The 56192-nt window shown below is 62.8% G+C and carries 54 protein-coding genes and 2 pseudogenes (1 of these 56 only partly in view); 21 read left to right on the top strand and 35 right to left on the bottom strand.

Annotated elements, in window-relative coordinates; genetic code table 11:
• The 3 genes and pseudogenes from ASD01_RS37045 to ASD01_RS37055 all read right to left on the bottom strand — a co-directional run.
• A partial coding sequence (locus tag ASD01_RS37045; protein WP_244495317.1) for an NAD(P)/FAD-dependent oxidoreductase occupies positions 1 to 749 on the bottom strand: 749 nt, incomplete at both ends.
• A gap of 1 nt (position 750) precedes the next feature.
• Positions 751 to 920 (bottom strand): annotated as a pseudogene (locus ASD01_RS37050) (electron transfer flavoprotein-ubiquinone oxidoreductase); the annotation flags it as partial.
• An 85-nt stretch (positions 921 to 1005) separates the two neighbouring features.
• A pseudogene (locus ASD01_RS37055) lies at positions 1006 to 1388 on the bottom strand (NAD(P)/FAD-dependent oxidoreductase); the annotation flags it as partial.
• Positions 1389 to 1843: 455 nt separating this feature from the next.
• Between ASD01_RS37055 and ASD01_RS29930 the strand changes: the two are divergent.
• The 5 genes from ASD01_RS29930 (at position 1844) to ASD01_RS29940 (ending at position 6199) form a co-directional block, all read left to right on the top strand.
• The gene (locus ASD01_RS29930) at positions 1844 to 3142 is read left to right on the top strand and encodes an Hsp70 family protein (RefSeq protein ID WP_034789413.1); all 1299 of its coding nucleotides are present in this window, start codon (positions 1844 to 1846) and stop codon (positions 3140 to 3142) included.
• Between the two features lie 97 nt (positions 3143 to 3239).
• Positions 3240 to 4124, top strand: a complete 885-nt coding sequence (locus ASD01_RS29935) for a uracil-DNA glycosylase (RefSeq protein ID WP_034789494.1) — start codon at positions 3240 to 3242, stop codon at positions 4122 to 4124.
• Between the two features lie 178 nt (positions 4125 to 4302).
• The gene (locus ASD01_RS36300) at positions 4303 to 4479 is read left to right on the top strand and encodes a hypothetical protein (RefSeq protein ID WP_089043882.1); all 177 of its coding nucleotides are present in this window, start codon (positions 4303 to 4305) and stop codon (positions 4477 to 4479) included.
• 74 nt (positions 4480 to 4553) lie between these two features.
• Positions 4554 to 4709 carry a hypothetical protein gene (locus ASD01_RS36305; protein ID WP_089043881.1) on the top strand — a complete coding sequence of 52 codons (156 nt, stop codon included), beginning with the start codon at positions 4554 to 4556 and terminating at the stop codon, positions 4707 to 4709.
• Positions 4710 to 4906: 197 nt separating this feature from the next.
• Positions 4907 to 6199: an MFS transporter gene (locus ASD01_RS29940; protein ID WP_034789411.1), complete on the top strand. Its 1293-nt coding sequence runs from the start codon at positions 4907 to 4909 to the stop codon at positions 6197 to 6199.
• A gap of 8 nt (positions 6200 to 6207) precedes the next feature.
• Here the strand turns inward: ASD01_RS29940 and ASD01_RS29945 are convergent, their stop codons facing one another.
• A complete protein-coding gene (locus ASD01_RS29945; RefSeq protein ID WP_034789404.1) occupies positions 6208 to 7146 on the bottom strand; it encodes a DMT family transporter in 939 nt (312 codons plus the stop codon).
• Positions 7147 to 7575: 429 nt separating this feature from the next.
• Here ASD01_RS29945 and pepN point away from each other — a divergent pair, with 429 nt between their 5' ends.
• Entirely contained in the window at positions 7576 to 10224 is a 2649-nt protein-coding gene (pepN, locus tag ASD01_RS29950) for an aminopeptidase N (RefSeq protein ID WP_034789400.1), read from the top strand.
• Between the two features lie 182 nt (positions 10225 to 10406).
• Complete coding sequence (locus tag ASD01_RS29955; protein WP_034789389.1) at positions 10407 to 12734, top strand: PAS domain-containing sensor histidine kinase; 2328 nt, start codon at positions 10407 to 10409, stop codon at positions 12732 to 12734.
• A 59-nt stretch (positions 12735 to 12793) separates the two neighbouring features.
• Here the strand turns inward: ASD01_RS29955 and ASD01_RS29960 are convergent, their stop codons facing one another.
• From ASD01_RS29960 to ASD01_RS30015, 12 genes are all read right to left on the bottom strand, one after another.
• Entirely contained in the window at positions 12794 to 15748 is a 2955-nt protein-coding gene (locus ASD01_RS29960; protein ID WP_051659162.1) for a bifunctional [glutamine synthetase] adenylyltransferase/[glutamine synthetase]-adenylyl-L-tyrosine phosphorylase, read from the bottom strand.
• A gap of 82 nt (positions 15749 to 15830) precedes the next feature.
• Complete coding sequence (locus ASD01_RS29965; RefSeq protein WP_034789387.1) at positions 15831 to 17237, bottom strand: sensor histidine kinase; 1407 nt, start codon at positions 17235 to 17237, stop codon at positions 15831 to 15833.
• The gene (locus tag ASD01_RS29970; protein WP_034789385.1) at positions 17234 to 17932 is read right to left on the bottom strand and encodes a response regulator transcription factor; all 699 of its coding nucleotides are present in this window, start codon (positions 17930 to 17932) and stop codon (positions 17234 to 17236) included. Before ASD01_RS29970 ends, ASD01_RS29965 begins: the two co-directional genes overlap by 4 nt.
• Before the next feature lie 186 nt (positions 17933 to 18118).
• Positions 18119 to 19678 carry a Do family serine endopeptidase gene (locus ASD01_RS29975; protein ID WP_034789379.1) on the bottom strand — a complete coding sequence of 520 codons (1560 nt, stop codon included), beginning with the start codon at positions 19676 to 19678 and terminating at the stop codon, positions 18119 to 18121.
• Positions 19679 to 20005: 327 nt separating this feature from the next.
• The gene (locus tag ASD01_RS29980) at positions 20006 to 20461 is read right to left on the bottom strand and encodes a cytochrome c-type biogenesis protein (protein ID WP_034789377.1); all 456 of its coding nucleotides are present in this window, start codon (positions 20459 to 20461) and stop codon (positions 20006 to 20008) included.
• On the bottom strand, positions 20458 to 22446 hold the full coding sequence (locus ASD01_RS29985; RefSeq protein ID WP_034789367.1) for a heme lyase CcmF/NrfE family subunit: 1989 nt from the start codon (positions 22444 to 22446) through the stop codon (positions 20458 to 20460). Before ASD01_RS29985 ends, ASD01_RS29980 begins: the two co-directional genes overlap by 4 nt.
• Positions 22443 to 22895 (bottom strand): cytochrome c maturation protein CcmE, encoded by a 453-nt coding sequence (gene ccmE, locus ASD01_RS29990; RefSeq protein ID WP_034789366.1) that lies wholly within the window; start codon positions 22893 to 22895, stop codon positions 22443 to 22445. Before ccmE ends, ASD01_RS29985 begins: the two co-directional genes overlap by 4 nt.
• A complete protein-coding gene (gene ccmI, locus ASD01_RS29995; protein ID WP_034789365.1) occupies positions 22892 to 24034 on the bottom strand; it encodes a c-type cytochrome biogenesis protein CcmI in 1143 nt (380 codons plus the stop codon). The genes ccmE and ccmI overlap by 4 nt, the downstream gene beginning before the upstream one ends.
• Positions 24035 to 24164: 130 nt before the next feature.
• Complete coding sequence (locus tag ASD01_RS30000; RefSeq protein WP_034789364.1) at positions 24165 to 24605, bottom strand: membrane protein; 441 nt, start codon at positions 24603 to 24605, stop codon at positions 24165 to 24167.
• Between the two features lie 237 nt (positions 24606 to 24842).
• Positions 24843 to 26228: an ATP-binding protein gene (locus ASD01_RS30005; RefSeq protein WP_034789363.1), complete on the bottom strand. Its 1386-nt coding sequence runs from the start codon at positions 26226 to 26228 to the stop codon at positions 24843 to 24845.
• Positions 26218 to 26889, bottom strand: coding sequence for a two-component system response regulator FeuP (gene feuP / locus ASD01_RS30010; RefSeq protein ID WP_034789361.1), 672 nt, complete (start codon positions 26887 to 26889; stop codon positions 26218 to 26220). The genes ASD01_RS30005 and feuP overlap by 11 nt, the downstream gene beginning before the upstream one ends.
• Positions 26890 to 27029: 140 nt before the next feature.
• Positions 27030 to 27284, bottom strand: a complete 255-nt coding sequence (locus ASD01_RS30015; protein ID WP_034789359.1) for a hypothetical protein — start codon at positions 27282 to 27284, stop codon at positions 27030 to 27032.
• A gap of 807 nt (positions 27285 to 28091) precedes the next feature.
• Here ASD01_RS30015 and ASD01_RS36310 point away from each other — a divergent pair.
• Together ASD01_RS36310 and ASD01_RS30020 are read left to right on the top strand one after the other, a co-directional pair.
• A complete protein-coding gene (locus ASD01_RS36310; RefSeq protein ID WP_164475066.1) occupies positions 28092 to 28232 on the top strand; it encodes a hypothetical protein in 141 nt (46 codons plus the stop codon).
• 308 nt (positions 28233 to 28540) lie between these two features.
• Positions 28541 to 28879 (top strand): MmcQ/YjbR family DNA-binding protein, encoded by a 339-nt coding sequence (locus tag ASD01_RS30020; RefSeq protein WP_034789357.1) that lies wholly within the window; start codon positions 28541 to 28543, stop codon positions 28877 to 28879.
• Positions 28880 to 28935: 56 nt separating this feature from the next.
• Here ASD01_RS30020 and ASD01_RS30025 read toward each other — a convergent pair whose 3' ends face one another.
• Entirely contained in the window at positions 28936 to 29403 is a 468-nt protein-coding gene (locus ASD01_RS30025; protein WP_034789489.1) for a YcgN family cysteine cluster protein, read from the bottom strand.
• Positions 29404 to 29555: 152 nt separating this feature from the next.
• Here ASD01_RS30025 and ASD01_RS30030 point away from each other — a divergent pair, with 152 nt between their 5' ends.
• The 3 genes from ASD01_RS30030 to ASD01_RS30040 all read left to right on the top strand — a co-directional run bounded on the left by ASD01_RS30030 (position 29556) and on the right by ASD01_RS30040 (position 33054).
• Positions 29556 to 31772: a transglycosylase domain-containing protein gene (locus tag ASD01_RS30030; RefSeq protein ID WP_060644838.1), complete on the top strand. Its 2217-nt coding sequence runs from the start codon at positions 29556 to 29558 to the stop codon at positions 31770 to 31772.
• Between the two features lie 156 nt (positions 31773 to 31928).
• A complete protein-coding gene (locus tag ASD01_RS30035) occupies positions 31929 to 32516 on the top strand; it encodes a DUF1214 domain-containing protein (protein ID WP_034789353.1) in 588 nt (195 codons plus the stop codon).
• A complete protein-coding gene (locus tag ASD01_RS30040; RefSeq protein WP_034789350.1) occupies positions 32509 to 33054 on the top strand; it encodes a DUF1254 domain-containing protein in 546 nt (181 codons plus the stop codon). The genes ASD01_RS30035 and ASD01_RS30040 overlap by 8 nt, the downstream gene beginning before the upstream one ends.
• A gap of 182 nt (positions 33055 to 33236) precedes the next feature.
• Here ASD01_RS30040 and ASD01_RS36315 read toward each other — a convergent pair whose 3' ends face one another.
• From ASD01_RS36315 to ASD01_RS30050, 3 genes are all read right to left on the bottom strand, one after another.
• Positions 33237 to 33407, bottom strand: a complete 171-nt coding sequence (locus ASD01_RS36315) for a hypothetical protein (RefSeq protein ID WP_164475067.1) — start codon at positions 33405 to 33407, stop codon at positions 33237 to 33239.
• A gap of 322 nt (positions 33408 to 33729) precedes the next feature.
• Positions 33730 to 34011: a hypothetical protein gene (locus ASD01_RS30045; RefSeq protein WP_034789348.1), complete on the bottom strand. Its 282-nt coding sequence runs from the start codon at positions 34009 to 34011 to the stop codon at positions 33730 to 33732.
• A 154-nt stretch (positions 34012 to 34165) separates the two neighbouring features.
• Entirely contained in the window at positions 34166 to 34867 is a 702-nt protein-coding gene (locus ASD01_RS30050; RefSeq protein ID WP_051659161.1) for an SH3 domain-containing protein, read from the bottom strand.
• Between the two features lie 294 nt (positions 34868 to 35161).
• On the opposite strand from ASD01_RS30050, the gene ASD01_RS30055 reads away from it, so the two are divergent.
• Entirely contained in the window at positions 35162 to 36235 is a 1074-nt protein-coding gene (locus ASD01_RS30055; RefSeq protein ID WP_034789485.1) for a DUF2336 domain-containing protein, read from the top strand.
• Positions 36236 to 36297: 62 nt separating this feature from the next.
• Here ASD01_RS30055 and ASD01_RS30060 read toward each other — a convergent pair whose 3' ends face one another.
• The 4 genes from ASD01_RS30060 to ASD01_RS30075 form a co-directional block, all read right to left on the bottom strand.
• Positions 36298 to 37221 (bottom strand): MerR family transcriptional regulator, encoded by a 924-nt coding sequence (locus ASD01_RS30060; RefSeq protein WP_034789346.1) that lies wholly within the window; start codon positions 37219 to 37221, stop codon positions 36298 to 36300.
• 65 nt (positions 37222 to 37286) lie between these two features.
• On the bottom strand, positions 37287 to 37646 hold the full coding sequence (locus ASD01_RS30065) for a DUF1491 family protein (RefSeq protein ID WP_034789344.1): 360 nt from the start codon (positions 37644 to 37646) through the stop codon (positions 37287 to 37289).
• Between the two features lie 79 nt (positions 37647 to 37725).
• On the bottom strand, positions 37726 to 38688 hold the full coding sequence (locus ASD01_RS30070) for a peptidoglycan-binding domain-containing protein (RefSeq protein ID WP_034789342.1): 963 nt from the start codon (positions 38686 to 38688) through the stop codon (positions 37726 to 37728).
• Positions 38660 to 40225 carry a sensor histidine kinase gene (locus ASD01_RS30075; RefSeq protein WP_082572955.1) on the bottom strand — a complete coding sequence of 522 codons (1566 nt, stop codon included), beginning with the start codon at positions 40223 to 40225 and terminating at the stop codon, positions 38660 to 38662. The genes ASD01_RS30070 and ASD01_RS30075 overlap by 29 nt, the downstream gene beginning before the upstream one ends.
• 641 nt (positions 40226 to 40866) lie before the next feature.
• Between ASD01_RS30075 and ASD01_RS30080 the strand changes: the two genes are divergently transcribed.
• The 3 genes from ASD01_RS30080 to ASD01_RS30090 all read left to right on the top strand — a co-directional run bounded on the left by ASD01_RS30080 (position 40867) and on the right by ASD01_RS30090 (position 42806).
• Positions 40867 to 41313, top strand: coding sequence for a DUF5330 domain-containing protein (locus tag ASD01_RS30080; protein ID WP_034789484.1), 447 nt, complete (start codon positions 40867 to 40869; stop codon positions 41311 to 41313).
• A 185-nt stretch (positions 41314 to 41498) separates the two neighbouring features.
• A complete protein-coding gene (locus tag ASD01_RS30085; RefSeq protein WP_034789338.1) occupies positions 41499 to 42209 on the top strand; it encodes a hypothetical protein in 711 nt (236 codons plus the stop codon).
• A 174-nt stretch (positions 42210 to 42383) separates the two neighbouring features.
• Positions 42384 to 42806, top strand: coding sequence for a SufE family protein (locus tag ASD01_RS30090; RefSeq protein WP_034789482.1), 423 nt, complete (start codon positions 42384 to 42386; stop codon positions 42804 to 42806).
• 132 nt (positions 42807 to 42938) lie between these two features.
• Here the strand turns inward: ASD01_RS30090 and mucR are convergent, their stop codons facing one another.
• The 8 genes from mucR to ASD01_RS30130 all read right to left on the bottom strand — a co-directional run bounded on the left by mucR (position 42939) and on the right by ASD01_RS30130 (position 49704).
• Positions 42939 to 43370 carry an exopolysaccharide biosynthesis transcriptional regulator MucR gene (gene mucR / locus ASD01_RS30095; RefSeq protein WP_034789336.1) on the bottom strand — a complete coding sequence of 144 codons (432 nt, stop codon included), beginning with the start codon at positions 43368 to 43370 and terminating at the stop codon, positions 42939 to 42941.
• 401 nt (positions 43371 to 43771) lie between these two features.
• Complete coding sequence (mnhG, locus tag ASD01_RS30100; RefSeq protein ID WP_034789334.1) at positions 43772 to 44131, bottom strand: monovalent cation/H(+) antiporter subunit G; 360 nt, start codon at positions 44129 to 44131, stop codon at positions 43772 to 43774.
• Complete coding sequence (locus ASD01_RS30105) at positions 44128 to 44511, bottom strand: cation:proton antiporter (RefSeq protein ID WP_034789332.1); 384 nt, start codon at positions 44509 to 44511, stop codon at positions 44128 to 44130. The genes mnhG and ASD01_RS30105 overlap by 4 nt, the downstream gene beginning before the upstream one ends.
• Positions 44508 to 44984 carry a Na+/H+ antiporter subunit E gene (locus ASD01_RS30110; protein ID WP_034789330.1) on the bottom strand — a complete coding sequence of 159 codons (477 nt, stop codon included), beginning with the start codon at positions 44982 to 44984 and terminating at the stop codon, positions 44508 to 44510. Before ASD01_RS30110 ends, ASD01_RS30105 begins: the two co-directional genes overlap by 4 nt.
• The gene (locus ASD01_RS30115) at positions 44981 to 46543 is read right to left on the bottom strand and encodes a Na+/H+ antiporter subunit D (RefSeq protein ID WP_034789329.1); all 1563 of its coding nucleotides are present in this window, start codon (positions 46541 to 46543) and stop codon (positions 44981 to 44983) included. Before ASD01_RS30115 ends, ASD01_RS30110 begins: the two co-directional genes overlap by 4 nt.
• Positions 46544 to 46550: 7 nt before the next feature.
• Entirely contained in the window at positions 46551 to 46928 is a 378-nt protein-coding gene (locus tag ASD01_RS30120) for a Na+/H+ antiporter subunit C (RefSeq protein ID WP_034789327.1), read from the bottom strand.
• Positions 46928 to 47347 (bottom strand): Na(+)/H(+) antiporter subunit B, encoded by a 420-nt coding sequence (locus tag ASD01_RS30125; RefSeq protein WP_034789325.1) that lies wholly within the window; start codon positions 47345 to 47347, stop codon positions 46928 to 46930. Before ASD01_RS30125 ends, ASD01_RS30120 begins: the two co-directional genes overlap by 1 nt.
• Positions 47344 to 49704, bottom strand: a complete 2361-nt coding sequence (locus ASD01_RS30130) for a putative monovalent cation/H+ antiporter subunit A (protein WP_034789323.1) — start codon at positions 49702 to 49704, stop codon at positions 47344 to 47346. The genes ASD01_RS30125 and ASD01_RS30130 overlap by 4 nt, the downstream gene beginning before the upstream one ends.
• Positions 49705 to 50127: 423 nt before the next feature.
• Here ASD01_RS30130 and ASD01_RS30135 point away from each other — a divergent pair, with 423 nt between their 5' ends.
• From ASD01_RS30135 to ASD01_RS30145, 3 genes are all read left to right on the top strand, one after another.
• Entirely contained in the window at positions 50128 to 51720 is a 1593-nt protein-coding gene (locus ASD01_RS30135; RefSeq protein WP_051659159.1) for an EAL domain-containing protein, read from the top strand.
• Between the two features lie 86 nt (positions 51721 to 51806).
• Positions 51807 to 52214, top strand: coding sequence for a peptide-methionine (R)-S-oxide reductase MsrB (gene msrB, locus ASD01_RS30140; RefSeq protein ID WP_034789321.1), 408 nt, complete (start codon positions 51807 to 51809; stop codon positions 52212 to 52214).
• A 106-nt stretch (positions 52215 to 52320) separates the two neighbouring features.
• Positions 52321 to 52845: a hypothetical protein gene (locus ASD01_RS30145; protein WP_051659158.1), complete on the top strand. Its 525-nt coding sequence runs from the start codon at positions 52321 to 52323 to the stop codon at positions 52843 to 52845.
• 7 nt (positions 52846 to 52852) lie between these two features.
• Here the strand turns inward: ASD01_RS30145 and trhA are convergent, their stop codons facing one another.
• The gene (gene trhA / locus ASD01_RS30150) at positions 52853 to 53509 is read right to left on the bottom strand and encodes a PAQR family membrane homeostasis protein TrhA (protein WP_034789319.1); all 657 of its coding nucleotides are present in this window, start codon (positions 53507 to 53509) and stop codon (positions 52853 to 52855) included.
• Positions 53510 to 53752: 243 nt separating this feature from the next.
• Between trhA and ASD01_RS30155 the strand changes: the two genes are divergently transcribed.
• The gene (locus ASD01_RS30155; RefSeq protein ID WP_034789317.1) at positions 53753 to 54223 is read left to right on the top strand and encodes a GNAT family N-acetyltransferase; all 471 of its coding nucleotides are present in this window, start codon (positions 53753 to 53755) and stop codon (positions 54221 to 54223) included.
• A gap of 2 nt (positions 54224 to 54225) precedes the next feature.
• On the opposite strand, the gene ASD01_RS30160 is transcribed toward ASD01_RS30155, so the two are convergent.
• The gene (locus ASD01_RS30160) at positions 54226 to 54570 is read right to left on the bottom strand and encodes a TraR/DksA family transcriptional regulator (RefSeq protein ID WP_029742914.1); all 345 of its coding nucleotides are present in this window, start codon (positions 54568 to 54570) and stop codon (positions 54226 to 54228) included.
• 65 nt (positions 54571 to 54635) lie between these two features.
• A complete protein-coding gene (locus ASD01_RS30165; protein ID WP_029742913.1) occupies positions 54636 to 55058 on the bottom strand; it encodes a universal stress protein in 423 nt (140 codons plus the stop codon).
• A 300-nt stretch (positions 55059 to 55358) separates the two neighbouring features.
• Between ASD01_RS30165 and ASD01_RS30170 the strand changes: the two genes are divergently transcribed.
• Positions 55359 to 56192, top strand: partial view of a VOC family protein gene (locus tag ASD01_RS30170; protein ID WP_034789472.1) — the 5' portion only. The gene runs 45 nt beyond the window's last position; the window shows 834 of its 879 coding nt (coding positions 1–834); it begins with the start codon at positions 55359 to 55361; its stop codon lies off the right edge, out of view.

The following is a 56192-nucleotide window of genomic DNA, read 5'->3' on the forward strand; positions in this document are numbered from 1 at the left end:
ACGTTCCTCACCCGCTTCAGGTCCTGGCCGATGGCGCTGTCGCGCCAGCCGCGTTCGATCTCGATCGGCTCGTCATTGGCGCGGCCAGAGGCGATCGCCGCCGCCAGCTTCTCGGCCGCTAGAATGCCTGAAAGTACCGCATTGTGGCTGCCCTTGATGCGCGGCACGTTGACGAGACCGGCCGAACAGCCGATCAGCGCACCACCGGGGAAGGACAACTTCGGTACCGACTGGTAACCGCCCTCGGTGATCGCACGTGCGCCATAGGAAAGCCGCTTGCCGCCCTCGAACGTGCCGCGGATCGCCGGATGCGTCTTGAAGCGCTGGAACTCCTCGAAGGGGAAGAGATAGGGGTTCTTGTAGTTGAGGTGCACGACGAAGCCGACGGCGACCATGTTGTCTTCGAGGTGGTAGAGGAACGAGCCGCCGCCGGTCTTCATGCCGAGCGGCCAGCCGAAGGAGTGCTGCACCAGACCCGGGCGATGGTTCTCGGGCTTGACCTGCCAGAGCTCTTTCAGACCGATGCCGAACTTCTGGACGTCGCTGTCCCTGGAGAGATCGAACTTGGCGATCAGCTGCTTGGCAAGCGAACCGCGCACGCCCTCGCCGATCAGCGTGTATTTGCCCAAGAGCGCCATGCCGCGGGCGAAGTTCGGGCCCGGTTCGCCGTTCCGCTCGATGCCCATGTCGCCGGTGGCAACCCCGATGACCGCACCCTCGTCGTTGTAGAGCACTTCGGTGGCGGCAAANAGCGCCATGCCGCGGGCGAAGTTCGGGCCCGGTTCGCCGTTCCGCTCGATGCCCATGTCGCCGGTGGCAACCCCGATGACCGCACCCTCGTCGTTGTAGAGCACTTCGGTGGCGGCAAAACCCGGATAGATCTCGACGCCGAGTTCCTCCGCCTTGGTCGCCAGCCAGCGACAGACGAGCCCAAGCGATACGATGTAGTTGCCGTGATTGTTCATCAGCGGCGGCATCAGGAAGTTCGGCAGGCGGATCGAGCCNGTCGCCAGCCAGCGACAGACGAGCCCAAGCGATACGATGTAGTTGCCGTGATTGTTCATCAGCGGCGGCATCAGGAAGTTCGGCAGGCGGATCGAGCCGGCGGGTCCCAAGAACAGGAAATGATCGTCCGTCACCTCGGTCTTGAACGGATGGTCGGCGTCGGCGCGCCAGTCCGGCAGCAAGCGGTCGATGCCGATGGGATCGACGACGGCGCCCGACAGGATATGCGCACCGACTTCAGCGCCCTTTTCGAGCACGACGACCGAAAGCTCCGGATTGACCTGCTTCAGCCGGATCGCCGCCGCAAGACCCGCCGGCCCCGCACCCACGATCACAACGTCGAACTCCATGCTCTCGCGTTCGGGCAGGTCTTGTTCGGTCATACCGTCTCTCCAGTCTCACCGGTCTTCTGCCGGCTCCGTTCCCAGGGCATATCATTCCGTCATGGCAAATGCAGTTTGGCTTGTCGAGCCGGGATGCGACAGACGATGCCCGCTTTTGCGCATGAGGTCATGAGTATAGGCAAATATCTATATGACGTGTACGTAAACGTAAATAAATCAATTTGTCGCGCAGCGAAGCTATGACCCATGCGGCCTTGCTTTTGCCGAAGAGCCGTGCGACGAGGCCGCCGCACCCTTCCAGCGGTACGCGCTGGCACACCCCATTCGCAATCGGCACGCGGCAAGGCGCCTCTCGGCGTCCGGACGGCGTGTCTTTCGGCTTTGAAGCCGGCCGCCCATCGATCCCCGAAAGCGGCCCACGGAATTCATGTTGCGTCGCGCGCCACCGGCCCCACTCCGGGCGGCGAAGCGACGCCAGATGCAAGGAGACACTCATGGTCAAGGCACTCGGCTTTGATTTCGGCACCACCAATTCCGTTCTGGCGGTTGCCGCGGGCGAAACGACCCACTCGATGCGCTTCGACAGCCTCGCCGGCTCGACCGATGCCATGCGTACTGCCCTCTCCTTCATGAAGGATGCCAAGCTTGGCGCCCAGGCGCTGAAGGTCGAGGCGGGCCAGGCCGCAATCCGCGCCTTCATCGACAATCCCGGTGACTGTCGTTTCCTGCAGTCGATCAAGACCTTTGCCGCAAGCCCCCTCTTCCAGGGCACGCAGGTCTTTGCCAAGCGCCACAGCTTCGAAGACCTGATGCGCGTGTTCCTGACCAAGCTGCGCGACTATGCCGGTGACGGCTGGGCGGACCAGTACAGCCGCATCGTCGTCGGCCGTCCGGTGCACTTTGCCGGCTCCAGCCCCGACCCTGCGCTGGCGCTCGAGCGCTATGGCGCAGCCCTCTCCGAATTCGGCTTTCCGGAGGTGCACTACGTCTACGAACCGGTGGCAGCGGCCTTCTACTTCGCCCAGAACCTGAAGCAGGACGCAACTGTGCTCGTCGCCGACTTCGGCGGCGGCACCACCGACTATTCGCTGATCCGCTTCGAGACCAAGGCCGGGCGCCTGACGGCAACCCCGATCGGCCATTCGGGCGTGGGCATCGCCGGCGACCATTTCGACTTCCGCATCATCGACAACGTCGTCTCGCCACTGATCGGAAAGGGGAGTCTGTTCAAGAGCTTCGACAAGCTGCTTGAAGTGCCGTCGAACTACTACGCGAATTTCGGCCGCTGGAATCAGCTTTCGATCTTCAAGACACTGAAAGATTTCACCGATCTGAAGAAGCTCGTGCGCCAGAGCCTGGAGCCGGAAAAGCTCGAGGCCTTCGTTGACCTGATCGAGCATGACGAGGGCTATCCGCTCTACAACGCGATCTCGGCCACGAAGATGCAACTGTCGAAGGAGGACGAGACCGAGTTCTATTTCGCCCCGCTCGGCGAAATGTCGCGCCGCACCGTTCGCCGCAGCGATTTCGAAGGCTGGATCGCGCCGGAGCTCGCCCGCATCGAGGGCGCGCTGGATGATGTGCTGCAGTCGACGGCAACGGCACCCGAGACGATCGACAAGGTGTTCTTGACCGGCGGCACCTCCTTCGTTCCGGCCGTACGCGGCATCTTCGAGCGGCGTTTCGATGCCGACCGGATCGAGAGCGGCGGCGAACTGCTGTCGATCGCCCATGGCCTGGCGCTGATCGGCGAGCACGAGGACATCGCCCACTGGACCGCGAATGCGGCCTGAGCCGACGCGCGAACCGGATGTGCATGACCTTGGATAGGAGGGTCGAGCGCCGGAAAAGCGGTTCCGGTCCGGCCGCTTATGGGCTAGGTTGGCGGCCATGATTTCCGCCAACGACCTTTCTCCGGCGCAGCTTGCCGCCCTTCTCGCCTTCCACGGCGATGCGGGCGTCGAATGGCTGCTGGAAGAGGAACCGGTCGACCGTTTCGCCGAGTTCGAGGCGATGAAGGCAGCACGCGGCAACGCCCGCGTGGCGGCAACCAGCAACCGGACGGAGGCACCCGCTTCGCAACCGACGGCGCGCCAGACAGCGGCGGCCGCTGCTCCCACCCCTTCCCGCGCACCTGCCCCAGTCGCGAACGCCCCTGCGGTCGCCATCCCCGATGCGCAGGCGATCGAAGAGGCGCGCTTTGCCGCCGAATCGGCCCGGTCGCTCGCCGAGCTCCGCGTTGCGATGGAAGGTTTTGCCGGCTGTAATCTCAGGAACAGCGCCCGCAATCTGGTCTTTGCCGAGGGTGATCCGGCAAGCGGCATCATGATCGTCGGCCCGATGCCCTATGCCGACGACGATCGCGACGGCCAGCCTTTTGCGGGCCGCCTCGGCGAGATGCTGACCCGGATGATGGCGGGCATCGGTCTTACGCGCGAGAGCGTGCTCTTGAGCAATGTCGTGCCCTGGCGCCCGCCGGGTAACCGCGTGCCGACGGCGCGCGAGGCCGATATCTGCCGACCCTTCATCGAACGCCAGATCGCGCTGGCAGAGCCTAAGCATCTGCTGCTGCTCGGCAATTTCACCGCCCGTTTCTTCTTCGGCGGCAACGACACGATCCACCAGCTTCGCGGCGAATGGCGCGAGCTTGCGATCGGCGGCATTAACGTGCCGACCCTTGCCACGCTGCATCCGCAAGACCTGGTGACGGCGCCGATCAACAAGCGCTTCGCCTGGCAGGACCTGCTTGCCTTCAAGGCCCGCATTCACGGCTGATCCTAAGGAAAGCGCCCTGCCCGGATCGTGCTCCCGGCCGCTTGCCCGTTTCATGAACAAAGAATGAAGAAAGCCATGCGGTTTGCGCATATCAGCGGCGCATTTTGACGCATTGCAAAACGTTATGTTGCAGCGCAATATACCGGCACGGGAGGAATGGAATTTAAGGAATTGAACCATGACTGCCCGCTTTCGTCCGATCCACAGCAGCTTTGAGACGCTCCGCCACACTGGCGCTGCTTACCGGACGCCGTTCAACCGCTTTGGCACGGCAGCCAACGAGCAGATGACCGCGATTGGCCTCGCCCGGACCACCCGTCCGGCGCAGATTTTCGCCGACTTCATCCAGCGCTGATCCCCACGCGATACGCGGCTTTTGCGTATCGCGTGACGCATCGTTTGACCCGACACGAAGAAAGGAACGAACCCATGACCAAGCCGATTGCCAGCCTCAAGGTCCTGCTCGATTCGATCTCCGACATCGGTACGGCCGTGCGCGCCTCGCGCGAATATACCGTTCTCAGCACCAAGAAGGATGCACGCCGCGCCCATCGCACGGCCGTGAGCCCGTTGCTGCCGAACTGACTGCTGCCCGCAGGTATAAGCACCGCCTTTTTGCCATCGCCTGTCGCAATCGACAGGGCGTAAAAAACTGGATAGAGCCACACTCGTCCCGACTAAGGAGTGTCAGGCTCATCCGGCCCTGCCAGACCGTTCCTCGCTCCATCTGCGTTTGCTTGTCATCGGACAAATGACGAAGCGCCACGTTTCCAGGAGCGCCGATGCTGGCCAGCCTCGCTTCCGTCTTCAGCCTGATGGTGTCGACCCTGCTCATGATGGTCGGCTTCGGCCTGCAGAGCTATGTGATCCCCGTGCGTTCCGTCGCCGAGAACTGGTCGACGCTGACGGTCTCGGTGATCGCCACCGGCTATACGGTCGGCTTCACCCTTTCCTGCGTCGTCACGCCGAAATTCGTGCTGCGTGTCGGCCATGTGCGCGTCTTCACCGCGCTGATCACGCTGCTCTCCATAGCTATCCTGCTCTGCGGCCTCATCGTCGACTGGCGCGCCTGGATCGTCTTCCGTGCCATTGCCGGCTTTGCCATCTCCGGCAGTTATCTCGTCATCGAGAGCTGGCTCAATGAGCGCGTCACCAACGAGAACCGCGGCCTGCTCTTTTCGCTCTACCTGATCACGACGATGGTCGGCACGATCGGCGGGCAGTACATGGTGCCGCTCGGAGATCCGACTAACACGTCGCTGTTCATGCTCTGCAGCGTGCTGTTCTCGCTGGCGCTATTGCCGACGGCGCTCTCCTCCTCTCCCATGCCCGCGCCACCGGCACAGGCGAAGTTCGATATCCCCGCCCTCTTCCGCCGCTCGCCGGTCGCCGTCGTCGGCGGTTTTCTCGCCGGTGCGCTCTCCGGCGCCTGGCTGAACCTCGGCGGTGTCTTCACCCAGAAGATCGGACTTTCGACGGCGGAAGGCGCGACACTGCTCGCCTCGCTATTGACCGGCAGCGCCCTCTCGCAAATCCCGATCGGACGTCTCTCCGACAAGATCGACCGGCGCATCGTCATGGTTGGCTGCGGCATCGTCGGCGTCATCTCGTGCCTGGTGATGTCGGCATCGATCGGCAGCCAGCCCGCCGTTCTCTACATCATCGCCGCTTTCGTCGGATCGGTGCTGTTCCCGATCTACGCACTGAACGTCGCCCATGCCAATGATCTCGCCAAACCCAACGAGTATGTCGAAACATCCTCGGGCCTGATGATCACCTACGGGCTCGGCACGATTTCCGGCCCGCTGATGGTCGGTCCGGTCATGGATCGTTTCGGCCCGGCGGCGCTGTTTCTCGTCCTTGCCGTCTACTTCGCGCTCTATGGCGGCTATGCAGCCTGGCGCATTCTGCGGCGCGAGCAGCACAAGGGGCTCGTCGTCAAGACCGACTTCCAGGCAACGAGCGTCATGCCGACGCCCGGCCCTGATGTGACGAGCCCGGCTGCCCAGCAGGCGGCACAGGAACCGCTGATCGACGACGATACGGTTCCTGCCTGGGAAAACCCGCGGCCGTAGGCCGTGGCTCAGCCCTGCGGCGTCACATGCTTGCGAGCGCCCCGGCGCTCGAGGCCAAGCCGATGCTCACGGAAAATGATGAAGATGCCTGCACCGACGACGATAGCCGTGCCGACGAGCATGGCGGCCGTCGGGATATCGTCGAACAGGAAGTAGCCGATGATCAGGCCGAGCACGATCGAAGTGTATTCGAACGGTGCGATGGTCGACATGTCGGCATGGCGATAGCTTTCGGTCAAAAGGATCTGGGCGACACCGCCACAGAAACCGGCGACCATCAGCAACAGGAAGGCCTCGCGCGAGATCGACGGCCAGCCGAAGGGCAAGGTCGCGAGAGAGAAGACCGAGGCCGACAGCGAGAAATAGAGCACGATCGTGTGGGTGCGTTCATTCTTGACGAGTTTTCGCACCAGCACCATGGCAACTGCGCCCAGGGCCGCCGAAACCAGCACGGCAGCAGCGCCCAGTGCCTCCAGCGAACCGAAGCCGCCTTCGCGAAAAAGGGTCAGCCGTGGCCAGGTGATGATCATCACGCCGACCAGCCCGATGACAACGGCCGACCAACGGTAGAGCCGCACCGACTCGCCTAGAAAAATCGCGGCGAAGGCGACGGCGATCAGCGGCATGGCATAGCCGATGGCGATGGCTTCAGGCAGCGGCAGGTGTACGAGGCCGTAAAAACCGAAGCTCATTGCGAGAATGCCGACGAAGCCGCGAGCGATATGGCCGGTAAAATCTTCGGTCTTGAAGGCGTCGCGCAGCTGTCCGCGGAAGGCGAGATAGCCGAGGATCGGCACCATGGCGAAGGCCGAGCGGTAGAAGGTGATCTGGCCGGTGGCGATCTCGTTTCCGGCCGCCTTGATCAGCGTCGACATGCAAACGAAAATGACGACTGAAAGGACCTTGAGCAGGATCCCCTTCATCGGGCTTTCGACTTCCGCATCCATTGAGGGCACTTTTCGAACAGCCTTGACCGGCGATCAGCTGGCACGCGGGCTGGTTTGGAGATTTTTCAGCGGAGAGCACCGCTGCAGGACCGGGCCACCTTAGCGACGCTTTTCTCGAAAGTCGGATCAAACTTCGTGATGAATGACGTTTTTTCTTGATCGATTAACCTTCGACAGTAGGGCGGCCGGCTTTTCTTTAGCTGCCCCGAAAAAAACCTTTCCAATTCATGTCTTGTTAGTCCCACTTCGATACACATCGGTCCGATAAGGGAGCGGGAAGAATAACGGGCGCCATGTCTTTTCTGTCGGAAGTGCGGTCGCCGGCATCACAATCGTGTGGCACAGCCCAGCTTTTCGCCCCTTGGCCTTTTCACCATCACAGGCACCCTCTACAAATTCTCCAGTAGAACGGTGCAAGCGGGACTGACCATGCGGACAAATACTGGCCAGATCATTCATCTGGAAGACTACCGGCCGACCGACTTCGTTCTGGAGAGAGTGGATCTGACCTTCGAGCTCGACCCGAAGGAGACCAAGGTCGAGGCCAGGCTGATCTTCCATCGCCGCGAAGGTGTCGACAGTGCCGCGCCGCTCGTGCTTGATGGCGACGAGTTGACCATGACCGGCCTGCTGCTCGACCAGGAAGAGCTTGCGACGACGCTCTACGATGTCGCCGAGGATACGCTGACGATCCGCGGCCTGCCCGAAACCGCCCCGTTCGAAATCACCATCACCACCCTGCTTTCGCCCGAGACCAATACGCAGCTGATGGGGCTCTACCGCACCAACGGCGTCTACAGCACCCAGTGCGAGGCCGAAGGCTTCCGCCGCATCACCTATTTCCCCGATCGTCCCGATGTACTTGCCGTCTACACGGTCAACATCATCGCCGACAAGGCGTCCTCTCCCCTCCTGCTTTCGAACGGCAACTATCTCGGCGGCGCCGACATGGGCGACGGCCGTCACTTCGCCGCCTGGTTCGATCCGCATCCGAAGCCGAGCTATCTCTTTGCGCTGGTCGCCGGCGACCTCGGCGTGGTCGAGGATACGTTCACAACGATGTCCGGCCGCGACGTTGCCTTGAAGATCTATGTCGAACACGGCAAGGAGCCTCGCGCCTCCTATGCCATGGATGCGCTCAAGCGCTCGATGAAGTGGGACGAAGAGGCCTTTGGTCGCGAATACGACCTCGACATCTTCATGATCGTCGCCGTCTCCGACTTCAACATGGGCGCCATGGAGAACAAGGGCCTCAACATCTTCAACGACAAATACGTGCTTGCGGACCCGGAAACGGCGACCGATGCGGACTACGCCAACATCGAGGCGATCATCGCGCACGAATACTTCCACAACTGGACCGGCAACCGCATCACCTGCCGCGACTGGTTCCAGCTCTGCCTGAAGGAAGGCCTGACGGTCTACCGCGACCACGAGTTCTCCGCCGACATGCGCTCGCGCGCGGTCAAGCGCATCGCCGAAGTGCGGCATCTGAAGTCGGAACAGTTCCCGGAGGATGCAGGTCCCCTCGCCCATCCGGTGCGCCCGACGAAATACCGCGAAATCAACAACTTCTACACGACGACCGTCTACGAAAAGGGATCGGAAGTCACCCGCATGATCGCGACCATCCTCGGCCGCGATCTGTTCAAGAAGGGTATGGATCTCTATTTCGACCGGCACGACGGCCAGGCGGTGACGATCGAGGATTTCGTCGCCTGCTTCGAGGCGGCAAGCGGTCGGGATCTGCGCCAGTTCGCGCTCTGGTATCACCAGGCCGGAACGCCGCTGGTCACCGCTTCGGGCGCCTATGACGCGACCAAGCAGACCTTCACCCTGTCGCTCGAACAGACCGTGCCGCCGACGCCCGGACAGAGCGCCAAGGAAGCGATGCACATTCCGCTGAAGATGGGTCTGCTGCTCGAAGACGGCAGCGAAGCCGCGCTTGCCGCCGTTTCCGGCGCCGACATGACCGACGATGTCCTGCATCTGACAGAGCGCAATCAGACGGTGGTCTTCTCGGGCATCCCCTCGCGCCCGGTTCCGTCGTTCAACCGCAGCTTCTCCGCGCCGATCAACCTGCATATCGAGCAGAATGCCGACGATCTGGCGCTGATCGCGCATCACGAAAGCGACCTCTTCGCCCGCTGGCAGGCGCTCAATGCCATTGCGCTTGGCAATCTGGTCGAGGCGACGGCGAATGTCCGCGCCGGCAAGCCGGTCACCTCGGACAAGGCCCTGATCGACGGCCTGATCCGGGCCGCCGCCGACAACAGCCTGGAGCCGGCCTTCCGTTCGCAGGCGCTGGCCTTGCCGAGCGAATCCGATATCGCCCGCGAGATCGGCACCAACAACGATCCGGACGCGATCCACGCGGCCCGCCAGCAGATCCTGACAGCGGTTGCGGCCGCCGGGCGCGACACCTTCCTCAAACTCTCCGACGAACTCGTCTCCAGCGGAGGGTTCAGCCCGGATGCGGCAAGCGCCGGCAGGCGGGCACTGCGCAACAGCGCGCTCACCTACCTCGTTCAGGCCGATGAAGGGCCCGAGCGTGCCGCGAAGGCCTTTGCGGCCGCCAACAACATGACCGATCTCAGCCATGCGTTGGCGCTGCTGGCGCACCGCTTCCCGGATTCGGCCGAGGCGACAGACGCGCTTGCAACATTCCGCAAGCGTTTCGCCGACAACGCGCTCGTCATCGACAAGTGGTTCGCCGTGCAGGCGACGATCCCGGGCGCTGGAACGCTCGATCGCATCAAGGCGCTGATGAACGAGCCACTGTTCAACGGCAACAATCCGAACCGCGTACGCTCGCTGGTAGGCACCTATGCCTTCGCCAACCCGACCGGGTTCAACCGCGCCGACGGCGAAGGCTACCGGTTCCTCGCGCGCCAGATCCTCGACATCGACCCGCGCAATCCGCAGCTTGCGGCCCGCATCCTGACCTCCATGCGCTCCTGGCGTTCGCTGGAGGACAAACGTGCCGGGCATGCCCGCAAGGCGCTGAAAGAGATCGCCGGCGCGTCGAAACTTTCGGCCGATGTCGGCGACATCGTCGAGCGCATGCTCAAGGCCTGAGCATCGCCAACGCCTGATTTTCCTGGGGCCGGGCCACCAAGGTGGCCCGGCCTATTATTTTCCAACGATAAGAAATGGTTAACAAATCTTTACCAGTGCCTCTGGACAAGGCGAATCGCCCTGTGATTCATTGAGTCAGATTCGGGCGAGCGGCGCGCCGAATCATCAGAGGGTTTAGACAATTGGGAAAGATGGCGGACGCGCGACCAGCGAGCGCAGCCGACGGGCGGTTGCGACTCAAGCTTCCAGGCGTTACCGGCCTGGAGCAGGAGTTTATCTCGCAGGCGAAGATCTTTGCCGGGCCGGCTTCACGCCGCCTGGCAAACGCGGAGCCTGTTCTCAAGCGCTCCATCCCGATCCTGATCATTGCATTCCTGATCATCGTTGCGGTTTCGCGCATGTCCAGCATCATGGACGAGCACGCCCGCATGGAGGAAAGTTCGCGCCAGACCGTCGGTCTTGCGGCGGCGATCGCCGGCGCCGCCTTCCAGACGGACGGAGTCGCGCTGTTCGATGAGGGCCGTCGTGCCGAGGCGGAGCAACGCTTCAGCCAGTTTCTGCCGACCGGCATGCTCGATCCCGGAACGTTCATCCTCGCGGTGCGCAAGGACGGGCGGATCTTTGCAAGCACGGAAGGCGGTGGACCGCTCATCGGCCGCACGCTCGCTGCGGCCGCGCCCGACATCGCGACGCTGCAATATTTCGGCGAACATTCGAGCGTCATGAAGACGGCGATCGCAGGCGCCGACCACATCGTGGCGCTGGCGCAGCTGCCCGATGCGGCTGGCGTCGTGCTGGCCGCAACGCCGGTCACCCAGCTCGAAACGACCTGGCGAGACGAGGTTTCGCTGAACGTCACCCTGTTTGCAGGTATCTCGGCGATCCTGTTGATGGTGCTCTACGCCTATTACATACAGGCCAAGCGTGCCCGCGACGCCGATTCGGTCTTTGCCGAATCGAACCTGCGGGTCGAGACGGCGCTCTCGCGCGGCCGTTGCGGCCTCTGGGATTTCGATCTTGCCAACCGTCGGCTGTTCTGGTCGCGCTCGATGTACGAAATGCTCGGCATGCCGGGCGAAAGCAGCGTGCTCTCCTTCGGTGACGCCGCAAGGCTGATGCATCCGGATGATCACGGCATCTACAGCGTGGCGCGCACGATCGCGCGTGGCGACGCGCGCCAGATCGACCAGGTGTTCCGCATGCGGCATGCGGACGGTCACTACGTGTGGCTACGGGCCCGCGCCGAGATCATCCGCACGGCCTCGGGCCGGGCGCATCTGATCGGCATCGCCATGGACGTGACGGAACAGCATCGTCTTGCGCAGCGCTATGCGGAGGCCGACCAGCGGCTCGCCGACGCCATCGAATGTACCTCCGAGGCCTTCGTGCTCTGGGACAAGCACGACCGCCTCGTCATGTGCAACACCCACTTCCAGGAGGCCTACAAGCTTCCGGATCACGTCCTGGTGCCCGGCACCGAACGCATAGCCGTGCATACGGCGGCAGCACGGCCGGTGGTCGAGCGGCGGATCGCCGACCCGGATCACAGCAACCAGTCACAGACGAGCGAGGTGCAGCTGGCCGACGAGCGCTGGCTGCAGATCAACGAGCGGCGCACACGCGACGGCGGCCTTGTCTCCGTCGGTACCGACATCACGCTTCTGAAGCGGCACCAGGTGCGCCTGCGCGAATCCGAACGGCGGCTGATGGCGACGATCGGCGACCTCTCGGCCTCGCGCATGACGCTGGAGCGGCAGAAGACCGAGCTCTCGGTCGCCAATTCGAACTACCAGGCGGAGAAGGACCGTGCGGAGGCGGCCAACCGCGCCAAGTCCGAGTTCCTCGCGAACATGTCACATGAGCTGCGCACGCCGCTCAACGCCATCCTCGGCTTCTCGGAAATCCTGCAGAACCAGATGTTCGGGCCGCTCGGCTCGGAGAAGTACAACGAGTATTCACGCGACATCCACGAAAGCGGCAAACATCTGCTCAACGTCATCAACGACATCCTGGACATGTCGAAGATCGAGGCCGGGCACATGCGCATCAGCCGCGAGACGATCGACCTTGCGCCGTTGATCGAAGAGACGCTGCGCTTCACCACCATACCGGCGGAGCAGAAGAACATTCACGTCGTGCAGCAGATCTCCTCGGGCCTCACCATGGTCGCCGATCGGCGGGCAATGAAGCAGGTGCTGCTCAACCTTCTGTCCAATGCGGTCAAATTCACCAATGAGGGCGGGCGGATTTCGCTTCGGGCACGCAAGGTGACGGGCGCGGTGACGCTCACGATCGCCGATTCCGGCATCGGCATTCCGCGCGACGCATTGCAGAAGATCGGTCAGCCCTTCGAACAGGTGCAGAGCCAGTACGCCAAGAGCAAGGGCGGATCCGGCCTCGGGCTCGCGATCTCGCGCTCACTCACCCGCCTGCACGGCGGCAGCATGAGAATACACTCGACCGAGAATGTCGGGACCATCATCTCGGTCAGGATTCCGGACCGCGGTTAAAGCGGGTCTGGAGCAGCGCGCGGTCTTCCACGCGCCTTCCGTTTACCCGCTGCCCTCCCTCACACTGAAACGACCGATTGGAAGACACGGCGCACGGCTTTGGAGAGCCTGCGAACGTCCCCCTCCAAGGTTTTCAGGTCCGGGTAGTCCCCTGCCCGGCAGACGAGATCGATCAGGCCCGCTGGCGCTTCCTTCGGCTCGAACTCGCCCTCGATGCAGAGCCTCACGATCTGGGACAATTCGGTGAAAAGATGCAGCGCTTCCAGCGCAACATCGAGATCGTTGGGGTTCATCAGCGCATCACCAAGCAGCTTCAACGCGTCGGCGGTGTTGGTGCCTGATGTCAGCGGCTGAACGCCCTTGGCCGGCGCTACGAGCGCCAGATACTGGGTGATGAACTCGATATCGACGAGACCGCCCGGGATCAGCTTGAAGTCCCAGATGTCGCTCGGCGGTTTCTCGCTATCGATCATCTCGCGCATGGAGATCACGTCGGCGCTGACTTTGGAAACATCGCGCTTGCGCTCGAGGATCTCGGCGAAGATCCCGTTGGCCTCGGCCATCAGCCGGTCATCGCCGCAGATGCAGCGCGCCCGGGTCAGAGCCAGATGCTCCCACGTCCAGGCCTCTTCGCGCTGATACTTAGCAAAGGCGTTGATCCTGGTTGCGACCGGCCCCTTGTTGCCGGAGGGACGAAGCCGCATGTCGACCTCGTAGAGGATGCCTTCCGCCGTCGGCGCGGAAAGTGCGGCGATCAGGCGCTGCGTCACCCGCGTAAAGTATCGCGTCGGATCAAGCGGCTTGGCGCCGTCGGACTCGGTTGCCGTCTCGTCGTAATCGTAGAGCAGGATCAGATCGACGTCGGATCCCGCAGTCAGCTCGTGGCTGCCGAGCTTGCCCATGCCGACAACGGCGATACGGCCTCCAGGGAAATCGCCGTGAACGGAGCGAACTTCATCCTCAACCGCCTTTACCGCCGCGGCGATGATGAGGTCGGCAAGATCGGTAAAGGCGCGGCCGGCTTGCGCGCCCGAGATCGCGCCGGTCAGGAGCCGAATGCCGATCAGGAAACGCTGCTCGGCGGCTATGATCCTCAGGCGATCGAGCACCTCCTCATAATGGCGAGCACCGCCGACGAAGTTGGCGATGCGTGGCGCCAGATACTCCCGCGTCGGCAATTCGGCGAGCAGGCCGGGATCGAGCATGCCGTCGAAGACATGCGGGCGCGCGGCAATGATTTCGGCAAGCCTTGGGGCCGACGACATGACATTGACGATCAGCGACAGGAGGCCCGGATTGTTGCCGAGCAGAGAAAACAGCTGAATGCCGGCAGGCAGGCCGGAGATGAAATTGTCGAAACGCAGCAGCGCTTCGTCGGCGCGGCGGCTTTCGCCAAAAACCCGCAGCAGCTCCGGCGTCAGCTCTGTCAGCCGCTCGCGCGCCTCCACCGACTGTGTCGCGCGGTAGCGACCATAGTGCCAGGTGCGGATCGTGTGGGAGATGTCCGACGGCCGCTGGAAGCCGAGTTTCTTCAGCGTCTCCAGCGTGTCCGGGTCGTCGCGCTGGCCAGTGAAGACGAGGTTGCCGGTCTCGGTCGAGAGCTTGGCTTCCTGTTCGAAAAGCTGAGCGTAGCGACGCTCGACGGTCTTCAGCACGCGCGAGAGGGCCTTGGAAAAGGCGGCTGTATCCTCGAAGCCGAGCATATAGGCGATGCGCTTCAGTTCCGCTTCGGTCTCGGGCAGGACGTGCGTCTGCTCGTCGCGCACCATCTGGATCCGGTGCTCGACATCGCGCAGGAACCAATAGGCTTCGACGAGTTCGTCAGCCGTCTCCTCGTCGATCCAGCCGGCCTTGACGAGCGCCCGCAGCATCGGCTCCGTCGCTCGCTGGCGCAGGTCCGGCATGCGGCCACCGGCAATCAGCTGCTGGGTCTGAACGAAGAACTCGATCTCGCGGATTCCGCCGCGGCCGAGCTTGATGTTGTGGCCCTTGACCGCGATCTCGCCGTGCCCCTTGTGGGCATGGATCTGGCGCTTGATCGAATGAATGTCGGCGATCGCCGCATAGTCGAGATACTTGCGGAAGACGAAGGGGACCAGATCCTTGAGGAAGTGCTCGCCAGCCTCGATGTCGCCGGCGACCGGCCGCGCCTTGATGAAGGCGGCGCGCTCCCAGTTCTGCCCCCTGCCCTCGTAATAGAGCATCGCCGCTTCGACCGGGATCGCCAGCGGCGTCGAGCCCGGATCCGGGCGCAGGCGCAGGTCGGTCCGGAAGACGTATCCGTCGCCGCTGCGCTCCTGCAGGATGCGGATCAGGCGGCGCAACAGCCGGCCGAAAGTTTCCGAGGCATCGTCGCGATCGACGATGATGCCGGATTGCGGATCGTAGAAGACAACGAGGTCGATATCGGAGGAATAGTTGAGCTCGAAGGCGCCGAGCTTGCCCATGCCGAGCACGACGACGCCGGAACCGACGCTCGGGTTTGCGGCATCCTTGACCTTCAACTTGCCGCTCTCATGCGCGCTCAGGAGCAGGTGATCGATCGTCGCCGACACGGCCGCACCGGCGAATTCGCTGAGCCAACGGGTGGTCTCGCGCCCGTCGAAATGGCGGGAGAGATCGGCGAGAGCGACGGCGAAGGCAAGTTCGCGCTTGGCCCTTCTGAGCCGCGCCATGATCTCGGTATCCGGCAATGCCGCGCCGCCTTCATTCGGCTTCCAGGCATCGCGGGCTCCGCGCACGCGCTCGCTCAGGAAAGCCGTGAGATCGGTCGAGAGAAGCTCTTCGAGAATGGCGGGGCGACTGTCGCCGGTGTCGCGAAGAAAAGGCGAAAGGGCAAAGGCCGAGACGATGAAGGTCTTGAACTGCGTTTCGGACGCAAGCAGGCTTGCGACCTTTTCATGACCCTTGGCCATATCCTTCAAGACCGAAAGCGCTGTCTTGGCATCGGCTTGTGTCGCCGGACGGATCGGCGTCGTCTCGATCGCCCAGCACTGCTGCACCTGTTCCTGCATGCCGTCTCCCTCTGGCCGGAGCGGACGGCGCGGAACAACTGCGCGCTGCTTCACTCCACTTCGTTCTCCCAAAACCGGTCTATCAGGTTGCAGTCATCGGGAAAACCATCTGAACCGTCAGCCCCTTGGCGCCATCTTCGGCGGAAGGAACCGTGTCGGCGAGATGCAGCGCGCCGTGATGCATCTCCATGACGGCCTCGACCAGCGACAGGCCAAGGCCGGTGCCAGGCTTGGACCGGCTCTCATCCAGGCGAACGAAACGCTTGATCACCTCGTCGCGCATCGCTGCGGGGATGCCCGATCCATGATCGGCAACCGACAGCAACACATTCCCCTCGCGCTTTTCGAGCGAGACTTTGATCAGAGGGTTCCCGGCGCCATCGGCATACTTGACCGCGTTGTCGATGAGGTTGCCGAGGGCCTGGCCGACCAGTTCGCGGTTGCCTGAAATCACGAGATCCTGGGCGATTTCGGCTTCAAGTTTCAGACCGCCATCTTCGGCCACCGGTTCGTAGAGCTCGACGCAATCGGCGACGATCTGCGAAAGGTCGATGTCGCTCATCTCGGCGACGGACGAGCCGGCCTCGACGCGCGAAATCATCAGAAGCGCGTTGAAGGTGCGGATCAACTGATCGGATTCGCCGATGATCTCCTCGAGCGCACCGCGCTGGCTCGTGCCCTTGCGGGAAAGTGCGGCTTCCGCCTTGTTGCGCAGCCGCGTCAGTGGCGTCTTCAGATCGTGAGCGATGTTGTCGGAGACCTGCCGCAGCCCTTCGTTCAGCTTCTCGATGCGGCTGAGCATTGCGTTCAGTGATTCCGACAGCCGGTCGAACTCGTCGCCGGAGCCGCTCATCGGCAGACGCTGCGACAGATCGCCGGCCATGATCTTGGTGCTCGCCTCCGACATGCGGTCGATGCGCTTCAAGGCGTTGCGGCCGATGCCGAACCAGATGACGAGGGCGCCAAGCCCCATGACGCCGAGCGCCACCATCAGAGCCTGGCGCACAAGGGCGCGGAACTTCTGCGGCTCCTGCAGGTCGCGGCCAACAAGAATGCGCAGACCATTGTCGAGCACCAGCACATGGGCAAGCGCTACGTGGGTGTCCTTCTTGCTCTCGTCCGTATAGCGCTGATAGGCGAAGGGACGTTCGGTCCAGCCTTCGCTGTCGAGCAGGCCCGGCTCCAGGCTGGCAACGTTGCCGGCGAGGATTTCGCCGCTCGGTCCCGCAATCACGTAGAGATTGGCTCCCGGCTGGCGTGCCCGCCGCTCGAGCGAGCGCAACAGGCCGTTCATGCCGGCGCGGCTATAGACCTGCTCGATCTGCGCCACCTCGGCGGTGACCGCGTCACGGGTCTGCTGCTGCAGCAGCCGCTCCGACATGCCGGTGACGTAGAAGACGAGAAAGGCAGCACAGAGAGAAAAAAGAATGAGGTAGAGGGCGGAAAGCCGGACTGCGGTCGTTCTGAAGAGAACGCGAAGCTTGCTCATGCGGACGCCCGGTCATCCTTGATCATGTAGCCGGCACCGCGCACCGTGCGCAGCAGCGGCACATCGAAATCCTTCTCGATCTTCGAGCGCAACCGCGAGACATGCACGTCGATGACGTTGGTCTGCGGGTCGAAGTGGTAGTCCCAGACGTTTTCCAGCAGCATGGTGCGGGTGACGACCTGGCCGGCGTTCTTCATGAGATATTCGAGCAGGCGGAATTCGCGCGGCTGCAGGGGAATTTCCTTTCCCTGCCGGCGCACGGAATGCGAAAGGCGGTCGAGTTCCAGATCGCCAACGCGGTAAACCATGTCCTGATCGGGCGTGCCCTTGCGGCGCCCAAGCACCTCGACACGGGCGAGCAATTCATTGAAGGCGTAGGGTTTCGGCAGATAATCGTCGCCGCCGGCGCGTAAACCCGTGACCCGGTCATCCACCTGGCCGAGCGCCGACAGGATCAGCACCGGCGTGTGGATGTCCTTGCGACGAAGCTCGGTGATGACAGAGAGACCGTCTCGACGCGGCAGCATGCGGTCCACCACGAGAACGTCGTAATTGTTCTCGCTGGCCATGAACAGGCCGCTCTCGCCATCGCTGGCGTGATCGGACACGATGCCCGCCTCACGGAAGGCTTTCGCCAGATAGGCTGCCGCCTCGAGATCGTCTTCAATGATGAGAATCTTCATACGCGCGACCATAGTCCCGGACCCCTGTCTGTCTCAACCGGTTTCGACTTTCGACAACCGGGTTGGCGAGTGCTCTCGTGAGGGAAAGCGGGATGGGCGGAGAACCGCACACACCTTTTCAAATCCCGCTCCAAACGGCGAGCGCCGCGACATCACTTGGAAATCGCGGCGCTCCGGTCAATCATTTGACTGCCGCGATCAGCCCTTGTCGATCGGAAGGGCCACGAAGCGGCTGCCGTTGTCGGCCTCGATCTGGAAGAGCGCCTTGCTACGGCCGTCCTTCTTGGCAGTGTTGATGACCTTCAGGATGTCGTCGGCGGACTTCACCTCCTGATTGTTCACCGAGACGATCTTTTCGCCCTGCTTCAGGCCGCGATCGCTGGCATCAGAGTCTTCGTCGACCGAGGCGATGGTGACGCCCTTGCCATCATCAGACGGCACGACAGAGACGCCAAGGTCGGCCAGTGCCTGCTCGCTCGACGGCTGGGCTTCTTCGGACTGGTCGTCCTGGCTCTTGGCAGCGTCCTTGTCGTCCTTGGGCAGCGTGCCGATTTCGAGTTTGACGGTTTCCGCCTTGCCGTCGCGCCACAGGGCCAGATCGACCGTGGTGCCCGGGCGGATTGCCGCAACCTTGCGGGCAAGGTCACGCGGATCCTTGACCGTGTCGCCGTTCAGCGCGGTTACGACGTCACCCTTCTTGATGCCTGCCTTTTCACCCGGCGAGCCGGTCTGCGGTTCGACGACGAGCGCGCCGCTTGCTTCCGAAAGGCCGAGCGATTCGGCGATGTCCTTGGTAACGGGCTGGATCTGCACGCCGAGCCAGCCGCGGGAAACCGAGCCGTCCTTGATCAGGTCGGTGACGACATCCTTGGCAACGGTCGACGGGATGGCAAAGGCGATACCGACGTTGCCGCCGCCCCTCGGCGAGAAGATCGCGGTATTGATGCCGACGACTTCACCGGAGAGGTTGAAGGTCGGACCGCCCGAGTTGCCGCGGTTCACCGCCGCATCAACCTGCAGGTAATCGTCATAGGGGCCGGAGCCGATATCGCGGCCACGCGCCGAAACGATGCCGGAGGTCACCGTGCCGCCGAGACCGAACGGGTTGCCGACGGCAACGACCCAGTCACCGACGCGGACCTTGCTGTCATCGGCCCAGCCGACATAGGTGAACTTGCGCTTGTCATCGACCTTGAGCACGGCGAGATCCGTGCGGCTATCCTTGCCGACCAGCTTGGCATCGAGTTCGGTGCCGTCGTTGAGGATGACCGTGAAGGCCGAACCGTCGGAAACGACGTGGTTGTTGGTGACGAGGTAGCCGTCTTCGGAGATGAAGAAGCCGGAGCCCTGAGCGGTCGGACGCAGGCGGCCTTCGCCATGCGGGCCACGGCGGTTGGGGCCGCGGTCGGCACGGTCATCGCCGCGCGGACCGAATTCCTTGAAGAAGCGCTTCAGGGGGTGATCGTCGGGCAGATCGTCGAAACCGCGACCGTTGAAATCGAAGCTGAAGTCGCCGCCATCTTCGGCCACCGGGTTGACGCGCGACTGGACGCGCACCGAAACGACGGCCGGCGAAACGGCATCAACGACATTGGCAAAGCTCGGCACCGACGGCGCTTCCACCTTCACCGGATCGGCAAAGGATTGCGAGATGCTTGCCGGCAGACCCGAGGTCAGCATGACGGCGGCAAGGCCGGCGATGGTCGAGGTCTTCAGAACGGTCTTGAGGGAGGGACGCAGGGATTTGGTCGTAAACATCCGTTTTGCCTTTTCTCTTCCTAGATGCCATCGGAGACGGCACCGAAACCTGGTTGCGAAGCCGCCTCAGGGAAGGCGGAATTCGTTTTGGCTGACTGGAGGAACAGCCGATGACGAAAGATGTAACGGATGGGACCTTACTGAGTTCTGTCCGGAAAATGAATTTTTGGTAATGTTGTGAAGAGCTGGCCCGGGCTCGGCCAAAGGCCTGCCGGGGACTGCGCGTTGGCGCGAACGGAATTGCCCGCCACCGGCAGGGATCTCAAGCGATATCAAGAGATTAGTGCTGAAGCCGATCCAACGAATGCGCGTTCGGCGAGCGCTGCATTAAGGCTGAAGCAGCTTCTTCAGCTTTTCCTTCTCGTCCTCGGAAAGCGGCGTCCCCTTTGGCTGGGCGCCGCGACGGCGAGAGGCGATGACGAGGGTAATCGCCCCGACGAGAAGCAGGGTCGCCGGCATGCCCCAGAGGATCAGGGTCTTCGTCTCGAAGCGCGGCTTCAGCAGTACGAATTCGCCATAGCGGGACACGACGTAATCGATGACGGCCTTGTCGCTGTCGCCGTTCGCCAGCCGCTCGCGCACAAGCACGCGCAGGTCCTTGGCAAGCTCGGCGTTGGAATCGTCGATCGACTGGTTCTGGCAGACCATGCAGCGCAGCTCCGCCGAGATCGCCCGCGCCCGCGCTTCGAGCGCGGGATCGGCAAGCACTTCATCCGGGTTGACGGCAAAGGCCGAGCCGACAGGCGCGAGCAACAGCAGGAGTGCCAGGAGCAGACGGTTCATTCCGCAGCCCCCACAGGCACCGCCTTCGGTCGCTTGGCCTTGGCCGGCGCGCCGACGCGCAGGCGGCGGTCGCTCAAGGAGACGAAACCACCCGCCATCATGAACAGGGTACCGCCCCAGATGCACAGGATCATCGGCTTCCACCAGATGCGCACGACGATGCCGCCTTCGCTGATCTGATCGCCGAGCGAGACGTAGAGTTGGCTCAAGCCGAAGGTGCGAATGCCCGCCTCGGTCGTCGGCATGCGGCGCGCCTGGTAGAGACGCTTCGAAGACCAGACGTCGTCAATCGCAGCGCCACCGCGGCTGATGGTGAAGTGGCCGGACTCCTCGGAATAGTTCGGGCCGCTGCCATTGCGCATGCCGTCGAAGCGCAGGGTGTAGCCACCGGCATCCACCGTCATGCCGGGCTTCATCTCGACCACGGTTTCGGTCTCGAAGGCCGTGACGGCGACGATGCCGATCAGGGTGACGCCGAGGCCGATATGCGCAAGCGCCGTGCCGAAAGCCGAACGCGGCAGGCCGGAGAAGCGTCGCCAGACGACGTTGCCTGCGACCTTGCCGAGGCCGGAGCGCAGCGCCAGGTCCGTCAACGAACCGACAATCACGTAGACGCCAAGGGCAATGCCGAAGAGCGCCAGAACCGGGCCGCCATTCATGAAGTAATAATAGGTGACGCCGAAGAGCAGGCCGATGGCAACCGCTGCGAAGAGCCGCTGCGAAACGCCAGCAAGGTCGCCGCGCTTCCAGGCAAGCAGCGGGCCGAAAGGCACCGCAAAGAGCAGTGGCAGCATCAACAGGCCGAAGGTCATGTTGAAGAAGGGCGGCCCGACGGAGATCTTGTCGCCGGTCAGCGCTTCGAGCACCAGCGGATAGAGCGTGCCGGTCAGGACCGTCGCGGTCGCCGTCGTCAGGATGAGGTTGTTGAAGACCAGCGCACCCTCACGCGAGATCGGCGCGAAGATGCCGCCGGCTTTCAGGTGCGAGGCGCGCAGGGCGAAGAGCGTGAACGCACCGCCGATGAAGAAGACGAGAATGGCGAGGATGAAGATGCCGCGCGTCGGGTCGGTGGCGAAGGCGTGGACCGAAGTCAGGACACCCGAACGCACGAGGAAGGTGCCGAGCAGCGACAGCGAGAAGGTCATGATCGCAAGTAGCACGGTCCAGATCTTCAGCGCCTCGCGCTTTTCCATGACCAGCGCCGAATGCAAAAGCGCCGTACCCGCGAGCCACGGCATGAAGGAGGCGTTTTCGACCGGATCCCAGAACCACCAGCCACCCCAGCCGAGCTCGTAATAGGCCCAGTACGAACCCATGGAGATCCCGGCGGTGAGAAAGGTCCAGGCGGCAAGCGTCCAGGGACGGACCCAGCGAGCCCAGGCGGCGTCGATGCGGCCCTCGATCAAGGCCGCGATGGCAAAGGAGAAGCAGACCGAAAAACCGACATAGCCGAGGTAGAGCAGTGGCGGATGAATGGCGAGGCCGACGTCCTGAAGGATCGGGTTCAGGTCCTTGCCCTCGCCCGGCGCGGGCATCAGCCGAGCGAACGGATTGGACGTCAGCAGGATGAAGAGCGCGAAGGCCATCGCGATCCAGGCCTGGACGGCAAGCACGTTTGCCTTCAACGTCTCCGGCAGGTTGCGCCCAAAGGCGGCAACCAGCGCCGAAAAGAACGTCAGGATCAACAGCCACAGCAGCATCGAGCCTTCATGGTTCCCCCAGACGCCCGAGATCTTGTAGATCAGCGGCTTCAGCGAATGGGAGTTTTCCCAGACGTTGCGGACCGAGAAATCCGAGGTCACATAGGCGAAGGTGAGGACGGCAAAAGCGAAAGCGACGAGCAGAAAGCAGGCGACGGCGGCGCTGGATGCGAGTTCCATCAGGCCGCGATCGTTCAATCGTGCGCCAAGGATCGGTAAGGCGGCCTGAATGACCGCCGTCGCCAACGCCAGAACCAGAGCGTAGTGTCCGAGCTCGATGATCACTTGATGGTTTCCTTCCCGCTGAGCTCGACGCCCTGCGCCTTCAAACGGTCGGCGACATCCTTGGGCATATAGGTCTCGTCATGCTTGGCGAGAACGGAATCGGCCACGAAGACCGAGCTTCCGGCAACGAAGGTTCCCTCCGTCACCACACCCTGCCCTTCGCGGAACAGGTCAGGCAGGATGCCGGTATAGGTGACCGGCACACCGCTCAGCGTATCGGTGACGGTGAAGGTCACCGTCTTACCGTCACCGCGCTTGACGGAGCCGGTTTCGACGACACCGCCGAGGCGGATGCGGGTTCCCGGCGGTACGTTGGCCTTTTCGAGGTCGCTCGGCACATAGAAATAGGCGATCGCCTGGCTGAAGGCGAACATCACGAGGAAGGCTGCAAGCACCAGGAAGCCGACACCGCCGCCGATGATCGCCAGTCTTTTTTGTTTGCGCGTCATTGCGTTACTCCGTCGGTGGCAATCCCGAGCTCACGCGCCAGCGCCAGCAGCTGCTTGCCGCCGTCGCCATCGGCCGGGAAGGTTTTCAGGCCCTCCCTTAGCGCGGCCAGTGCCTTGTCTCGTTGATCAAGGACAACATGGGAGCGGATCAGACGCGCCCAGCCTTCAAGATTATCCGGATTTTCCTTCAGCCGGCTTTCGAGGCTGCCGACCATGCCCCGGATCATTTCCTGGCGATCGCCGGCGCTCATGCTTTCGGCGGCGGCCACGTCATCGGCACTCGGATTGCCGGGCGCTGCAGCGCTGGTGGCGCCGGCGCCGCCCAGTTCTGCCACGTGCTGTTTGACGAGCGGCAGCCAGGGCGCGTCGGCGGGTGATGTCGCGACCAGTCGGTTGAAGGCAGTCAGCGCTTCCGCTTTCTTGCCTTCCTGCTTGAGGCCGAGGGCAAGATAGAATTCCGAGCGCGGGTCATTGGGATCGAGCGTCAGCGCCTGCTTCAGCGCGTCCTGCGCCTTGCTCGTCACGACGCCGTCGGACTGCACGACCATCGCCTCGGCATAGCCGCCGAGACGTGCCGGCGTCGGGCCAAGCAGGCGGATCGCCCGGTCATAGGCATCGACCGCATCTTCGACACGGCCGTTGCGCATGTAGATCGGCGCAAGCAGGTCCCAGCCGGCGCCATCATTCGGGTTTACCGCCAGATGATTCTCAGCCTTGGCAATCAGGATGTTGATGTCGCCATTGGGATCGGCCAGGCGTGCGGCCAGCGGCTGCGCCGGCATGCCCGGGCTGCCCGTCAGCAAGTAAAGACAGAGGCCGACGGCCGGAAGACAGAGAAGCACGAAGGCCTGGGCCAGGCGGCTGACACCGCGGCGCGGCGCGGCAGCCGCAATCGCCTCACTGTCGCTCTCGCCAGCAGCCAGCAGCCGGCGCGCAACTTCGGCGCGCGCAAGCTCGGCGTCGTCGCCGCCGATCAGGCCGCTATCCTGGTCCCGCTTCAACTCTTCGAGCTGGTCGCGATAGACCTCGACATCATGGCTGTGGGGAGACGACGGGGCTTCCCCCGCCCGCAGCAGCGGAAGGATGAGCACGACAGCGACAGCCGCCGTCAGAGTGGCGACGAGGATCCAGAACAACATGGAAGCTCAATACTATGGCCCCCATGCCATTCCAACTCGAAAACCCCTTATGACGGAGATTTGAGGCGTTTCGCCGCAACGGCGGCTCGATCCGCCTGAGCACATCCGGGAGAGCCCGGCCGGCTACGCCTTAGGTCAGCGGTGTCCAGCTGCCGTCCGGGTTGCGGCAGGCAGCACCCCGCGCCGTCTTCGGCTGTCCCTTGACGGTAACCGTGTGGCTATACTGGCGGCAGTTCTGCGACCCGACCTGATAGGGAGCGGCTGCAACGACCGAACCGTTGACGCCGCGCCCGTCCCAGGTCACCGGCTGCCCACCGGGGGCCGCTTCAAGTGCGCGGTATTCCGCTTCCAGAGCGCGCTGACGGTCGGATGTCCCGATGTCGAGATCGGTGAGACGCGCGATCACCCCACCCTGGAGTGCCGCGATGTAATTGGTCGAGGTGGCACCACGCGTTGCCGTCGAGCCGAGGCCGGCGGCCGCGCCCTTGCTGCCCGTCGTGCCGCATCCGGCAAGCGCGACGGCCGAGGCGATCACAACGATCCTGCCGCCGACGACAATAGCCCGTGTCATTTCTGCCTGGTTCCTCATGATCCGCGACACTCAATCATCCTATCCGAAGCCGCATTCTTAAGCTCGTTCCATTCGAGCACGATGACGACTAGTCCTTGATTTTCTTTTGGCATTCCCCGCGTGCCGAGGCAACGGCGAGCCCTGCGGGTGTGACATTTTCAAGCACGGGTGTGACCCCTAAATCACGATGGATTCGCAAGCGAGCGACGCCGGAACCACGCATTTCCTCATCACCCTCTAAACGGCCGCCGGCAAAACCAGTTCCGCACGCAACCCTCCCTCGTCCCGTCGTGACAGGGTGATGGTGCCCTGATACTCCCGGACGATCTCGCTGACGATCGAAAGACCGAGCCCGGTTCCGGGCTTGCTTTCGTCGAGCCGCTTGCCGCGCTTCATCGCCACTGCGATCTGGTCGGGATTGAGCCCCGGCCCGTCGTCGTCGATGTCGAGAACGATCCACTGCCGGCCGGGCTCCTTGGCATGAACCTCGCTCGGTGCCGGCCTGACATTCAGCCACACCTCGCCACGGGCGTGGCGGGCGGCATTTTCGAGCAGGTTGCCAACGGTCTCCTCGACGTCCTGCAGCTCCATGGCAAGAACCAGTCCCGGCGGGTTGATCGACAGATGGACCTGCTTTTCCGGATTGAGCTTGCGCATGACGCGCACGAGGCGTTCGAGCGCCGGCTGCGCTTCGGTCCGCGCCAGCACGGACTCGCGCTGCGCCGCAATCCGGGCGCGGCTCAGATAGGATTGAACCTGGGTCTGCATTGCATCGACCTGAGTGCGCACCAACTCGCCATGCGATGCCTCGAGCACCCGGGCCTCGTTGAGCAGGACCGCGATCGGTGTCTTCAGCGAATGGGCAAGATTGCCGACCTGCATGCGGGCGCGCTCGACGATGCGGCGGTTGCTGTCGATCAGGGCATTGACCTCGTTGGCGAGCGGCTGGATCTCACGCGGGAAAGCGCCGTCCAACCGTTCGCTTTCGCCGGCGCGGATCTTCTCCATCGAGCGCCGGACCTCATCGAGCGGCCTCAGGCCGAAGAGAATGGTGAGCGCGTTGACCCCGAGCCCTCCCAGACCGAAGATGGAGAGCGCGATCGTCAGGTTGCGGGTGAAGCGGTTGATATCGGCCTCGAGCACGTCGCGGTTGCCCGCCACGCGAAAGCGCGCCGTATGGCCCTGGATGTCGAGAACGACCTCGGTCTCGGAGACCTCGACCTCGTTCCCGAAGGGATCCTTGGTGGTGTAGAAGCGAACATAGCCGGTATCGAACGGCACCTCGTCGACGCTGGCGATCGGTAGCTTGCCGTTGCCGAGCGAGGTCGAGATCAGGGGCGGCGTATCGAACTCGCCGATCGGATCGACGATCCAGTACCAACCGGTCTGCGGCTGCGAAAACCGGAGGTCGCCAAGCTGCGGACTGCCCGACAGCACCGTCCTCTCGTTGACGGAGATCGAGTTGACGACGTTGAAGAGCTGGGCGCGCAGCAGGTCTTTGAAACCGCGCTCGGAGCCCTGGCGATAAAGCTCGGAAATCACCACGCCGATCACGACGAGAGCCACCACCGCCCAGACGGTGGAGACCACCAGAACGCGTGCGGTGAGCGATCTAATTGCCATTGCCCGGCGCTTGCATTCGGTATCCGAGACCGCGCACCGTTTCGATCAGATCGTTGCCGATCTTCTTGCGCAGCCGGCCGATGAACACTTCGATCGTATTGGAATCGCGATCGAAATCCTGATCGTACATATGCTCGACCAATTCTGTGCGCGAAACGACCTGGCCCATGTGGTGCATGAGATAGGAGAGCAGCCGGAACTCGTGCGACGTCAGCTTCAATGCGACGCCATCGACCGTTGCCTTGGAACCCTTGGTGTCGAGGCGGACCGGGCCGCAGACGATCTCCGAGCTCGCATGGCCGGCGGCGCGCCGGATCAGGGCGCGGATGCGGGCAAGAACTTCTTCGACGTGGAAGGGCTTGGCAACATAGTCGTCGGCGCCGGCATCGATGCCAGCCACCTTGTCGCTCCAGCGATCACGCGCCGTCAGGATCAGGACCGGCATGGTCTTGCCGTCGCCGCGCCATTTCTCAAGCACGGTGATGCCGTCCATTTCCGGCAGGCCGATATCGAGGATCACGGCATCATAGGGCTCGGCGTCGCCGAGATAGTGCCCCTCCTCGCCATCATAGGCCTGGTCAACGACGTAGCCGGCCTCCTTCAGCACCTCGGCGAGCTGCCGGTTCAGGTTGGCGTCGTCCTCGACAATCAGAATGCGCATCCGTCTTTACTTCCTCTCGCGGCCATCCTGCTGCATGCTTCGCCAAATCTGGCTGATTTAAGGATAAGAACATGCAGCCATTCAAAGTGCTACAGCGACCTTCGTACGCCAGATACGGCACGCGGCGCTGCAGGGATAGCCTACATCGGCACCTTGACGGTGACCTTCTTCGGCCTACCGCCATTGCCAGGAACAAGCACGGTGATCACGCACTGGCCATCGGACGTCGGCTGTGCCGACAGCAACTCGCCACCAGTGTCGGCAACGACCTGCGCTGCAGCCGCGCTGCAATCGCCGGACACACGAACGACAATATCCGACGGCACGCTGATCGCAGGCGGGCTGAAGCCGGCGAGGCCTGCAGCAAGCGCGGCTATGATCACTGGTGAAGACATGAACGCACTTTCGACTTGGGAAGCATCATGGCAGAAGCAATAACCGAACGAGGCTGAATGGCAAATGAATGTCGGCCATTTGGACCGGCAGGCACTACCGGGAAACGCATTACCTTCCCCGAATTCCGACCTTAGATTGCGGCGATTCTTCCCTGGTGGAAACCCGCATTGCTCATTCTCTTGCCAAGCCATAGCCGCTTCCTGCGACAGTTTTAGCGACGCAATCACGCGAGGAACACGGCCCGAAACCCAAGGCGGCCCGACGACGCCGGACAACGGTCAGCTTTCGTTAAGCATGTTTCGTTAGCATCTCTTCGCCGGCATGCGCTAACGCGAAAGAGCCCGTTCCCGATCAAGCGCGGCATGGCTGCGCACGCATTTTCTCGATTCTTTTGAATCCTTTGGCGGCTGTCGCTCGCAGCGTGAATCAAACATCTCAGAAACTGATTCAGGTCCGTCGGCGCCGCTCCCGAACAAGGCTCAGCCATCGTGTCCTTCGAACCAGTCGACGCAATCCGTCATGGCGGCACCGATCACGCCGCAGCACCGTTCTCTCTTAATAGAGAGCCGCGAAACGGCTGGCCCTTTGCCGCAATCTATGCGCGCAAATTACTTCAAAAGTAGCTGCAACTTAAACCTGTTGACGTCCGGACGCGATGCGTGCTGTGTATAAACGAAAAATTAATCGATTTAAAGATTTTTCAATCGTTTAAATGATTTAAGCCACTGATTTACAAAGCCTTTGCGATGTGAAATTGTCCGCCACACCTTACATCATGAAACCGTCACAGAACCCGGGAGGATCGCATGCAGACGCTCGCAAACAACCAGCCCGCATCTCAGCAGTCCAAAGTACCGCAATCGTTGCTCGACCGTTTCGAGAGCGAATGGCGTGAGATGCGCGCCGCGAGCGAGGCAACGCCGAAGCCGGTCGCACCGGCCGAATGAGGCCCGCCAGAGTGGCGCGCCTAGGCGTCACCGGCCCTTCATATCCATAGACTGTCGTCGGACAGCGCCTGTTTAAGGCGTTTTTCGACATTCCGTAGCGAACCGGCGGTGAGCCTACCACCGCCGGTCGCGGCGTTTCCGGCCCTATGCCGCAGGTGATCGACCACTGACCGCAAAAGCCATAAAGGCAGCCCGATCAGGCTCCGCCAGCGCCCTTCTCGAGCCCGCGCTTCAAGGACACCCCTTGCAATTTTTGTAGTGATTTTCAGCCTTTTTGCCATTCGGCAAAAGCATGTTAATCTTTCTTCATGCTGACGGAAGAGATCGAAAGACTCGCGCTGAGCCTGCCTGGAACGGAGGAAAATGCGCATTTCGGAACGCGAGATTTCCGCGTTGGGAAGCGTATTTTCATGAGCCTGCCGGAAGCCGGGCGCGCCGTTTTCAAGTTCACACCGGATCAGCAGCGCATGCTTCTGGAGATGGAACCCGGCGTCTGCGCCGCGGTGCCCGGCGGCTGGGGCGACCGTGGCTGGACCTCGCTCTATTTCGTCCAGGCCGACGAGGATCTCGTGCGGCAGTCGATGGAGACGGCGTGGCGCAACGTTGCGCCGAAGAGCCTCGTCAAGAAGAACGGCGGCAGCCATTAGAGGCGTCGCGGGCGACACACTGCCAAAACGATTCCGCCGCCTCGACTAACCCCTTGTCACTCCACGTTTTCCTGCCCCACTTCCAGCGGCCAGGTGACGAGATAATCCTCATAGTCGTCGACGTCGATGCCGTCTTCCGCAACGGTGCGGCCGCGGACGGAAATGCCCGCGGCGTGAACCGTTTCCGGATCGGCCGAAATCAACGGATGCCACCAGTAGAGATCGCGCCCTTCAGCCACCAGCCGGTAGCCGCAGGTCGGCGGCAGCCAGGTGATCTCGCGCACGGCCTTCGGCGTCAGCTGGATGCAGTCGGGCACGGTCGCCTGGCGGTTGGGATAGTCCTTGCAGCGACAGCTTTCGCCGTCGAGAAGCGTGCAGCGGATCGAGGTCCAGGCGATCTCGCCGGTGTCCCAATCCTCGAGCTTGTTGAGACAACAGAGGCCGCAGCCGTCACAGAGGCTTTCCCACTCGGTATCGGTCATGTCTTCAAGGCTTTTCGCCTTCCAGAAAGGCATTTCGCCCATCGTCATCACACTTTCGTCAAATCGCTCGCGATACAGAAATTTCGCAGAAAATTGCCGGTTTTTTAAGGCCGGCGGCGCGATATGCAAGTAGATTGGAATTTGACGCCGTGCAAATATTACATGGCGCCGGCATGATGCCGTAGAGCCTTCAGGTGGTTGAGACCGTGCGGGAACCGAGGAAAGACGATAATCGGCCGAAGAAACGGCACATCTTTCTCAGGATCGACTCCTGGATCGATTCCTCAGTCTGGAATGCCGGTTTCAAGCTGGGGCAATGGTGGGAAGACACTACCATCTTCTTCCGCCGCTTCCGCGCGACGGGCTGGAAAAAAGCCGTCTTCGAGGTGCTCGGCGAAGGCATGAACTGGGGCACTGTCGGTTCGGTGCTGATGCTGGCGCTCGCCCTTCCGGCCTTCGAGGAAACCAAGGGCAACTGGCGTGCCCAGAGCGATTTCGCCGTCACCTTCCTCGATCGTTACGGCAACGAGATCGGCCATCGTGGCATCATCCACGAAGATTCCGTACCGATCGACGAGCTGCCCGATCATCTGATCAAGGCGGTGCTGGCGACCGAAGACCGGCGCTTCTTCGACCATTGGGGCATCGACTTCCTCGGCCTTGCCCGCGCCATGACCGAAAATGCACGCGCCGGTGGAGTCGTCCAGGGCGGTTCGACACTGACGCAGCAGCTCGCCAAGAACCTCTTTCTGTCGAACGAGCGGACGATCGAGCGCAAGATCAAGGAAGCTTTCCTCGCCGTCTGGCTCGAATGCAACCTGTCGAAGAAGGAAATCCTCCGGCTCTATCTCGACCGCGCCTATATGGGCGGCGGCACCTTCGGTGCGGCAGCCGCGGCGCAGTTCTATTTCGGCAAGTCGATCACCGACGTGAGCCTTGCCGAGTCGGCGATGCTTGCCGGCCTCTTCAAGGCGCCAGCCCGCTACGCCCCGCACGTCAACCTGCCGGCCGCACGCGGACGCGCCAACGAGGTTCTGACCAACCTCGTCCAGGGCGGCCTGATGACCGAAGGCCAGGTGATCGCCGCACGCCTCAACCCGGCGACGGTCATCGACCGCGCCCAGGTGAAGGCGCCCGACTTCTTCCTCGACTGGGCTTTCGACGAAGTCCAGCGCATCGCCCGCCCCTTCGCGCAGCACTCGCTGATCGTGCGCACCACGATCGATATGGGCCTGCAGAATGCCGCTGAAGATTCAGTGGAATCGAGCCTGCGCCAATATGGCGAGAGCTTCCGCGTGAAGCAGGGTGCGCTGGTGATGGTCGAAAACGGCGGCGCCGTGCGGGCCATGGTCGGCGGCCGCGATTATGGCGAGAGCCAGTTCAACCGTGCGACACGAGCTCTGCGTCAACCGGGCTCTTCCTTCAAGGTCTATACCTACGCGGCAGCGATGGAAAAGGGCATGACGCCGGAAACGGTTGTCGTCGACGCGCCGATCACCTGGCGCGGATGGTCGCCACAGAATTATGGCCGCAGCTATGCCGGCCGCATCACCATCCTGACGGCCATCGCCAAGTCGATCAACACCATTCCCGTGCGCCTCGCCAAGGACAAGCTCGGCACTGACTTGATCGCCCAGACGGCCAAGGACATGGGCATCGAGACGCCGATCCGCACCGACAAGACCATGCCGCTCGGCACCTCGGAAGTAACCGTGCTCGACCAGGCGACGGCGTACGCGGTCTTCCCGGCCGGTGGCATGCAGTCACGCCGGCACGGGATCAGCCAGGTCCTCAACTATGACGGCGACATTCTCTACGATTTCGGACGCGACGAGCCGCCGGCGCGGCGCATCCTCTCCGAAACCGCCAATACGTCGATGAACTCCATGCTGACGCAGATCCCGGTCATCGGTACGGCGCGCAAGGCTGCGCTCGATAACGGCATCGTCGTCGGCGGCAAAACCGGCACAACACAGGCCTATCGCGACGCCTGGTTCGTGGGCTTCACCGGCGACTATACGACCGCGGTCTGGTTCGGCAACGACGACTACACCTCGACCAACAACATGACCGGCGGCTCGTTGCCGGCGATGACCTTCAAGCGGCTGATGGACTACGCCGAACAGGGCATCGAACACCGGACGATCCCGGGGATCACCGCGCCGACGGCGCCGGCGAAGCAGCCGCCGCAGGTGGCAACCGCGAAGCCGGACGAAAACGCGTTGCCGCCGCTGGTGCGGCCGCGCTCGCTTTCGACCGATGTCACCCGGCTGCTGCGCAGCATCGGCGAGACCTTCGAAAAGGCCCCCGCACTGAAGGCGCCCGAGAAGGCCGGCGGCAAGCTTGCCTCTCTCGGCGCGGATGAAGAATCACGGTCCGCACAGGCGACACCCGATGCCGCCAGCAACTGACGTTTCGGGCATGTCCACTCTTCTTCCGCTTCGCGAGTGCGGTGTCGGGTTCGGGACCGGCGATGCGGTCGCCGTTGCGCCGGGCGCGGATTTCGGCGACATAGGGTGTCAACGCGGCGGTGCTACGCTGCAGGACCATATCCGGTAGAGTCGCCCTTGTTTCGAATCCCCTTCCTCGTCGCGCTTACCCTTGCCATCGCCTTCGGCGGCGGCATCGCCTCGGCGGTATGGGCGTTGAAAGCGACCGTCGGCTTCGGCTCGATCGCGATCGGCCCCTGGGTCGCCTTTCCCGAGGCGCAGACGGCCAATGCCGACCCCTATGCCAAGGCACATCGGGCGCGCGCCGGCGAATTGCTCTATGGCGGCGCCGAAGGGCTGATGTTCAGTGCCCAGGTCGATAGCAAGGGCGAGAAGCTTCAGGCGGCCTGCTCCTATGATGTTGCGGGGCTGACACCGCAGGCCCGCTTCTGGACGCTTTACGCCGCAAATGCCGAAGGCCTGCCACTGAGGCCCGGCTCCGACCTCCCCTCGGCGCTCAATTCCTGGAGCGTTCTGCGTGGCGAAAACAGCAACTTCAGCATCCATGTGTCGCCGAATGCGAAGCCCGACAACTGGCTGGCCGTGCGCCACTCGGGCACGTTCCGGCTGGTGCTGACGCTGCTCGATACGCCGACGGCCGGCTCGTCCGGCCTGATCGATCTCGCCATGCCGGTTATCACCAAGACGGGTTGCGGCGATGCGTAGCGTGCTCTTCGCCACAATTCTCGGTCTGGTCGGCGCCGCCCTGCTGCACATCATCATCGTGCTGGCGCTGCCGCAGTTCACCGGCCGTGATGCCTATACCCGCATCCTCGGGCTTTTGGAGATGGACAGTTTCTTTGCGCTGACCAGCACACCAGGGCCGACTGGCCTTGCCAATGACGATCCTTATCTGAGAACCGCGGTCTGCAGCTTCTCGATCTCGGATGGACCGGCGCGTTTCCTCGCCAGCGGCAACGTGCCGTTCTGGTCGCTCGCCGTCTTCGACGGCAATTCGAACGAGGTCTTCAGCATGAACGACCACACGGCGGTCAACGGCAAACTGGACCTTGTCGTCGCAACGCCAATCCAGTTGGTCGAGTTGCGAAAATCTCCGCCACAGGCGCTTGCACAATCGATCATGGTCGAGATGAAGGAACAGGATGGCTTTGCCGTGCTGAGAGCGATGGCGCCGGTCGACAGCTTTGAAGAGCAGGTCCGGAACTTCCTTGCGGAATCGACCTGCGAACCGTTCCGTCGCTAGACCATCCGCTATGGTCGTCGAGCAACAGGGGCAAGCTAAGAAAATCCACGCCGAGATGCGCGGCGATGATTCGATGCCGCGTCGGGCGCAGCAGTGCATGGGGGATGAGCCCGCAGAACCGGGCAAGGACAGTGTCTTGAACGCGACCGTTTCGGTCGCCTAATACGCAGGAGTGCCGCGGCTCATTGCTTCTTGATGCGGCGTCCGTCTGGCGCTGTCGGCTGCGGGTCGCGATCGAGGCGCTCGTAGCGGATGCCGGTGAACAGCAGCACTTTCGCTCCACCCGAAATGGCCGGAGGCCGGTGCGGAGGTATACGAACCTTGCGGTCCTGAATTCTGATAACGTCTGCCATGCTCGTCTCCACAAAGTCTTGAGACGGATGAACTACCGTACAGATTTCACCCTGCCCTTCTCGGGCCAGCGCATTTTCCCAGATCTTTCCTGGACAGGCGCGCCTTTCTCGTTTGCTCCTTCTTCCGGTCGCCCGGATGTTGCTGTCCTGGTTCACGACGCGACCCGATGATACCGGGTCCACTTCGATTGAGCCACAGGTTGGTTAACAGATTACTAATAAACGATCTGCAACCCCAACCTGCGTTCAGTATGTCTGTCAAACGGCCCCGGCGATGTATCCAAGGTAACAACGGCAATCCGGGCGAAGACCCGCCTCGCCGCTAGCGCCGGGACATCAAACCGAACAGGAACGACACGCCCGCAACGGCAACCAGGGTCGACAGAGGCTCGTCGCGCACACGCTCGCGCACGCGCTCAGCCAGAAGATCCGCCTCGCCCTGCACAACCGCTTTCGTGCTCGTTCCGATCGCCGTGACCGCTTCCGTCAGGCGGGCGATTTCCGCGCGCAGCTCGGCGATCTGTGCGTCGACCTCGGCGCGGGCGTCCGATTCGGCTTCACTCACGGCAACTTTTTCCACCGCTTGCAGTTTCTTTTCGACCATTACAACGCTCCCTTGTCTGCGCGGGCTCAACGCGCCGGCTGGCGTTTGGTTCCGCCAAAAACCGTTGAAAGCAGGTTCGCGAAACGCAAAACGGGCGACCAGGGCCGCCCGTTTTTTTCCATCAGACAAGGCGCGCCGACGCCCCGTGTGCGGATCAGTTCTCGCAGTAGGGATCGTCGATCTGGCAGCGAACCATCGGAGCCGGACGGGCGCGCTCATAGACGGTGCCGTCGTCCTGCCGCACGCGCACGCCGTCGTCGCGGCGTTCCCAATCACGCCGATCCTCGCGTTCTGTCCGCTGACGGCGCCATTCGTCGTCGCGCCACTTGTCCTCGTCGCGCTGCCGGCGCTCCCAGTCGCGCTGATTGCTGCGCCGCTCACGCTCCCAGTCACGGCGCTCGCGCTCGCGCTGCCGCTCCCAATCGCGGCTATCACGCCGGTCATCGACCCAATCCGGTCCGCGGCGCCAGCGATCGCGTTCACGATAGAAATCGCGGCCGCGGTAGTTGCGGTCCCAATAGTTGTCGAACTGGAAGACAACCGTCGGAATGCCGAGCGGGCGATAATAACGCGGTTCGACATAGACGCGGTTGCGGCGATAGTCGGCCTGGACATAACGGCCGGCAACCCAGCCACGGCCGCCGTAGAACGACACGTCGCACCACGGCAGATCCGCAAGGCAGCCATGGATTTCGACTGATTCGCCCACCGGGATCATCGACACCGCCGGGTAGCGCGTGCTCGGACCGGAGCGCATGTTGACGTTGGCGGTAGCAAAGCCCTCGGCAGCCTGCGCAATCGCCGGAGCCACAAGGAGCGCGCAGACCGCCGCTGCGCGCAGAATAAATTTCTTCACAGTTCCATATCTCCCATGGAGAGGCCCCTCTTCACACGGCCCCCAACGTCGGCGGGCGTCCGGGCCCTTCACCGTCGCCGCGATAACTCATGACAGCATGTGGATTTTTTATGGCTACGGCCGCGGATGTCCCCGAGATTTGCCGTGCCGGCGCGGCGATCCGTAGGCGCTCCGCCCGCCCTGGGTGTGCCGCAAGCCTGAATAAAGCTCCAACATCCATAGTTAACAGTACGCTAACGCTTTTCTTCTAATTTTTGCGACGTGTGCCGTTCCGGATCGCCGGCAATGGCGATCATGTTTTGCGTGCAGGGAATTATCGTGACGGATCGCTTTCGTGAGTTGGAAAGGCCACAGACTGGCCGCTTGAAGGACGTCGTCCTGATGGCGACCGTCACCGGTTTCGAAAACCTGCGTTTTCCCCGCAAGTCCGACATGAAGCAATTTGCCGAACTGTTCGAGCCGCTCTTCCTTGGTTCCAGCAACGAAGCCCGCCGGCAGGCTGCAGCCGCCCTTTCGCAATGCCAGCAAGTTCCAGAGACAGTCGCAGCGCTGATCGGCGGTATGCCGATCGCCATCGCGGCAATTTTCCTGACCCGTTCGAAGGCGATCGCGGACCGGACGCTGATAACGATCATCCGTGAGCGCGGGCCGGAACATGCCGCCGCCATTGGCCGCCGCCCGAACCTCTCTCCGCTCGTCGTCGATGCGCTCGTCGAACATCACAACCCGCCGGGACTGGCAGCGCGCAGCAGCGCCGTGAAAGCGGCAGCAGCAGAGCAAGCGAGCCAGGAAGACGAAGCCGCTTCATTGCGTACAGCGCGCGAAGAGGCGCTTCGCCGCGAGATCAAGGCGCTCGCTGGCGCCCGTCCGCAAAATATTCCACAGACGCCGTCGTCCGCGACGATGACAGACGTACATGCCGCTCTGCTCGTGCGTTTTGCGAGGAGCGGCGAAATCATCCTGTTCTCGCGTGTCCTCGGTCAGGCGCTCGGCACCAGGGATGCGCAGGTCGAGCGCATCCTGCTCGATATTTCCGGACAGCTGCTGGCAACGAGCCTGGTCGCACTCGACGTCGATGTGGCCGATGCCGGCTTCGTGCTTCAGGCCCTCTATCCACATCTTCGCGAGCCCTTTGGCGAAACCAGCCATGCCGGCGCCTTGATTGGCGCCATGGACCGCACCGCCTGTCGCGCGCAGCTCGATGCCTGGCTCGAGGCGGAAGCCGAAGACGCGGCGCCCGCGGCAAGGCACGAAGCCTATTTTGCCGAAAATACTGCAAACGACACGCGCCACGTCGGCCCGCGCAAAGTTGCAGCAACGTCCGTCAACGGCCAGCCGCAGCGACTATTTGGCCGCCGCCGCAGCTGACACATGCTGCCGTTCACGCGGGCATGTCTCGCAACTTCAGCGATGGAGCCGACCTCCCCGCCCTAGAAAAGCTGCTTCATCGCGTCGATGATCCAGCTCCACTCGCGACCGGTCGGAGCCTGCGGCGCCTGCCCCTGCAACACCGCCATCAATTCCTGGTAACGCGCCGAACGGGCGTGGTGCTTGCGGTACTGTTCGAGCTGCCAATCCAGGAAAACCTGATCCGGAGCCCGCTTCATCGCCCTTGCCGACTGCGCCAGCCAGTCGGCAGCGATCTCTCTGCCGAGGGCCGACTGGGGCCCCAGGCCATGGTCGATCGCCGCTCTCACCCGCGCAAAGGTGGCATCGGCGGCTTGAGCGTAGGCGGCGGGATCGAACTCCTGCGTCCACAGGTCCGACATGTGGGCGCGCATCTCGGCGGCATAGGCCTTGTCCGACAGCATCTCCATCAGTTCCGCCCAGGCGTCGACCTGTTCGGCTGTCGGGTCGTCCGGCAGGTCCGGCGTACCGGCATCCATCATTTTCGTCTTCCACGCCGCATCCATCGGCGCGCCGCCGGCGACGTCATCATAGAAACGCTCGAGCGCGGCACGAAATTCCGTCTTTGAAATCCTGGTCACGGTCCACAATCTCCTGAGATCCGTTGGGGAGGGTTCATGGATCCTCAAAGCCATTCTCAAGGCCGTGGCGATCCGGCGCTTTGACCGGATTTCCGTTTCGAGCGTTCGAAGCCGCAAAGCCAGAACGTCGGTAAACGAGGTTCGGTTGGCCAGGATCTTGCGGATGTCCGCGAGGCTCACGCCCGCTTCACGCAGGGCAAGAACGAGGTCCAGCCGCGCCAGGTCGGCCCCGGAATACATGCGGTAACCGCTCTCCGTCCGTGTGGACGGTGGCAGCAACCCCTTGTCCGAGTAAAACCGAAGCCGCCTGACCGGTACGCCGCTCAGCTTCGAAACTTCGCCTATCGAAAAGATTTGATCGTCCATAAACGCGTCCTACGGCCTCCACCAAGTGGAGAGTCAAGCAGGTCGGCGCATTCGGCAAGACGGCGTCAGGGCCGGCCTTTTCCATCTTCGGCAACGACCTCGAACAGATCGCCGCGGTCGTCCAGCTCGATCTCCACGATCCAGCAATCCGGATCGAAGCGGATCTCGCTTGCAAGCGCCGCGTCGACCTGCTCGGCGTCGCTGTCGCTGAGCCGCACTTCGAACTTGCGGCCGAGATCAATCTCGTCGGCGAAGAAATTCTGCGGCGCCGGGGCAAAGAGTGTCTCGGTGCCCAAACGCGTCCGCTGGCGAATGAAGATCGCGCCGGCGTCCTCTGCTCCCTTGCGCAGCACCGCGGCATAGCCGCCAAGCGAAAACGCACGACGCAGCAGGGACGAGACGAAGATGTGGGACTTCAGGCGCATGGGAGGCTGATACACGCGCGGAGCGAAGGAGGCAAACCACAGCTGAGCGACGACAGGCGCGTGGCGTGCATTAAATGCGTCAGAGCGCGCCGATTTCCTTGAGCTTCTTCAGCACCTGGGGATTGGGTTCGCCGGTCTGTGGCAGGCGGTAGTGCTTTTCGAAGTGGCGAATGGCTGCCCGCGTCTGTTCTCCGGCAACACCGTCGACCGCCACGTCCGCATAGGCGAGGTTGCTGAGACCCTTCTGGATGTTCAGCACCAGTTCGCTCGATACCGGAATTTCCGCGCGCGGAACGAAGGTGCTTTCCTTCTCGGCCGAGCGGATGGCCGCAGCGACCGGATCGATTTCCACGCCCCCGCCCTTCGTTTCGGAAAGCGGCCGTCCAGCCGGAACCGCGGCGGCCTTTTCAGCCGGTGCAGACTTCAAGGCCTGCAGCAGCTCGACGCTCGCCGCGCCGGTTCCCGTGCGACCCGCCCGCTCCTCGAACCTCAGGATCGCGGCTGCCGTGCGCGGACCGCTCCGTCCATCCGGCGCGCCGTCATAAAGGCCGATCCGGCCCAATTCCTTCTGGATCTCGGAGACAAGCTTCGACTGCGCCGGATCCGGCACGCTCGCGACCCGTTCGGGCGACGGCTTTTCCGACGCGACGTCCGCGGAGGCAGACGCGATCACATCCTCGACGTTTTCAGCCTTTGCCTCACCCTCGCGCTCGATAACGAAGGTGGTCACCTTTCGCGGCTCGATCTCCTCGCCCTTGGCGATGGCGATTCGCTGCGCCGTTTCGGCGCTGACGAGCGGGACGCGGGTGCGCAACAGCGGCGACGGGTGCGTGCCGTGCTGATACCACATGGCATTGGCCGCAACGAAGGAGAACACGACGAGGAAGGCGGCCGAGCCACCAGACACCAACGGATGGCGCGCCATCAGACGACCGGCAAGCCCAGCACCCCGTCCGGCAAGGACCAGCCCGCGCACGGCCAGGCCGGGCGTTTGCCGCGCAACCTTTTTCCGGTCAGGCTGTTTTCGCTTGCGCGGTGCCATATCCCCGTTCCTCGTTCAAGCTTTTCCCCTCGAACCGCCCCCCTTCGGCGGCCGGGGCGACATCACAATCCTTCAGGCGCGGTGGAAATTCCACCGTCACCGGCGTACGCGCTTCTTCCTGCTCCGCGCAGGCGATACCGGAGCCATCACGCGGCAGCGTGACGACGATGACGGTACCCTCGCCTTCGCGGCTACGGATGGAAAGCTCTCCGCCGTGCAACGCAACCAGACCCTTGACCAGCGAGAGGCCAAGGCCGGTGCCTTCGTAGCGGCGAGTATAATCGTTCTGGATCTGGACAAAAGGTTGACCAAGCAGCGCCAGCTTGTCGGCCGCAATCCCGATGCCGGTATCGCTGACGGAAAGCTTCAGCATCGCGCCGTCGGCCTCCGCATCGATCGTGACGACGCCGCCCTGATCGGTGAACTTGATGGCATTGCCGACCAGATTGATGAGGATCTGCTGGAAGGCGCGCTGGTCTGCGTTGATCTCGCCGATGCCGCGGGTGATGCGGCTTGCAAGCTTCACGCCCTTTTCCGTGGCCTGGTGCGACAACATCGCCTCGCAGGCGGAAACGGCTTCGGCCACACCGAAGGGCTCGGGCATCAGCTCGTAGCGACCGGCTTCGATCTTGCTCATGTCGAGCATGGTGTTGACGACGGAAAGCAGGTGCTCGCCGGACTTATGGATCAGGCCCACATATTCGCGCTGGCGATCGTTCTCGAGCTTGCCGAAATACTCGCCGGCAAGCACGTCGGAAAAGCCGAGAATGGCATTGAGCGGCGTGCGCAGTTCATGGCTGACGGCGGCAAGGAAGCGCGTCTTGGCATCGTTTGCCGATACCGCCTCGGCTGTTCTGGCCGCAGCTTCGGCGCGCAGGCCCGCTTCTTGCGAGACATCACGCGACTGAGCGAGGATCGCGACCAGCCGGCCATTGTCGTCGCGCAGCGGCGCCAGCTCACAGGACATATAGACAAACTGTTCGCCTTCGATCGGCAGCGTGCGCCGCTCGATGCGGATGTCGACCGTCGCCCGGTCGCCGCCCTGGCGAAGAATGTCGATCGCGCTCAGGAAGGTGATGCGATCGGATATGTGGATCTGCTCGATGAAACCCCGGCCCGCTGGATCGCGCATCAGGGTCAGATGCTCGGCCGCGTCGCGGCCGTGCACGGAAAGCACGTTGCCGCGCAGATCATGCACAGTCACCAGACCCGCAAAGAGGTCATAGGCGGCAGACAGATCCGGAACGACCGGCTCCAATGGCGGTGCCACATCTTCCGGCGCGCGGCCGCGAACAATCGCGCCGGCAGCCGCAAGCAGCGAGGCCGAGGCCCAAAGAGCGGTGCCCAAAGGAAGAGCCGAAGACACGGGCATGGCGAGCGACAGGGCAAGCGGCACCACCGGCAGGGCCGTCAGGGAAACCGCTGCCAGCGTGCGCAAACGCTTCGCATGGCGGAGATCGGCCGGCGAAGACGCCTCACGACGGGGAAGCCACAGGGCCGCGACCTCGTCCACACGGGACGTCCATCTGCCAGCCATGTTACGCAATACGCTCACGCTTTACCCTGCTACATTTGTTGTTCTTGCGAGGCCGACGCTCTCTGTTTTCACGACCCTTTGGATCGAGACTCAAGCCGCCTCGTGACATGTCGGAATCTCGCATCCCCGGCTTAATGAAAGAATAAACGCGGCCGTGCCGGAACCGTGCGAAACGGTCGAAAAATCCCGTTTTGAGCCAAATCGGGCGACCTTCATTTCTTGTGGTTAATGGGGCGTAAGCAACGGATTTCTGTGCATTTTCTGCACTGTGTTAACGATTGTGGCGCGGCTTTTGGCGTGCGATTGCCGCTGCGTTCGGGGTTGCCGCGCCCGGCTCTGCCACGAACCTTAACGGCGAACGCTAAAATGCGACACAAATGCCCTGCAAATCGCCGGACACCGGCATTTCATTAAAATTTGAAGCAAATGCCGCTCGATTTCGAAAAGCCGTCTTGTGATTCCCGCCGTAATGTCGATCTCAACAAGGGGCCGGGCACCAAGAGAACGCCGGCAGGCTCCAAGGATTAGAAGGTGGCGTGAACGGGTATCAGGGGATACCACGGCGCTGCGGGATGTCGAAGGTGCAAAAGCCGGCTACAAGACTGGCGGGCCGCGGCAGCCGAACGAAGGATGGGCAGAACATGTGGTTTCTCATCAAGGCGACATTCTGGTTTTCGCTGGTACTGGTGTTGCTGCCGTTCCTCGACCCTTCGAGCGCGCAGAAACTCGAACACGCCCCGAAAGTAGAACTCGGCGACACCTTCTCTGCTGCCAATGAGGCGTTCCAATACATCAGCGCCATCTGCATCCAGAAGCCGGATGTCTGCCAGAAGGGTGCCGAAACCTTCGTTGCCCTCGGCCACCGAGCCCGCGAAGGCGCCCGCATCGCCTACGAATTCCTCGACACACAGTTTGCCGAAACCGATGCCACGACGCCGGATGCCAAGGTGACGACCGGTACGGTCACGCCGGCTGCCGACGTGGCAGCTCCGGCGAGCGAGGTCAGCACCCTCGACGCCGAACCCGTCTTCAAGCGCACCCCGGTTCCGGAAAAGCGCCTCGACCCCAAGGCTGCCGTTATCCAGTGACCGCGCCGCATCCTGCACATTCCTGACTTACTGCCTGACTTGCCGTCCCGTTGCGGCCGCCGCGAGGATCCCATCCCCTCGCGGCGTTTTCTTTTTTGCACCCGCAACCGCTGATTTTCTCGCCGCACAGCCACACGCAAGCCCTGCCTGCTTAGGTCCGCCGCACCGACGGCTGGAGGCAGACAATGCAGATTTATGGGCTTTTCTCGAACGCCAGCGTGACACGCCCGGCGGCGTCCGGCGCCGCCCCCGGCGCAGTTGGCGAAAGCAAGAGCCCTGCCTCGACCGCCCTGCTTCTTGGCCGCGATGACGAAAGTGCTGCGAACCGCGCCGCTGCCGCTAAAAAGAAGCTCGACGAAGTCAAGGAGCAGCTCCGCATGCTCCGGTTCTTCGCATCGGACCCGGAAACGCTTGCAAGGCTCGCCAAGCAGCTTGCACAACAGCTCGGCACGGCCGCCCAGCAGCTGGCCGACGCCGGCGGCGGGGGAGCGGCAAGCGGCGTCGCATCCGCCTCGGCCGCAGCCGTGCTTGCCGATGCCGGCACCGTGCAGGCAGATGCGTCCAGCGCGCAAACCGATGCCCCCGTGGCCGGCGGTGAGGCTGAGCCCTCTTCGGAACGGACAAGCTTTGCCGAGCGTGCCTATCGCGAATTCGGCGGGGATGACGGCGGCTCCGATCCCCTGGCGAAGGTGGCAGCCGAACTCAAATCCGTTGCCGAACAAGTGAAGCAACTGCTGCGCAAGGCGGAGCAGGAATTACGCGCCAAGGGATCCGGCCGCGATGCGGATGAGGCCCGGACCGCCGGCCAGTCGCTTTCGGCCGCCACCGGCAATATCGAGGGCGCTGGCGGCAACGTGACCTTTTCAATCAGTATCCCGACAAGCATCTCGGTCTGACCAAGAGATAGGTACTCCGCATCCGTCGTATATTTGCCGGTTCTCAATGGCTCTGCCATCGCCTATATGAAGGCTGAAAGCCCGAGCGCGTGAAAGCGGCGGGCAAGAACAGGAATGAAAGTGTTCGCGGCAAGGACCGGCGAGCCTATAATCTCCCGACGAATGGACCGGACCATGACGACGCTCGACCAGATCATCGACGATTTCGCCTTTCTTGAAGAATGGGAGGATCGCTATCGCTATGTGATCGAGCTCGGCAAAGCGCTGCCGGAAATGCCCGAGGCCAAGCGCACGCAGGAAAACAAGGTTCAGGGTTGTGCCAGCCAAGTCTGGCTCGTCACCAATGCGGCCGGCAATCCCGAGGATCCCGTCCTTAATTTCGAGGGCGAGTCCGACGCCCATATCGTGCGCGGGCTCGTCGCCATCGTGCTTGCCATCTACTCCGGCAAACATGCCTCCGACATCGCCCGGATCGATGCGATCGACACCTTCGGCAAGATCGGCCTGATCGAGCATCTGTCGACCCAGCGCGCCAACGGTCTGCGCTCGATGATCCGCCGCATCAAGAACGAGGCGGAGCTTCGCCTGGCGGCTTGAACAGCGCGGGGCCGGACGCACGACCTTCTCCATTGCCATCGAAACACAAAGGCCGGACACTCTGGTCCGGCCTTTGTGAACATGCCCATATCCGTCATGCGCGGGGCAATTGGGCCCGCGGGACGACCAGTCTTACTTGCCGCGACGCTTGCGGCGCTGGCCGAGACCCATTTCCTTGGCGAGGCGCGAACGTGCTTCCGCATAGGCGGGCGCGACCATCGGGTAATCGGTCGGCAGGTCCCACTTCTCGCGGTATTCTTCCGGCGACAGATTGTGGTGGGTCATCAGGTGGCGCTTCAGCGACTTGAAGGTGCCGCCGCATTCGAGGCAGGTGATCTGGTCGTCCTGAACGGACTTGCGGACCGATACGGCCGGCTTCGGCTTTTCGACGGGGATGACGACCGGCGCGGGAGCCGCCGTGTTGTTCAGCGCCGAATGCACATCTGCGATCAGCGTGGAAAGCTCGGCGACCGGAACCACATGATTGCTGACGTAAGCGGCAACGATTTCCGCCGTCAGCTCAACCAGAAGTTCATGGCTCGCGCCAAGCGCTGTTTCAGTCATTTCTTTCTCCTATCGGACTTAAGCACAACCCGAAACGGCGTTTCGGGGGAGGAACGCTTGCAAGAGCCGTCAGGAAGCCTTGGCTGCCTTGGGATGGACCATCAACGCGGCAAGGAGAAACACCGGCCGCGATATCAAGAGCTGGAATTTGATTACAAAACCTGCTGCCGAGTCACCGGTGACGACCGAACTCTCAAAGCAACAATCAGCATTCACAACTCAAGCTGGAATTTCAGATCAAAGTATTTTCCACGACGACACTTTACATTTACTCGATTAACATCGATGCGCGAAAAATCCAAACATAAATTTAGCGACACTTAGCAAGTTTATCTCCAAATTGCTAAAATGGCCACACTCGATCGTAATGTTCTGAAATACAGTTTCAGAACTGTCGTCGATCAGTCGCGACGCGGCTCTTCCTTTTGCGGAAGCTGATCTATGACAGACAGCTTTGTCAGCCTGTAACCTACCTGATGTGCGGCTTTTGCCAGGAGATGAGCCGAGATCGGCGCAGTCAGAACGAAGAAAAAGAAGCCTGCGAGCGCGCGAATCAAGATGGCTGGATCGAGAGAATGCACGCCTGCGGCCAGAAGCAACAGGCCCGATCCGATCGTGCCGGCCTTGGAGGCCGCATGCATGCGCGTATAGAGATCGGGGAAACGGATGATGCCGATCGCCGCCAGCAGCGAAAAGATCGCGCCGACAACCAACAGAACGGCGACCAGCAGGGTGACGGCAATCTCGAGGACCGGGCTCATCGGCGCGCCCCCTTGCGCTTGCGCTGCGTCGATTTGCCTCTCGTCGCCGACGCGCGTTTGACCTGCACTCCGCCCCCTTCGACAGCCGCCCTCTCCGGCGACAGGCCGCGCGCGAGGACGAAGCGGGCAAAGGCGACCGTTGCCAGGAAACCGACAAGGCCGAGCGCGATGGCTATGTCGATGTAAAGGTTGAAGCCGGTGCGGATGGCAACGACAGCGATGAGGCCGATGGCGATCGCCACCAGCATATCGAGGCCGAGCACCCGATCCGGCAATGTCGGGCCGCGGATGATGCGCCAGACCGTTATCAGAAGCGCTGCGGACAGGACGACAAACGCAAAGCCGGTGGCAAGGGCGAGAATCTGCGCCGACAGGGTCATTCGAAAGCCTCCTTGATCCGGCGCTCGAAGCCATTGGCGATATCGCGCCTGAGGCCACCCGGATCGGCGCAGTCGAGCGCATGAACATAGAGCGTGCGGCGGTCGTCGGAGACGTCGACCGACAGCGTTCCCGGCGTCAGCGTGATGAGATTGGCCAGCAGCGCGATTTCGAAGTCGCTCTTGACCGTCAGCGGATAGGCGAAGATGCCGGGCTTCAACACCATCTTCGGCTGAATGACCAGCAAGGCGACCTTGGTCGCCGAAATTGCCAGTTCCTTGAAGAACAGCGCCGTCAGCAGGAAAAGCTTGATCGGGCGCACAGGGTAGGCAACCGGCTGAAGCTCGCGCCGGATGAGAAAGAGCGACAGTGCTCCGACGGCAAAACCGAGGATCAGGTTGGCCGGCGAGAAGCTGGCGCTGATGGCGCCCCAGATCGCCGTGAACACGAGATTGATGGTCAGGAACTTGGTCACGGGGCACCTCCCGGGAAGACCGAGTCCAGGTAGGCCGACGGCTCGGAAAGGCCCGCCGCTGCACTCTGAACCATGGCAAGCAACGGCTCCGGATAAAGACCGATCGCGAGCGCCAGCACAGTCAAGGCTGCAAGCGGCAGAAGTGCCGTCGGCGCGATCGTCGCAGACGCAGCGCCGCCCTCACCAGAGGCCGCATCACGCCAATAGGCGAGCAGGAAGAAGCGGCCGGTGACGATGGTCGTCAGGAAGCCGGTCAGAAGCAGGACCGCCGCCAGCCACCAGGCGCCGATATCGAGCGCCGCCTTGACCAGCATCACCTTGGGCCAGAAGCCGGAGAACGGCGGCAGGCCGGAGACGGCGAAGGCAAGCATGAGCGTCAGCGCCGCGAAACCGGCATGGCGGCGATAGAGGCCCGCCAGAGAGACAAGCGAGAAGCTGCCGCCGAGCCTCGCCGCGACACCGGACGCGAGATAAAGCGCGGTCATGACGAGCATCGAATGCAGCGCGTAGAAGATCGCGCCGCCGATGCCGCCCGGGCCGCCGACAGCGACACCCGCAAGGATCGAGCCGATGCCGGAGACGACGAGATAGCCGAGCATGCGGCGGAAATCCGTCTGCGCCAACGCGCCCAGAACGCCGACGAGCATCGTCAGCGCGCCGGCAATGGCGATGACGAAGCTCAGTTCTTCGCGTTCGACCGGCAGCAGCATGACGGTAACGCGGATCAAGGCGTAGATCCCGACCTTGGTAAGCAGACCGGCAAAGAGCGCCGACACGACCACGCGCGGCGTATGATAGGACGCCGGCAGCCAGAAGTTCACCGGAAAGGCAGCAGCCTTCATGCCGAAGGCAAGCACGAACAGCGCCGTCAGCGTCATCAGCGGCGCCGTACCCGCGAGCCCCTCGGCCTTGCGGGCAATGTCGGCCATGTTGAGCGTGCCGAAGCTCGCATAGAGATAGCCGGTCGTGATCAGGAACAGGGTCGTCGCGACCAGGTTGAGGAAGCCGTATTTCACCGCTCCGTCGATCTGTTCGCGTTCGGAGCCGAGCACGATCAGGCCGAAGGACGAGATCAGCAACACCTCGAACCAGACATAGAGATTGAAGATATCGCCGGTCAGAAAGGCGCCGGAGACGCCGGCCATCAGCAGCATCAGGAACGGATAGAAGCCGTAGCGCCGGCCGCTGTCGTTGATGTCGGCGAGCGAATAGATGCCGCCGGCAAGCGCCACGACGGAGGCCGTCAAAGCAAAGAGCGCGCCGGTCAGGTCGACGGTGAAGGCGATGCCGAAAGGCGGCAGCCAGCGCCCCATGACCATCGTTACCGGTCCGCTTGCAAGGACATGGCGAAGTAGGAGCGCGTCGATGATGACGAGCCCGGCCAGGCCGGCAACCGCGATGTAGGGATGCCAATCAATTTTCCGGCGCAGCATCACGAGCAGCGCGCCGATTGCGAGGCACCAGGCAACTGGCAGGATGACCAGCCAGTCGGCAGACGCGACGGGCTCGAGCACGAGCGCGGCGGAGAGATCTGCGGGGGGAGAGGTTGTAGCGGCCATGGGTCGGTCAGTATCCAAGCGGCGCGGCCGGCTCGTCCTTCGGCTCGGCAACGCGCATCTCGTCGGTATTGTCGGTTTGCAGCTGCTCGTATGCCCGCCACGCAAGAACCAGCAGGAACGCGAAAAAGGAGAAGGAGATGACGATCGCCGTCAGGATCAGCGCCTGCGGCAGGGCGTTGGCGGCGGGGCCGACGAGCGCATCCTTTTGGCTGGGAACGACCGGCGGGATGCCACGCGTGAGCCTGCCACCGGTAAAGATCAGGAGGTTGACGGCATTTCCGAGGATGGCAACGCCAAGCAGCACCCGGATGACATACTTCGACAGGAGCAGATAGACGGCGACCGTGAAGAAGATGCCGACGAGCAGAGCGAACCAGGCTTCCATCATTCGCCTCCCCGCTCTTCGAGCGAAAGCGCAATCGAACTGATCGCGCCGACGACCACGAGATAAACGCCGCAATCAAACAGCATCACCGTCGAGAGCGGTACTTCCAGGCCGAGCACCGAGGGATAGACCCACAGGCCGGTCATGAAGGGAACGCGGGCGGCGATCGAGATCAGGCCGGCGACCGTCGCGGCCAGGAGGCCTGCCCCGGCAATCGCCATCGGGTGGAAATAGATCGCGCGGCGCACCGTCTCGACACCGCAGGCGATGCCGTAGATCGCCAGCGCAGACACCGCGATCAAGCCGCCGATGAAACCGCCGCCCGGCTCGTTGTGGCCGCGCAACAGGACGAAGATCGAAAACAGCACCATGAGGCTCGTCAGGAACGGCGCGACGGCGCGGAAAATCACCGACTTCATGCGCCTTCCTCCGCATCCGGATCGTTATCGGCGACGCGTCGAAGCGAACCCGCCCTCAAGCGAACCAAGGACAGGATCGCAAGACCCGTGACCATCACCACTGCGATCTCGCCCAGCGTGTCCGTGCCGCGGAAATCGACGATGATGACGTTCACCACATTGGCGCCGTGGGCGATCGACTTCGAGTAGAGATTGAAGAAGTCGGTGAGCGTCGCATCGAAGGGTACACCCGTCACCTTCAACAGCATCAGCCCGAAGCCGAGACCGCAGGCAAGGGCGATCGCGACATCCGGGATTTTTTGCGCAAGCGGACGATGGTCCGATGGTGACAACCGGAGCCGCGTCATCACAAGCGCAAGGACGACGACCGAAAGCGTCTCGATCATGAACTGGGTGAAGGCCAGATCCGGCGCGCCATAGAGCAGGAAGATGACCGCGACGGCAAAGCCCTGGATGCCGAGCGAAACGATGGCGGTCAACCGGTCGGCAGCAAGCACCACCGCGATGAGGCCGATGACCGCGATCGCCATGATCGCCAATTCATGCAGCGGCACGTCGGCGGCAAAGAGCGGCGGGCGCGGGAACTCGCCATAGGCGATCGGCACGACCAAAAGCACGAAGGCAATGAGGATGAAGGTCGCGGTCATGTAGACTTCGAGGCGCCCGGATTGCAGCCGGCGGGTCAGTGCGACGGAGAAACGAACGAGCCCGCGGATGAACTGGTCGAAGCCACGATCCGGACCCCAGCCGATATCGGCAAGGATCGTCGCCATGAAGGCACGCACACGGTCTAGCTTCAGATAAAAGCCGATGCCGATGACTGCGGTCACGATCGACATGATCAAGGGCAAGCCGACGTGAGGAACGACCGAAATCGTGACCGCACGGGGTTCGCCCGCGATCGCCGACGCCATCGGCGTCGATACCAGTTCATGCGTCAGTCCGGAAAGCAGCGCCGCGGAGAGCCCCTTGGCGGCAAGCAGCGCCGGCCCGAGCCAGAGCAAGATCGGAGCCTCGTGGGCCGCCTTCGGCGTCTCGATCTTTGCACCGACGAACGGCTTGAGCGCGACGGCAAAGGCCACCGCGAACATCAGTGCATTGCCGAGGATCGCAATCGCGGCAAAGACCAGGGAACGGCGATCGAAGCCTGAGAGTGCGTAGTAGATCTCCTCCTTGGCGATGAAGCCGAAGAAGGGAAACAGTCCGCCCATCGAGAATGCCGCGGCAAGCGCTATGACGAAGGTGAGCGGCATGGCGGAGCGAAGTCCCCCGAGCCTCGTCGCGTCGCGCGTGCCGGTCTCGTGGTCGATGATGCCGGCGACCATGAACAGGGCGCCTTTGAACAGCGAATGGGCGACAAGATAGAGCACCGCCGCTTCGATCGCGTGGGGTGCGCCAAGCCCTGTCAGCATGACCAGCAGGCCGAGGGACGCCATCGTCGTGTAGGCGAGCATCAACTTCAGGTCAGTCTGGCGGCAGGCGAGCGCCGCGCCGATGACGAGTGTGGCGCCGCCAAAGAGCGGCAAAAGGATCTGCCATTCAGGTGTGCCGCCGAGCACCGGGTTCAGCCGCATCAGGAGATAGACACCGGCCTTCACCATGGTCGCCGAATGCAGATAGGCCGAGACGGGCGTCGGGGCTTCCATCGCGTTCGGCAGCCAGAAATGGAAGGGGAACTGGGCCGACTTGGTAAAGGCGCCGCCAAGTACCAGGAGCAGCGCCGCCAGATAGAACGGGCTTTCGCGCATCTCCGGCCCGAAGGCAGACAGCAGCGAGAGTTGGGTGACGCCGCTGACATTCCAGATGATCAGCAGTCCGGCAAGCAGGAACAGGCCCCCGCCTCCGGTTACGACCAGCGCCTGCAGGGCTGCGCGCCTTGCCGCCTCGCGCGAATGATCGAAGCCGATCAGCAGGAACGAGGTGATCGAGGTCAGTTCCCAGAATACAAAGAGCATCAGGAAGCTGTCGGAGACGACGACCCCGAGCATCGAGCCCATGAACATCAGGATGAAGGAAAAGAACCGCCCCTGCTGCGGGTGGCCTTTCAGATAGCCGCCGGAATAGAGCACGATCAGCGCGCCGATGCCGGCAATCAGCAGGACAAATGTGAGCGACAGGCCGTCGATCAGCCAGGAAAAGCTGACGTTGAACGAGGGTATCCAGGCATAGCCGCCCGTAACCACCTCGCCCTTGGCGACTTCCGGCCAGAAACGGATAAAGTGCAGCACGATCGCCAAGGGAAACAGCGCAAGCACCCAGGCGGCGTTGTGCCCGAGAAGACGTGTCAGAAGCGGCGCGAGCAATGCCGCGACGAAAGGCAGTGCGAGGGCCAGAAATGTCAGGGCCGCAACATCCATCGTCCTGGCCTGCTCCTTTTATTTCATCGTATGATCGATCGGACTCCCGACATAAAAGAAGGGTGTTGGGGTCTCAAGCCTTATCCGGATAAAATCGGCGTTATATATCCGTCAGCTCGGCCGGACGAACCGAAGCGGAAGCCTTGCATTACCAGATTCGCGCGATTTACGCGGTGTCCGCCAACAACAATTAAAATGCTGTTAGCAAAATATTCATCGGGCGGCGGGGGATAGATCGAACATTCTGGAAACGGAACTGCAAGACGTGATAGTTGTATTTGCAGACTTTCTCAATTCAGAGCGAACCGACCAGAAGCCTCCGCCGGCAGACCTTGCAACGGCTCAGAAGCGGTTGCCCGCTTCAGTATCGATAACGACAGGCACGGAACAGAACATCACTATCTCGAATAGGGCGGGACCCGCTTGGAACGATCTCGCATAGTCGTCATCGCCAGTATCCTGGCCGCCCTCGGCGCGATCCTGCCGATGCTTGCGGCCTACTATCTTTCCTGGTCGATCGCCGTGCGCGGCGAACAGGCCCGGCTCGCCCGCCTGGCCGACTATGCCATCATGCGCGCAGACGCCGCGCTCGGAGAAGCGTCCCGGGCGCTGAAGACGGCCGACCGGTTCGATATGCCGCCATGCATGGCCACGCATATCGCAGCCTTGCGCTCCCTCGTCGTCAACACGACCGCCATCGAGGATATCGGCTACTTCGAGAACGGGTTGCTCAGATGCACCTCGTGGGGTTACCCGCCGCGTCGGCTCACCCGCTCGCCGCCTGCCGATTTCTTTGCGAGCAACGGCGTCGAAGTCATCCCGCGGATGTATCCGACGATCAGCACCGGCGCGCCCATGACGGCGTTCCGGTATCGCTCCTACACGGTGCTGACCAACCCGGTCCGGTTCGTCGACGTGATCGCCGAGCCCGGCACCCGGCTTGCAGTCGCCACCAAAAACGGCGTGCTGGTCAGCACCCTCAACGATCCTGACCCGTCGCTGACGGAACGGCTCGCCGATCTTCCGAAGACCGGCAGCAACGCCGACGACCTTTTTGCAACATCACGGGACGCAAACTGGATCGCCGTTGCCACTGCGCCCAGCATCGCCATTCTAAGCGACATGGATCGGGAACGCCTGCTGCTCTTACCAGGCGGAGCGCTGGTCGCGGCGCTGATGGTCGGGCTTGTCGTCTGGCTATCCCGGCGTCGTCTGTCGCCGCTTGGCGAGCTTTCGATTGCCGTGCAGCGGCGCGAGTTCATCGTCCACTACCAGCCGCTGATCGAGCTCAAGACCGGCATCTGCGTCGGTGCGGAGGCCCTGGTGCGATGGCGGCGACCGGATGGGCAGATGGTCCGGCCAGATCTCTTCATCCCTCTTGCGGAAGAAAACGGACTGATCGAGGAAATCACCGATCAGGTCCTCTATGCGACGGTCGCCGAATTGAAGAGCGTGCTCGTCGCCGACCGCTCGCTGCACATCGCGATCAACCTCGCCGCCGACGACCTGAAATCCGGGCGCATCCTGCCGGTGATCGAGACGGCGCTTCGAAACACCGGCGTGCTTACAGAACAGATCTGGCTGGAGGCAACCGAACGCGGCTTCATGGACGTCAAATCCGCCCGGGCGACGATCGAGGAGGCGCGCCGGCGTGGCCACTCCGTGGCCATCGACGACTTCGGCACCGGCTATTCGAGCCTGCAATACCTGCAGGAGCTACCGCTCGATGCGCTGAAGATCGACAAGTCGTTCATCGATACTGTCGGCACCGATTCGGCCACCAGCTCGATCACGCCGCATATCATCGACATCGCCAAATCGCTCGATCTCTACATCGTCGCCGAGGGGATCGAGCGGCAGGAACAGGCCGACTATCTCATCGAGCGCGGCGTGCAGTACGGCCAGGGCTGGCTGTTCTCCAAGGCGCTGCCGGCGGCCGAGTTCATCGCCTTCTACAATGACAGCAAACGCAGACTCGGGGCCGGGCCGGCGGTGATCCGCCGCGAAATCGCTTGAGGCCCCTTCACGCGGACGCGGCCTGGTGATGTTTGCGCGCGCGGTCCTGCATTCCTATATAGTCGCGGCAACGACAGGAGACGTTCATGACGACCGTAAAGACGCCGAAAGTGGTGAAAACCGATGCGGAATGGCGGGCACAGCTCTCGCCGGAGCAGTATCGCATCACGCGACAGCAGGGCACCGAGCGTCCGTTCACTGGTCCGTTCCTCAACAACAAACAGACGGGCACCTACGAATGCGTCTGTTGCGGCCGGGCGTTGTTCCGCTCCGACACCAAGTTCGATTCCGGTTGCGGTTGGCCGAGCTACTTCGCTGCGGTCGACGATCAGGCGATCCGCGAGATCGAGGACCGCTCCCACTTCATGGTGCGCACGGAAATCCGCTGCGCCGATTGCGATGCGCATCTCGGCCACGTCTTTCCCGACGGCCCGCCGCCGACGGGGCTGCGCTACTGCCTGAACGGCCATGCGATGACGTTTACCGAGGATTGACACCGGGGCGCGGAAGGAGTGGCATGGGATGCTGTTCCGCCGGGAACGGTCCCATGGCGCCAGCCGCGCTAGAAGCAATAGATCGAGCAAGCGAGAGGAGGTCCGCATGCTACGCATCCTGACAGCACTCGCATTGCTGCTTCCCTCCGCCCTCACAGCGGCGGCGGCCGAAGACTGGGTTCCCTACGCCAACGCCCGCTTTGGCTACGTGCTCGACATTCCTCCCGGTTTCGAGCTGCAGAGCCGGGGCGACAATGGCGATGGCGCGAGTTTTCACGCCAACGACAACGGCGCGACCCTTTCGGTCTTTGGCAGCACGCTCATGGACGGTGACTTCGAGACCGACGTCAACGACCGCATGGGCTACGAGCGGGAGGGTGACTGGCGGATTTCCTATTCGCGTGTGACGGCCGCCTGGGCGAGTTTCTCGGGCGCGCGCGGTGACGAAGTATTCTACACCCGCGCGATCGCGCTCTGTGACGGCAGCGCCGCCTATTTCCGCCTGCAGTACCGCAAGACCCGGCTCACCAGCTTCGATGGCGTGATTTCGCGCATGGCAGAGGCGTTGAGACCTTCAGAAGGTTGCCAGCATCCACCGGTCGCCGCGGCCGCCGGCGAAGCGCCAAACTGATCGCCGCTCAGGACGCGGCGCTGAAACAGGTCAGCACGGCCGAATAGTGTACCGCCGCTCCGGTTACGACGAAGCCATGCCAGATGGCGTTCTGGAAGCGCAGCTTTTCCCACACATGGAAGATCACGCCGGCAGAATAGATGATGCCGCCGATCAGGATCAGCACAAGCGTCGTTGCCGTCAGCGCCGACAGCAGCGGGCCGACCGCGAGCACGCCGCTCCATCCCATGGCGAGATAGAGCAGGATCGCCAGCCGGTCGAAGCGGCCCGGGAAGAAGCACTTGATGGCGACGCCCAGGCCGGCGATCGCCCAGATGCCGATCAGCATCACGAACAGGAAGGGATCATCGAGGCCGCGCTGCAGGAAGGGCGTATAGGTCGCGGCGATCAAGACGAAGATCGAGGAATGGTCGAAGCGGCGCAGGAACCACTTGGTGCGTGAAACCGGATAGAGGTTGTAAAGAAACGAGATCGAGAGGGTCGCGAGCAGCCCCGCGCCATAGACGGCGGCGGCCGCGAGTTGACCGGTCGTGCTCCACACCGTTGCGTAGAAGATCAGCGCGGTCACGCCAACCAAGGCAGCCGCCAGGCCGATGCCGTGAACGATGCCGTCGGCAATCAGTTCCGAACGGTCATAGTTCCATTTGACGCCTGCGAATTCCACGTCTTCCCTCTCCCCGAGCCTTTTCTTCTCCGGCGGCGCGCATGCCCCGTCGCACCGCAACGTTTCCACCATCCTGCCACAAGGCCGCGCCGCGGCAAAGAAGCAGGGACGTGGCAAAAGCATCAACTTTTGCAACGCATTACAACAATCGCATGACCGGTCTGAGAAGTTTGACGGGAGACTTGCCGAAGGCCACGGCGATGACCACATGAACGGCCGAAGGATGCGATCGGGAGGATCATTATGTCAGTCTTGCGTAGCCCTCAGCCGGATCAGGCGGCCGCGCTCAGCGACCTCTGCGTGCGATCAAAGGCCGTTTGGGGTTATGACGCCGCCTTCCTTGAGGCATGCCGGGCGGCTTTGACGCTCACAGCCGACGACTGGATGGATTCGGAGCTTCAGGTCGCCATGGAGGGCGAGCGCATCCTCGGCCTGGCGCAGGTCCGCGGGAGCGGACAGGTGGTCGAACTGGACAAGCTGTTCATCGAGCCGGAAGCACGGGCGGCAGGCATTGGCCGGCAGCTTTTCGACTGGTGCGTCGCAGCCGCCCGCAAGCGCGGCGCAATAGTCATGACGATCGATGCGGATCCCGGCGCTGCCGACTTTTATCGCCGCATGGGCGCGGTCGATGACGGGGTCGTCGCGTCGAGCGTGATCCCCGGGCGGTTCCTTCCCCGACTGAAAGTGGATTTGGGGAGCGGTCCGACCGCCTGACGTCAACGCCCGCCGCGGGCGACCTCGGCCGCGCACTCCTGACAGAGTGGCGCATGAGGCACAGCCTGCAGGCGCGCCGCCGAAATCGGCAGGCCGCAGCGCACGCAGGTTCCGAAGGTGCCGGCGGCGATCCGATCGAGCGCGGCATCGATCGCGCGGATCTCCTCCTGGCCCGCAAGGCCAAGGCCTTCGAGAACCTCGTCCCCTTCCCGCTCGGTCACCCGGTCCGGGACATCAGCGTTCATCGGCTCATCGAGATCGTGCTCGATCCTGACCAGACGCCCCTGCAGCTCCGCCTTGCGGCGTGTCAGGCGGTCGTGAAAGTCGTCAAGCCCATGTTTGTCCATCTGAAGACTCCTTGGCGGTGGCGGCGCGAAGGTCTCGCGCCGCATGCGCTCTTGTTGTTCGTGGCTTACCGGTCGACGAGAACGGCGCAGGGGCAATGGCTGACGACCCGGCTTGCCGTCGATCCGATGAAGTAGTCGATGAGACCCGGCCGATGGGACGCGATGATGACGAGATCGGCGTTTTCTTCGCTGGCAAGGGCGTTAATGGTGCCGGCGGCCCCGCCGGTGCGGATTTCGATGCGGCCCTTGATCCCATGCTTGGTTTTGAGCGCCTCGAGCGTCTTTAACGCCTGCTTTCGGGATTCCTCGACCATTTCCAGCGGGAAATCCACGATCATGTAGCCTTGCGCATAGGCGTTCAGATCCTCGACGACGTTCAGCAGGATAATCTCGCCCCCCTCATCGATCAGCTTTTCGGCAATGCCGAGCACGGACTCGCCGTGTTCGAGCTGATCCATGGCAATCGGGACGATGATCTTCTTGTACATGCTGTACTCCTTCTGTTGCCCACGCGGATCGCCAGGCTGTTGCCACAGGCCAATCCCTCGTCTCAAGATTGCGCCTCGACGGCATCTTCGGCTTTGATTGAAATCAAATCGAAAGCGCTGCGCGCGCATGGCCCCACTCGAAATGAGGTAGGGCGACGACAACCACTGTCAACGCGCGTCGAACACAACATCAAGTGACTGACAGGCTTCCGTGAACGAACGAGGCGGCCCATATTCCCAACAGTTTCGATGAAACTGAAACGGCGAACCGGCCGTAGCTTCGATGCCAAGGAGACAGACATGACCTCGCAGGAGACTTTCGACATGCCAACCGACCATGCGCTTGCCATGCCCGCGCATGTCGAGCATGCGCATCTGGTCGTCCAGGATCTGCCGGCCGTGTCCGCCTGGTATCAGAAGATCATGGGCCTGAGCCCGATCGAAGCGAGCAAGAGCGGCGAGACGCTGGGCGTCAATGGCCACCCGCTGCTGACGCTGACGACCGAAGGCAACGCCGCGCGGGCGCCACGCAACGCGCCTGGCCTCTTCCACAACGCCTTTCTTGTTCCGAGCCGCGAAGAACTCGGCCGCTGGCTCGCCCATATCGCGCACAACAATATCAGGCTGCAGGGCGCGTCCGACCACCTGGTCAGCGAGGCGATTTACCTCGCCGATCCGGAAGGCAACGGCATCGAAGTCTATCGCGACCGACCGCGGAGCGAATGGACGTTTAAGCCGGATGGGACCGTCGGCATGGATACGCTGCCGCTCGATCTGCAGGCGCTCTACGACGAAGCACCCAAGGACAATTGGGGCGGCATGGCGGACGGGACGGCCATCGGCCATATCCATCTGCAGGTGTCCGATATTCCTCAGGCCGATGCTTTCTTCCGCGACGTGCTGGGCCTGGGGCTGATGGCACGCTATCCCGGCGCGAGCTTCTTCGGCGCGGGCAAGTACCACCATCACGTCGCCGCCAATATCTGGAACTCGCGGGGTGCGCCGAAGCGCGAAGGCCACATGACCGGACTTTCGGATTATACGATCCAGTACAAGGAGCCGGGCGAGCTCACAGCGGCGCTCGCGAAGCTCGATACGCTGGAAATCGCTGTCAGCCGCAACGGCAATGGCCAC

Source organism: Ensifer sp. Root423 (assembly GCF_001426275.1).
GTDB classification, from domain to species: Bacteria; Pseudomonadota; Alphaproteobacteria; order Rhizobiales; family Rhizobiaceae; genus Ensifer; species Ensifer adhaerens.

What these genes read in the sequence shown, in the direction of transcription:
- ASD01_RS29930 (WP_034789413.1), top strand. Translation starts at nt 1,844, where the DNA reads ATGGTCAAGGCACTCGGCTTTGATTTCGGCACCACCAATTCCGTTCTG.
- ASD01_RS29935 (WP_034789494.1), top strand. Translation starts at nt 3,240, where the DNA reads ATGATTTCCGCCAACGACCTTTCTCCGGCGCAGCTTGCCGCCCTTCTC.
- ASD01_RS36300 (WP_089043882.1), top strand. Translation starts at nt 4,303, where the DNA reads ATGACTGCCCGCTTTCGTCCGATCCACAGCAGCTTTGAGACGCTCCGC.
- ASD01_RS36305 (WP_089043881.1), top strand. Translation starts at nt 4,554, where the DNA reads ATGACCAAGCCGATTGCCAGCCTCAAGGTCCTGCTCGATTCGATCTCC.
- ASD01_RS29940 (WP_034789411.1), top strand. Translation starts at nt 4,907, where the DNA reads ATGCTGGCCAGCCTCGCTTCCGTCTTCAGCCTGATGGTGTCGACCCTG.
- ASD01_RS29945 (WP_034789404.1), bottom strand. Translation starts at nt 7,146, where the DNA reads ATGGATGCGGAAGTCGAAAGCCCGATGAAGGGGATCCTGCTCAAGGTC.
- pepN (WP_034789400.1), top strand. Translation starts at nt 7,576, where the DNA reads ATGCGGACAAATACTGGCCAGATCATTCATCTGGAAGACTACCGGCCG.
- ASD01_RS29960 (WP_051659162.1), bottom strand. Translation starts at nt 15,748, where the DNA reads ATGCAGGAACAGGTGCAGCAGTGCTGGGCGATCGAGACGACGCCGATC.
- ASD01_RS29965 (WP_034789387.1), bottom strand. Translation starts at nt 17,237, where the DNA reads ATGAGCAAGCTTCGCGTTCTCTTCAGAACGACCGCAGTCCGGCTTTCC.
- ASD01_RS29970 (WP_034789385.1), bottom strand. Translation starts at nt 17,932, where the DNA reads ATGGTCGCGCGTATGAAGATTCTCATCATTGAAGACGATCTCGAGGCG.
- ASD01_RS29975 (WP_034789379.1), bottom strand. Translation starts at nt 19,678, where the DNA reads ATGTTTACGACCAAATCCCTGCGTCCCTCCCTCAAGACCGTTCTGAAG.
- ASD01_RS29980 (WP_034789377.1), bottom strand. Translation starts at nt 20,461, where the DNA reads ATGAACCGTCTGCTCCTGGCACTCCTGCTGTTGCTCGCGCCTGTCGGC.
- ccmE (WP_034789366.1), bottom strand. Translation starts at nt 22,895, where the DNA reads ATGACGCGCAAACAAAAAAGACTGGCGATCATCGGCGGCGGTGTCGGC.
- ccmI (WP_034789365.1), bottom strand. Translation starts at nt 24,034, where the DNA reads ATGTTGTTCTGGATCCTCGTCGCCACTCTGACGGCGGCTGTCGCTGTC.
- ASD01_RS30000 (WP_034789364.1), bottom strand. Translation starts at nt 24,605, where the DNA reads ATGACACGGGCTATTGTCGTCGGCGGCAGGATCGTTGTGATCGCCTCG.
- ASD01_RS30005 (WP_034789363.1), bottom strand. Translation starts at nt 26,228, where the DNA reads ATGGCAATTAGATCGCTCACCGCACGCGTTCTGGTGGTCTCCACCGTC.
- feuP (WP_034789361.1), bottom strand. Translation starts at nt 26,889, where the DNA reads ATGCGCATTCTGATTGTCGAGGACGACGCCAACCTGAACCGGCAGCTC.
- ASD01_RS30015 (WP_034789359.1), bottom strand. Translation starts at nt 27,284, where the DNA reads ATGTCTTCACCAGTGATCATAGCCGCGCTTGCTGCAGGCCTCGCCGGC.
- ASD01_RS36310 (WP_164475066.1), top strand. Translation starts at nt 28,092, where the DNA reads ATGCAGACGCTCGCAAACAACCAGCCCGCATCTCAGCAGTCCAAAGTA.
- ASD01_RS30020 (WP_034789357.1), top strand. Translation starts at nt 28,541, where the DNA reads ATGCTGACGGAAGAGATCGAAAGACTCGCGCTGAGCCTGCCTGGAACG.
- ASD01_RS30025 (WP_034789489.1), bottom strand. Translation starts at nt 29,403, where the DNA reads ATGGGCGAAATGCCTTTCTGGAAGGCGAAAAGCCTTGAAGACATGACC.
- ASD01_RS30040 (WP_034789350.1), top strand. Translation starts at nt 32,509, where the DNA reads ATGCGTAGCGTGCTCTTCGCCACAATTCTCGGTCTGGTCGGCGCCGCC.
- ASD01_RS36315 (WP_164475067.1), bottom strand. Translation starts at nt 33,407, where the DNA reads ATGGCAGACGTTATCAGAATTCAGGACCGCAAGGTTCGTATACCTCCG.
- ASD01_RS30045 (WP_034789348.1), bottom strand. Translation starts at nt 34,011, where the DNA reads ATGGTCGAAAAGAAACTGCAAGCGGTGGAAAAAGTTGCCGTGAGTGAA.
- ASD01_RS30055 (WP_034789485.1), top strand. Translation starts at nt 35,162, where the DNA reads ATGTTTTGCGTGCAGGGAATTATCGTGACGGATCGCTTTCGTGAGTTG.
- ASD01_RS30060 (WP_034789346.1), bottom strand. Translation starts at nt 37,221, where the DNA reads ATGGACGATCAAATCTTTTCGATAGGCGAAGTTTCGAAGCTGAGCGGC.
- ASD01_RS30065 (WP_034789344.1), bottom strand. Translation starts at nt 37,646, where the DNA reads ATGCGCCTGAAGTCCCACATCTTCGTCTCGTCCCTGCTGCGTCGTGCG.
- ASD01_RS30070 (WP_034789342.1), bottom strand. Translation starts at nt 38,688, where the DNA reads ATGGCACCGCGCAAGCGAAAACAGCCTGACCGGAAAAAGGTTGCGCGG.
- ASD01_RS30075 (WP_082572955.1), bottom strand. Translation starts at nt 40,225, where the DNA reads ATGGCTGGCAGATGGACGTCCCGTGTGGACGAGGTCGCGGCCCTGTGG.
- ASD01_RS30080 (WP_034789484.1), top strand. Translation starts at nt 40,867, where the DNA reads ATGTGGTTTCTCATCAAGGCGACATTCTGGTTTTCGCTGGTACTGGTG.
- ASD01_RS30085 (WP_034789338.1), top strand. Translation starts at nt 41,499, where the DNA reads ATGCAGATTTATGGGCTTTTCTCGAACGCCAGCGTGACACGCCCGGCG.
- ASD01_RS30090 (WP_034789482.1), top strand. Translation starts at nt 42,384, where the DNA reads ATGACGACGCTCGACCAGATCATCGACGATTTCGCCTTTCTTGAAGAA.
- mucR (WP_034789336.1), bottom strand. Translation starts at nt 43,370, where the DNA reads ATGACTGAAACAGCGCTTGGCGCGAGCCATGAACTTCTGGTTGAGCTG.
- mnhG (WP_034789334.1), bottom strand. Translation starts at nt 44,131, where the DNA reads ATGAGCCCGGTCCTCGAGATTGCCGTCACCCTGCTGGTCGCCGTTCTG.
- ASD01_RS30105 (WP_034789332.1), bottom strand. Translation starts at nt 44,511, where the DNA reads ATGACCCTGTCGGCGCAGATTCTCGCCCTTGCCACCGGCTTTGCGTTT.
- ASD01_RS30115 (WP_034789329.1), bottom strand. Translation starts at nt 46,543, where the DNA reads ATGGCCGCTACAACCTCTCCCCCCGCAGATCTCTCCGCCGCGCTCGTG.
- ASD01_RS30120 (WP_034789327.1), bottom strand. Translation starts at nt 46,928, where the DNA reads ATGGAAGCCTGGTTCGCTCTGCTCGTCGGCATCTTCTTCACGGTCGCC.
- ASD01_RS30125 (WP_034789325.1), bottom strand. Translation starts at nt 47,347, where the DNA reads ATGAAGTCGGTGATTTTCCGCGCCGTCGCGCCGTTCCTGACGAGCCTC.
- ASD01_RS30130 (WP_034789323.1), bottom strand. Translation starts at nt 49,704, where the DNA reads ATGGATGTTGCGGCCCTGACATTTCTGGCCCTCGCACTGCCTTTCGTC.
- msrB (WP_034789321.1), top strand. Translation starts at nt 51,807, where the DNA reads ATGACGACCGTAAAGACGCCGAAAGTGGTGAAAACCGATGCGGAATGG.
- ASD01_RS30145 (WP_051659158.1), top strand. Translation starts at nt 52,321, where the DNA reads ATGCTACGCATCCTGACAGCACTCGCATTGCTGCTTCCCTCCGCCCTC.
- ASD01_RS30155 (WP_034789317.1), top strand. Translation starts at nt 53,753, where the DNA reads ATGTCAGTCTTGCGTAGCCCTCAGCCGGATCAGGCGGCCGCGCTCAGC.
- ASD01_RS30160 (WP_029742914.1), bottom strand. Translation starts at nt 54,570, where the DNA reads ATGGACAAACATGGGCTTGACGACTTTCACGACCGCCTGACACGCCGC.
- ASD01_RS30165 (WP_029742913.1), bottom strand. Translation starts at nt 55,058, where the DNA reads ATGTACAAGAAGATCATCGTCCCGATTGCCATGGATCAGCTCGAACAC.